The sequence below is a fragment of the Parahaemophilus parainfluenzae genome (assembly GCF_001055095.1).
Classification (GTDB): Bacteria; Pseudomonadota; Gammaproteobacteria; order Enterobacterales; family Pasteurellaceae; genus Haemophilus_D; species Haemophilus_D parainfluenzae_Z.
The window spans coordinates 1-56,953 of record NZ_JVHG01000001.1 but is presented as its reverse complement, the minus strand read 5'-3'; the positions used below and the strand labels follow the sequence as shown (position 1 = coordinate 56,953).

Below are 56,953 nucleotides of genomic sequence, written 5' to 3'. Positions count from 1 at the left end.
TCACCCAAACCGTGTCTTTCCAAGCAAGTTCCGACACATCGACGTTAACGTCATCTTGACTTTCAATCACAAACTTTGCGCCTTGAATGGTGAAACCCACGGGCAGCGAGCTGTTGATGATCCAACGTTCGACGCTGCCGACTTTAGCCGAAACATCAACACGGCGCGGGTCAAAGCGTTGTTTATTAATTAAGCCATTCGTCACATCTAATTCAAAGGTACGTTCTTGCGCGATTTTACTTTCTAACATCGCAGTAGCATCAGTATTGAATGATTCATTCATCTTTTTACTGAATGCAGAGATTTCACCTTGTGGGCGAAGTTCTAAAACGGTGTTATCGGCAAAATCATTACCTGAACTGAAGACATTTTTGATTTTGTCGAAGAAACCACGTTTGGCACCAGAGATCAGCGATACGCCTTCACCTTCACTTAAATTAACGAGTACTTCTGCACGCTCACCCGGTGCAAGAATAAGAGAATTGATCGCTTTACCTTGAGGTAAAAAGCCTAAATCTCTCGCAATGAGTAACATGTCCTGCTCGTTATCTAAACGGAGATCATAGGCTCTTGCTAGTGAGGCATTGAGCAAGCGTAAACGTACCCAGCCGCGAGGAACATCAAGATAAGGGGATTCTTGTCCATTCACAAGAAGACGATTACCGACAAAGTGCGGTTGATTTTGCTTAAATAATTGTAATCCATCGCCATTAAATTCCATGTCTTGTAAGATTAATGGGATATCGTCCACGCCATATTTATGAGGTAGCTGTGACTTTAAGCTTTGATCATCTTCAATTAACCACATCCCCACGATGCCTCGATAGGTTTGATAAGCCGAGTTAGCTAGAGTCGCCGAGCGATACCAGCAAGTCGCAGCAGGTTGCTCTATAGGGATAATTGGTGCCCAAGATTCCCCTTTCTTTAAGACTTTTGCGGCACCACCAAATAATTCGCCACTGGCTTGTAATCCCTGAATAGAGAGTGCAATGCTTTGTGGCAAATTGTTGTGATAATTGAGTTTTGCAAAGGAACCCGATTTGATACGAATAGTAGGGCCAAGATAATTGCCGTTAAAGCCCCATACACTGACGCTATGGGAGCCATCTAATTTGTAGCCGGTTTCTTCCATATTAAGAATAATTGGGCGACCACGTTTCGTTTCCATCAACGGCGGAATAGTTAATTTTTCACGGGATGCAGCTAATACCGATTGAGGTGTAGCAGCAAGTGCGGTTGAAATTGCGGTAGTTTTTAATAATTGGCGACGAGAAAGACGCAACATATTATTTTCCTTGTGCAATTTCAGCATCGAGTTCGGCGATGCGTTTTTCCATTAAATCATGACAGTAAGAGGCGAGTTCGCGCACATTGTCTTTTGTGTAGGATGACACATCAATCGGATCCATCATTTCACAAATCACCTTGCCGTTATCCCAACGATTTAAATCAATTTTGTTATGGGTTGTCGAACACACAACGGGCACGATTGGTACGCCAGCCGCAATCGCTGCATGGAATGCGCCTGTTTTGAATGGCAATAAACCACGGCCACGGCTACGAGTGCCTTCAGGGAACATCCAAATTGACAGGTTGTCTTTATTGATACGGCGAGCAAGTTCCGTCATGGTGCTGTGTGCTTTAGAACGATTTTCACGATCTAAGAAAATATTACCCGTCACCCAATATAAAATGCCGAAGAAAGGAACCCAAATCAGGCTTTTCTTACCCACACTTACTGTGCGCGGGAGTACCATGTAAGAGATGGTTACCATATCGAAATTATTTTGGTGATTACCGATGTAAATGCAACGCGGCATATTCTCTTTATTTTTTGGGAAGCGGTGTTCTACATCTAAGCCAAATAATGGGTATAGGCGACCAAACCAGCGAGCCATAATGCCCACGTTACTTGGATTTTTGAAACGAATAAAGGAATAGATCGTACCGAGCACACAAATTAAAATACAACAAAGTGCAACGATGAGAATTCTGGCGATTTTTAACATAGAAAATACCTAATTAAAATTTTTGGAAAGTATAGCAAATTACACAAAAATGTGTGCTAATCTAATGAAAAAAATGACGGAATAGTTATGAAACCCATTTATTTTATTGCAGATCTTCATTTAAGCGAAACCCATCCGGAATTAACCGCTCTTTTTAACGATTTTATGCAAAACAAAGCGCAAGAAGCCCAAGCGGTTTATATTTTGGGCGATCTTTTTGATTTTTGGATTGGTGACGATGAAGTTTCACCTTTAATTTCACAAGTAAAACAGTTGATTAAAAACCTGACAGAAAAGGGCATTGCTTGTTATTTCATTCATGGTAATCGAGATTTTCTTGTAGGGAAAAAATTTGCACAAGATTGTGGTTTAATCTTATTGCCTGACTATCATTGTGTTGATCTTTATGGTGTGAAAACCTTAATTTGTCATGGTGATACCTTGTGTATTGATGATGTGAAATATCAGCAATTTCGCCGAAAAGTGCATCAAAAATGGCGACAAAGATTGTTTTTATGTTTGCCATTAAAAGTGCGGTTAAAAATTGCAGAGAAAATTCGCGCGAAGAGTAAACAAGATAAGCAATATAAGTCGCTGGATATCATGGATGTGAATTTAGCGTTTACGGCACAAACAGTAAAGGCATTTGGCGTAGAACGATTAATTCACGGCCATACACATCGAGAAGCCATCCATCAGGAAAAAGGGTACACACGCATTGTGTTAGGCGATTGGCGAAAGGATTACGCCTCAATTTTGGAAGTGACAGAAAACGGTTATCGGTTTATTTAAACAAAAAGCACAGGATTAAACCTGTGCTTTTTTGTATTAAAACATGCTGATTTTCAACCGCACTTTATTCTACGGTTACCGATTTCGCTAAGTTACGAGGTTGGTCTACGTCGGTTCCTTTAATTAATGCCACATGGTATGACAATAATTGCATTGGAACAGTGTAGAAAATTGGCGCAATAATTTCATTCACTTTTGGCATGGTAATGATTTTCATACCTTCGCTTGGTGTGAAACCTGCTTCTTTATCGGCGAACACATAAAGCTGACCACCACGTGCACGCACTTCTTCAATGTTTGATTTCACTTTTTCAAGTAATTCATTGTTTGGTGCAACCACGATAACCGGCATATCCGCATCGATTAACGCTAATGGACCGTGTTTTAATTCACCCGCCGCATAAGCTTCAGCATGGATATAAGAAATTTCTTTTAATTTCAATGAAGCTTCCATTGCGATAGGGTAGAACTCACCACGACCTAAGAAAAGCGCATGGTTTTTCTCAGCGAAGTCTTCTGCTAACGCTTCGATATCTTTATCAAATGCAAGAGCTTTTTCAACTTCAGCCGGAAGTGATTGTAACGCTTTTACAATTTCTACTTCTTGTTCGTTTGAGATATTGCCTTTTACTTTACCAATTGCAGTGACTAACATTAATAATGCAGCCAACTGGGTGGTAAATGCTTTGGTTGATGCCACACCAACTTCAACGCCTGCACGAGTCATGAAAGCAAGATCCGATTCACGCACTAAAGATGAACTTGATACGTTACAGATCGTTAATGCTGCCATGTAACCTTTTTCTTTTGCAAGACGAAGTGCTGCAAGGGTATCCGCCGTTTCACCTGATTGAGAAATAGTCACTAACAAGCTATTTGGGCGAGTGACAAATTTGCGATAGCGGAATTCAGACGCGATTTCAACATCACAGCTTACTCCAGCAAGAGCTTCAAACCAGTAACGAGCGGTCATCCCTGCATTATAAGAGGTACCACAAGCCACAATTTGAATGTGTTCAACTTTTTCTAAGATTTCTGCTGCGCCATTACCAATAGCATCGACAATCACGTTGTTATGGAGGATACGTCCTTCCATTGTGTTGATTAATGCATTTGGTTGCTCATAGATTTCTTTTTGCATGAAATGGCGGAATTTGCCTTTTTCGGCTGCATCATTTTCAAGGTTAGATTCGTGCACTTCACGTTCTACTTTTTGACCATTCGCATCATAAATATCCACGGTACGACGTGTGATTTCTGCGATATCGCCTTCTTCTAAATAGATGAAACGACGTGTTACGCTTAAGAGCGCAAGTTGGTCAGATGCAAGGAAGTTTTCACCAATTCCTAAACCAATTACTAACGGGCTGCCTGAACGCGCAGCCACTAAATGTTCTGGATGCTCACGATCTAGTACAACCATACCGTATGCACCAGTAAGTTGTTTTACGGTTTTTTGGACTGCTTCAAGAAGATTTGAGGCTGTACGCATTTCCCAATTAACAAGGTGAGCAATTACTTCGGTATCAGTTTGAGAATTAAATACATAGCCACGTGATTTAAGTAATTCACGTAATTCTTCGTGGTTTTCGATGATACCGTTATGGACGACAGCAAAGTTGCCTGAAGTATGCGGGTGAGCATTGGCTTCAGACGGTTCACCATGCGTTGCCCAACGAGTATGTGCAATCCCAGTACCACCGATTAATGGTTTTACTGCAACGGCTTCATCAAGGGCTTTTACTTTACCCAAGCAACGCACGCGGTGTAATTCATGGTTTGGATCCACAACAGCAACACCCGCTGAGTCGTAACCACGATACTCTAAGCGGTGTAAACCATTAATTAAAATTTCTGCTACATCACGTTGTGCTACCGCACCAACAATACCACACATAGTTTTTCCTTATTTAATAAAATTAAAAGTCTTGTTTTTCTGACCGCACTTTATGCCACATCCACACAAATTACTTCTACGCCTTGCGCCATTATGGCTTCTTTATCAGCCTGAGATAATTTGTTATCGGTAATTAGCACATCAATTTGCTGCCAGGTTAATTCCACATTTGGCATTTTTCTGCCAATTTTTTGTGATTCCACCATCACAATCACTTCACGAGATACTTCAGCCATCACTTGGCTTAAGCGAACCAACTCATTAAATGTTGTTGTACCACGTTCTAAATCAATGCCATCGGCACCAATAAATAATTGGTCAAAGTCATAAGAACGTAGCACTTGTTCGGCAATATTGCCTTGGAAGGATTCAGAACGCGTGTCCCAAGTGCCTCCCGTCATTAAGAGTGTCGGTTCATTTTCGAGTGAACGTAATGCGGTGGCCACCGAAAGCGAATTCGTCATCACAACCAAGCCTTGCTTGCGATTAAGCTGTTTAATCAATGCAGCGGTTGTGCTGCCACTATCCACAATAATTCGGTTGTGATCACGAATACGTTCTGCGGCTGCCTTTGCTAAGACTAACTTTCGTTGCGAAAGTTCATCATCTTGTTCTTCTTCGATGATTTCTTGTGGCATTAAAATGGCGCCACCATATTTACGAAGAAGGAAACCATTACTTTCCAATGCAGTGAGATCTTTTCGAATCGTCACTTCAGAGGTGTCAAATAACTGTACGAGTTGTTCAACACTGACTTCACCTTGTTCTTGCAGAAGTTGCATGATGGCATGTCTGCGTTGTTGGGTATTTCGGTGTTGAATGTTTCGTTTCATTATTTATATCCCGTAATAAGTTTCGGTTCGGAATTATATCGGCAAAATGATGATTGTAAAGCTAAAATTTAGGTAACAAAAAACCCTGACAAAGCAGGGTTTAATTAAAATCCGTTTTAAGACAAATTATTTGATTGCGTCTTTTAATGCTTTACCAGATACGAATGCAGGCACTTTAGATGCTGCGATTTTGATTTCTGCACCAGTTTGTGGGTTACGGCCAGTACGTGCTGCACGTTTGTTCACTTTGAATGTACCGAAACCGATTAATTGAACAGGTTCACCTTTTTTAAGGCTACCAGTGATAGCGGCTAAAGTAGCTTCTAATGCAGCTTTAGCTTGTTTTTTGTTTAATTCAGCTGCACTTGCAATTGCATCGATTAAATCTGTTTTGTTCATAAATTTGTACCTTCTGTTAAATTAAAATTTGACTCTATTTAAATAAGCGTAGCTTTTAACTGCTACGGCTTGGCAAAGTCTAATCTAACTGAGCGGGAAATAAAAGCCCGATTTGCAAAAATTGTGACAAATCTCACGTTATTGCTCAATTTTTATACCAATGTTGGAGATTCCCTCCTGCTTTATCTCGTTTCGGAGGGATAAAATCAAGTCTACATCGCGTTTTTCGCAGTCTTTGAGTAGTCGATAGATTTGCCATTGAAGGTCAAGTTCTTCTTCAATTTCTTTACGGCTTTTCAGCTCAGTCTCAGAAAGATCACGATCTTCTTGTGTTTCTAACAAAGAACAAACGGTGCCTAGTGAAATTTGGCTGATTTGAATTGCTTTTTCAAGCGTATCGCCCGCGATAATTGCATGCAATAATTCACCTAGCGCTTCACAAGCATCGAGAGCGGGTACCACACCAAAGAAGTCGTAATCATTCACATCAGGAATGATTTCTTCAAGTTTCTCTAATTGGTTCTCGAAATTAATCTTTGCCTCTTTAACCGTTAGAAACTCCCACACTAAGTTTAAAATGTTGTGATAGGTTTTGTCTGCGGGCTTTTGTTCCGTCATTTGGCAAAACAATGCAAAGTTCGGTGCCATACGTTCGCATAAGCAAGCCATAAAAGTTAGATGTTGCCAGCTTTCAAGATTTTCGAGACGCTTGTGAATCGGATTTCGCATTTTTTTCTCACTTATTTATGATAGGCTTTAGAGAACTCATGAATCGCATCCACGAAGATTTTTGGTGCGCTTTCCGGCACATCTTGGTGAATACCATGACCTAAATTAAATACATGTCCGCTGCCTTGACCAAAATCAGCTAAAATTGACCGCACTTCTTGCTCAATACGTTCCGCCGGGGCATATAACACGCTTGGATCCATATTGCCTTGTAGTGCCACTTTATGGCCTACGCGTGCTTTCGCATCCGCTAAATTCACTGTCCAGTCTAACCCGAGCGCATCACAGCCTGTATTTGCCATGGCTTCTAACCATAAGCCGCCACCTTTGGTAAATAAAGTCACCGGTACTTTACGACCATCGTGTTCACGAATTAAACCATCAACGATTTTATGCATATATTGCAGAGAGAAGTCTAAATATTCACGATGACCTAATACACCGCCCCAGGTATCAAACACCATGACCGCTTGTGCACCTGCTTTGATTTGTGCGTTTAGGTATAAAATCACGGAATCCGCCACTTTATCTAATAAAAGATGCAAAGTTTGCGGTTCGGCATACATCATTTTCTTGATTTTATTGAAGGTTTTGCTGCTACCGCCTTCAACCATATAAGTCGCCAGTGTCCACGGGCTACCAGAGAAACCAATCAATGGCACTTCGCCTTTTAGTTCACGACGAATTGTGCGCACAGCATTCATCACATATTGAAGTTCACCTTCAGGGTCAGGAATGGGTAAATTTTCGACCGCACTTTTGTTTTCAATTGGACGGGCAAATTTCGGGCCTTCACCTGCACCGAAACTTAATCCTAAGCCCATCGCATCAGGAATAGTCAGAATATCTGAAAATAAAATAGCCGCATCTAAAGCATAGCGACGAAGTGGCTGTAAAGTAACTTCACAAGCTAAATCCGCATTGCGGCAAAGAGACATAAAATCGCCCGCTTCTGCACGTGTTGCTTTATACTCTGGCAAATAGCGTCCCGCTTGGCGCATCATCCATACGGGGGTCATATCCACTGGTTCGCGTAATAAGGCTTTTAAATAACGATCATTTTTTAATTCAGACATGGGCTTTCCTTTATTTATTTTGTTCCGCTTTGCAAAGCTCAAGCGTAGCATTAATTAATTTGAGTGCGATAGTACCTGTTGGCGGTAATTCTGGCAAGGGGGCAGCGCTAGAAAACCATTGTGCATCATGCAGTTCTGTTTCTTGCAGTTGAATTTCTCCACTGTCGTAATCGGCTAAAAAGCCCACCATTTGTGAATTAGGGAATGCCCAAGGTTGGCTACCGAAATAGCGAATATTTTTAATGCGAATGCCGGTTTCTTCAAACACTTCGCGGTGAACCGCATCTTCGAAGGTTTCACCCACTTCCACAAAACCGGCGAGCGTGGTGTACATCCCCGCTTTGCCAGGCGTGTAATGGCGTTTATGGTTGGCTAATAAAATCTCTGTGCCACGGCGAACGGTGACAATAATCGAAGGGCAAATAACTGGATAAGTACGATAGCCACAACTTGTACATTGAACCGCAAGTTCATCGTGAGTTTGTTCCGCTTTTTGACCGCACTTTCCGCAGAATTGGTGAGTTTTCAAAAAATGATTGATTTCTACGCCTCGGCTTAACAAATGAAAATCTTCAGTCGGTAAGGACAACAAACTCCGTAAGGAAAGGTATTCTCGCTCATCTTGATCATTTTCTGCCACAAGCCATAAAGGTCGTGATTTCCATTTCCCGAGCAACATTGCTTTTTGCGTTGTGAGGCCGAGTTCTTTTGCTGATCCAAAAGGCAGATCATTTTCCTGCCAATAAAGTGTCGATCCTTTGGTGAACAGCCAATATCCCTGATCTTCGGGCTGAATTGCTTTCATATTTTTCTCTTTTTGTTTCAAAAGTGCGGTCATTATAAAAGGGATTTTTCGGAAAAACGAATTTAATTTCTGTGATAAAGATAGCTAGTCAGTTTTCGTTGTGCTACAGTAGCAACCTGTTTTTCTCTTTAAAATTAGGAATGACAAATGTCTTTTTTCTCTTTTGCTTTTTTAGAAAATGCGATGTCTTTTGAAGGTTATTTTAAATATATCGCCATTTTTGTCTCGTTAGGTGCATTGCTTGTGGTGACAAGCTTATATTTACGTCATCGGTTACAAACCAAATATCGCGATCTCAGTATTATCTTTCTTTTATTAATTATTTTCTTGCTCGGTGTGCAATATAAGCAATATGAGCGAAATGAAGTCTATGCAGCTGATATCTCTAGCCTGGTGACATTTTTAAATTCGGTGAAAGATAGTCAAAATTTACAGAAAGAAGATATTCGTACCAATAGCCGTACATTAACGAACGGCATGATTTTAAATATTCGGGATCAGTATTTCGAAGTCCATTTTAATAATGATTTTTCAGCGTATACCTTATCCCCAATTAACTTAGTAAACCCTAATGTTACTGTGATTGATAAGGAGGATAAATAATGGATGGCTACACATTATTAGGCTTGAAATTGGCCATGGGTATTATTGGACTGGTACTCCAAATTAACTTAATGGGAAAAGGTAACCTTGCACCGACTTCCGCGATGGATCAGGTACAAAACTATGTGCTAGGTGGCATTATTGGTGGTGTGATTTATAGCGATAGTATTGGGGTATTCCAGTTCTCTCTCGTGCTCGTGCTTTGGACATTATTGGTTTTTACCCTCCGTTTTATCAAAAATCATAACAAATTAGTTAAATCTTTGATTGATGGTAAACCTGTTTGGGTGATTTCAAACGGTAAGGTTAAAACCGCTGAATGTATGAAAAACAGTATTACTGCTAATGACCTCATGTTTAAGTTACGTGCTGCCGGTATTTATGAAATCAAAACGGTTAAACGTGCGGTATTCGAACAAAATGGGCAACTCTCGATTATTCAATACGGCGATGATAACTTACGTTATCCATTAATTGTTGATGGACAATTAGATGGTGATATTTTAGACATTATTGATCATGATGAAGACTGGGTTAAAGCCGAGTTAGAAAAACAGAACCTAACAGTTGAGCAAGTGTATATTGGCGAATATTTGAATGGTCAGTTAGTGACACATTTATATGAAAACAAATAAAAAAAGACCGCACCTTAAAAGTGCGATCTTTTTTTCGTTCATTTTAACCCACAACAAAAGGTAAGTAACCCTCTCGGATGGCAAAAGGAATCGAAGTAATAATTACCCCAAGCACTAAGACGAGCACTAACAATGCTTTACCGCCCCATACTCGGTATGGCAAGTTTGGATGAATTGAGCGAGCTTTCCAAACTAATGCTACCGGTAAAACCACTGCGTAGAACGCGAACATTTGACCGGCATAACCCAGTGCGAGAATAAAACCTTCTGGATAGAAAAGGGAGAAAAGCACCGGTGGAATAAAGGTCATTAAACCTAATGAAATACGCCCTGCATGAATATTAAAAGATTGCTTGAGCAAGTCTTCGATACATTCTAATAAGCCTAATGCCACGCCTAAGAATGAGGTTACTAACGCCAAAGTGGAGAAGATTTTTACCGCATTCGCAATAATTGGGCTTTGGGTGATTTCTAAGGTTGCTTTCACTAAGCCATTTAATGTGGCGTCTTCACGTAAAATTTGTAAGAACTCATTTTGGCTGAGTAAGCCATGCGTAGAGAGCTGCCATAAAAAGTAAGCAAATAATGTGATGCCGGAGCCCACTAAAATTGCAATGCGTAAGGATTTTACGTTACCGTCTAAGTATTTATTTAAGCTAGGAATGGAACCGTGGAAACCAAATGCCGTGAAAAATACAGGGCTTGCAGAAATAATTAAGGCATTATCAATCGGCATCGCCATTAAGTTATCAAATTTAATATTTGGTAACATTAATGCGAGCACTAAGATAAAAGTGGCAATCATCACAAAGAATAAAACGCGATTGATTTTATCTACGCTGTGGGTACCGATGACAATAAAACTGCCAAAGAAAATCGTGAATACAAGTACCGCGATCTTATTCATGGTGTCTTTATCGCCCATGGCAGGGAGTAAATCCATTAATAAGGATCCACCACCACTCACATAAGCAGCAATTAAGGCATATAAAAAGACAATTAAAACAGCAGTGGAAATAATTCGCCCTGCTTTACCAAAATATTGTGCAGCAAGTGTGCCGATCCCTGCATCACTGTCAGCGGTTTGATACAGTTCCACGAATAACAATGCGGTGAAAGTGAGCACCGCCCACAAGCCAATTAATAAGAAAACCGTCGCCGTTAAGCCAATCCCTGCAGAGGTGAGCGGCATTGCCAGCATCCCCGCCCCAATCATGGTTCCAGCAACAAGTAAGGTACTTCCTACAGTCTTGTTCATTTTACTTTCCTTTAATTGTAATAATAAATTTACGATGATTGTATTTTAATCTTTACAGTGTGTAAAGTAGAAGAAACAAAATTCTTCTACAAAATGTACGGTAGAAATGACAGCACTTTCCCGATAAAATAGCCACCAAATCAATTAAGACGAGAGACAATAGTAGGAGAGCGCTTATGATTTATAGTATGACAGCTTTTGCACGCCTTGAAATCAAGAAAGCTTGGGGCGATGCAGTTTGGGAAATTCGTTCGGTTAACCAACGTTATTTGGAAAACTTTTTCCGCTTGCCAGAGCAATTTAGAGGCTTGGAAAATGCTTTGCGTGAGAAACTTCGTCAAAATCTCACTCGCGGTAAAATTGAATGTTCATTGCGTATTGATAGCAAAAAACAAACAGCGGCTGAACTCAATTTAAATAAAGAGTTGGCGAATCAAGTTATTCAATCTTTACAATGGATTAAGGCGCAAGCAGGTGAGGGCGAAATCAATTTAACGGATGTATTGCGTTATCCCGGCGTGGTGGAAGCGACTGAGCAAGATTTAGATGCCATCAGTCAAGATTTGTTGACAGCTTTCGATGAATTGTTGGTGGAATTTATTGCAATGCGTGGACGTGAAGGCGAAAAATTGCAAGCCATTATTCAACAGCGTCTTGATGGCATCACCGTGGAAGCCGAAAAAGTGCGGTCACAAATGCCGGCAGTTTTACAATGGCAGCGTGAGCGTTTATTGCAACGTTTTGAAGAAGCGAAGATTCAACTTGATCCACAACGTGTCGAACAAGAAATGATTTTATTGGCGCAACGAGTGGATGTGGCAGAAGAATTAGATCGTTTGCAAATGCATGTGAAAGAAACCAACAATATCTTGAAAAAAGGTGGGGCAGTGGGTCGTAAACTAGATTTTATGATGCAAGAGCTCAATCGTGAATCTAACACGTTGGCATCAAAATCCATTAATGCAGAGATCACCGCTTCTGCTGTGGAATTAAAAGTATTAATCGAACAAATGCGTGAGCAAATTCAAAACCTTGAATAGGAAAAATCATGGCAACATTTATTTCATTAAACCACTATGATTTGGTAGAAGTGGCTGGTGTCGATGCGGAGAAATATCTGCAAGGTCAATTAACTTGTGATGTGGTGCATTTAGCAGTTGGCGCTTCAACGCTTACAGCCCATTGCGATCCTAAAGGCAAAATGAATTCGTTGTTCCGCTTAATTAAGCTTTCAGCAGAGCAGTTTTTGATTTTAATGCCGAAAGCTTTATTGGCTCCACTCGATCATTTAAAAAAATACGCGGTGTTTTCCAAAGTCACTTTCCAAGTGTTGGATTGGCAAATTGTCGGCTTGATTGGTGAAAAGTGCGGTCGAATTCACGCGCAGATTGAATTAGATATTGATGAAAATCGTGCAATTTTGCTCAATCCTACACCGTTAGATGTCACCTTTAATGGCGATGAAAAACAATGGCTTTGTGCGGATATTCAAGCGGGCTTACCAAGCTTGAGTGCGGAAACGCAAAATGAATTTATCCCACAGGCATTAAATCTACAAGCTATCGAACAAGCGATTTCTTTTACTAAAGGGTGTTATATCGGGCAGGAAACTGTCGCGCGAGCCAAATATCGTGGTGCCAATAAACGTGCTATGTATGTGCTTTCGGGGGAAACAACGGTTACACCGAAAATCGGCAGTGAAATAGAAATGCAGTTAGAAACGGCTTGGCGTAAAACGGGTACGATTGTAAGTGCGGTCAATTTTGATGGTGTTTTATGGTTACAAGTGGTGATGAACAACGATTTAGAAGAAGGGACGCATTTCCGTTTACCTGAAGATGGAACAGTTCTGAAAATTGAATCTCTTCCTTATTCCATAAACAACTAAAGATATTGTCTCTTAATCTATTTTAAACTTAAAAATCCTTGGCGAAGTCAATCTTTGCAAGGATTTTTTTATTATGCCTTTTGTAATGAAAATTTATTTTCTAGCACAATTTCTGTATTTTTGTCAGATTTTTTGAATGGTTAAAAAAATGTTACAAGGATAAAAGGGAAATGTTAAAAAATTATGAGATCTTTGTCACATTTTCAATAAATTTCACTTAATAGGGTATAGGTTTTTTCTTTAAAACCCATAGAATACGCGCAATTTTTAGTTATGTAAGAGGAGTAAGTATGACCCTATCTTTTATTCTTAGTGTTTTTCCGATCATCCTGTTGATCTATTTAATGGTAAAGCGTAATGCATTACCTTCTTATGTTGCATTACCTTGGATTGCAACTCTAGTAATGGGGGTTCATCTTCTTCATTTTAATACCGATATAGTGACAATTAGTGCGAATGTGACTGCAGCAATCGTGGCTGTTCAAACACCAATTACTGTTATTTTTGGTGCAATTCTCTTTAACAAATTTTCAGAAGTATCTGGCGCAACTGATACGATGCGTAAATGGTTAGGCAATATTAATCCAAACCCAGTTGCACAATTAATGATTATCGGTTGGGCATTTGCTTTTATGATTGAGGGGGCAAGCGGCTTTGGTACACCAGCAGCGATTGCAGCTCCAATTTTAATGGGGTTAGGTTTTAATCCATTAAAAGTCGCCATGTTAGCTTTAGTGATGAATTCGGTTCCGGTTTCTTTTGGAGCTGTAGGTACACCAACTTGGTTCGGTTTTGGTCCGTTAAAATTAGATTCAAAATCGATTCTTGAAATTGGTTCGATGACAGCGTTTATCCACTCCATTGCGGCATTAGTGATTCCATTGATGGCATTACGCATCATGGTGACCTGGAAAGAAATCCGTCAAAATATTGTTTTCATTTATATCAGCGTATTCTCTTGCGTGATTCCTTACTTCTTAATTGCACAATTTAACTATGAGTTCCCATCATTAGTTGGTGGCGCAATTGGTCTCTTTATTTCTGTATTTGTAGCGAATAAAGGTATTGGTTTAGCGAAAGTTGAAAACAAGTTAGATAATAATGCTGTTAGCGCAGGCCAAGTTGCTAAAGCATTACTACCAACCGGTTTATTAATTTTATTCTTAATCGTTACACGTATTCCAGAATTAGGCTTAAAAGGCTTAATGAATAACAAAGATGTGTGGTTCTCCACAGCGTTAGGTTCATTAGGCACATTTGAAGTCAGCAAAGGTTTAATTTTTAGTTTGAAAAATATCTTCGGTTCAGAAGTGAGTGAAAGCTATAAACTTCTTTATGTACCTGCGTTAATTCCATTTGTAATTACCGTATTAATTTCATTACCACTTTTCGGAGTGAACTTCAGCAGAACAAAAGGCATTTTTAGTACAAGCTTAAGCCAAGTAAAAAATCCATTTATTGCCTTAATGGGAGCCTTAGTGATGGTAAACTTGATGTTAGTGGGTGGCGAGCATTCTATGGTAAAAATCATAGGTCGTACCTTTGCAGAAGTTACCGGTAGTGACTGGACAATCTTCTCATCCTTCTTAGGTGCTGTAGGCGCATTTTTCTCAGGTTCAAATACCGTATCTAACTTAACATTCGGTAGCGTACAATTATCGACAGCAGAAACTACAGGTTTATCTGTGACTTTAATTCTGGCGTTACAATCAGTCGGTGGTGCGATGGGTAATATGGTATGTATTAATAATATCGTAGCAGTTTCTTCCGTGTTGAATATTCAAAACAAAGAAGGAACAATCATTAAGACTACGATTGTACCAATGGTCGTTTACGGTATCATTGCAGCCCTTTGCGCAAGTTTCTTAATTCCGCTATTCTATGCGCTCTAAAATAGAGGCAAAAAGCAACCGCACTTTGTGGGCGGTTGCTTAACTTTTATCGAATATTTTACTTTTTATTTTCTATTATTGTTGGAGTAATTATTTATGAACGTAAATTTCTACGTTACTTGTATTGCCGACGTAGTAAAGAGCGGTGTGGCAAAAAACACTGTATTACTACTGGAAAAACTCGGTTGTAATGTTATCTTCCTTGAAAAACAAGGCTGTTGTGGGCAACCAGCATTAAACAGCGGTTACACCAAACAAGCCATCCCTGGCATGAAAAACTTAGTCGAAACCTTTGAAGTGAACGATTATCCCATTGTTGCCCCTGCAGGTTCCTGTGTTTATGCTATCAAAAACTATCCTGACTATTTCACTAAAGCTGGTGAGTTAGGTTGGGCTGAGCGAGCGAAAAAGGTCGTCGCACGTTTCTGTGATTTAACGGATTTCATCGTCAATAAATTAGGTGTAACAGATGTTGGCGCCTATTTGCCTGGTAAAGCGGTTTATCATCCTTCTTGTAGTCTTACTCGTAAATTAGGCATTGTTGATGAACCAATCGCTCTCTTGAAAGGTGTAAAAGGGTTAGATCTTCTTCCTATTCATAATCAACAAACTTGCTGTGGCTTTGGTGGAACTTTCTCTGTGAAAATGGCAGAGATTTCTGGCGAAATGGTGAAAGAAAAAGTTGAGCATATTGAAGAGGTTGAACCGCAATATTTAATCGGTGCAGATGTAAGTTGTTTATTAAATATTGGTGGTCGTTTACAACGCGAAGGCAGCAAGATCAAAGTGATGCACATTGCGGAAGTATTAATGCAAGGGGAGAAATAAGATGTCATTGAAAACCAGTAATCTTCCTTTTAAAGCGCGTGTCGATCATGAAGTGCATAACACCATCATGCGTAAAGCGGTGGTGAAAGCTCAAGAAACTATTGGGGCTAACCGTCAAAAAATGGTGGACGAATTAGGTCATTGGGAAGAATGGCGTGATTTATCTAAACAGATTCGTAACCATGTTTTAGCTAATTTAGATGCTTATTTGTATCAATTAAGCGAAAAAGTGATGGAAAATGGCGGTAAAGTGTATTTTGCTGAAACGGCCGAAGAAGCGAGTGCTTATATTCGCAAAGTAGCATTAGAGAAAAATGCGAAGAAAATCGTAAAATCCAAATCCATGGTGACAGAAGAAATCGGTTTAAACGAAGTGCTTGAAAAAGAGGGCATGCAAGTGATCGAAACCGATTTGGGTGAATATCTATTACAAATTTCAGGTGATAAACCATCCCATATCGTTGTGCCTGCAATTCACAAAGATCGTCACCAAATCCGCAAAGATTTATCTGAAAAACTCGGCTATGAAGGTGAGGAAACGCCTGAAGATATGACGCGTTTCGTACGTGAAAAAATTCGTCAAGATTTTTTAGAGGCTGATATCGGTATCAGTGGTTGTAACTTTGCTGTAGCGGAAACCGGCTCAGTTTGTTTAGTGACAAACGAAGGTAACTTACGTTTAGCGACGACCTTACCAAAAACACATATTGCCGTGATGGGAATGGAGCGTTTAGCGCCAACTTTCCAAGAGGTGGATGTGTTAATTACGATGCTTGCTCGTAGTGCGGTAGGGGCGAAATTAACTGGTTATAACACTTGGTTAACCGGTCCTCGTCTTGCTGGTGAAACCGACGGTCCTGAAGAATTCCATTTGGTTATTGTGGATAATGGCCGTTCAGATATTTTAGCGTCTGAATTCCAAGAAGTTTTACGTTGTATCCGTTGCGGTGCTTGTTTGAATACTTGTCCGGCATATCGTCAAATCGGTGGTCATGGATATGGTTCTATTTACCCGGGGCCAATTGGTGCAGTGATTTCTCCATTATTGGGTGGCTACGATGAGTTTAAAGAATTGCCGTATGCTTGTTCTTTATGTAATGCGTGTAACTCTGTCTGCCCAGTGCGTATTCCATTAGCGCAGTTAATCTTAAAACACCGTGAGAAAATGGTAGAGTTAGGTAAAACTCCCGCGATGGAACGTTTATCTATTTTTGGTTTCACCACAGCCAATGCCAACCCAACACTATGGAAAACAGGTGTGAATATCGGTGCAAAATTAGCGGGTAAGCTGATCAAAAATGGGAAAGCACCAATTACATTTGGTGCATTGGGTGAATGGACAAAAGCACGAGATTTACCACAAGCAGATGGCGAAAGTTTCCGTCAATGGTTTAATAATAGAGAGAGAGGGTAATAAGCATGGATTTACAAAATCGCGAAAATTTTCTTAATAAATTAGCGGCGAAAATGGGTAAAGCCCGTGCTATCATACCTGAACCGATGGATGTACCAGTCAATACATACCCAACTGAGCGTTTAACTCATTTAAGTGCGGTTGATTTAGCGAATGAATTTACCAATTCTGCTAAAACCATGATGGTGGATGTAAATGTGTGTAGAGAGTCTGATGCAGTACAAACCTTACTTGCTCTCTGTGAAAAATATGGCGGCGGTGATGTTGTGCTTAATTCCGATGAAAGATTGACCGCACTTGGTATTCCAGCGGCGCTTGAAGCGAAATATACTTGCCATACATGGTCACCAGAAACGGCACAAGATAATATTAGTTTTTCTGAAAAAGCTAATCTTGGTGTGGTTTATGCAGAATATGGTTTGGCGGAAACTGGCGGAATCGTCTTATTCTCTAGTGCAGATCGTGGACGTTCAGTGAGTTTATTACCTGAAAAATCGATTGTTGTTGTACGTAAAAGCCAAGTACTTCCACGTGTTGCACAAGTGGCGAAAGTATTACACGATAAAGCACAACAAGGCGAGCGTATGCCATCTTGTATCAATATTATCTCAGGTCCAAGTTCAACGGCAGATATTGAATTGATTAAAGTGATTGGCGTACATGGCCCAGTAGCAAAAATCTATTTAGTCATTGACGACTTATAAGAATCATCCATGATGAAAAGAGAGAACTACAATGTTCTCTCTTTTTTTATTTTTTTAAAATCCGCTATAATTCTGAAAAACTCACGAATTGAATATTATGACTTATTATCTTGGCATTATGTCGGGCACCAGTCTTGATGGTGTCGATATTGCTCTTACTGACATCCATTCGAATCAAACCAAATTAATTGCGGCCGATTTCACGCCGATGCCAGCAAATTTACGTGAAAAAGTGACCGCACTTATTCAATCTGGCGAAACCACTTTACAGGCTCTAGGGGAGCTTGATCATCAATTTGGTTTTCTTTATGCCGATTGCGTAAATGCCTTTTTACGTAAACATGAGTTAAAACCTGAGCAGGTCGAAGCCATTGGCTGCCATGGTCAAACAGTGTGGCATTCCCCAAAAAGTCAATTCCCGTTTACCATGCAAATCGGTGATATGAATTTATTAGCCGCTAAAACAGGTATTACGGTTGTTGGTGATTTGCGCCGTAAAGATATGGCGTTTGGTGGACAAGGGGCGCCTTTAGTACCCGCTTTTCATCAAGCGGTATTTTTTGATCCTAACTGGGCAACGGTGGTGCTTAATATTGGCGGTATTAGCAATATATCGTTATTGATACCCGAACAGCCTGTCATTGGCTTTGATACGGGAACCGGTAATGCCTTGCTCGACCAATGGATCGAAAAACATCAAGGCAAAGCTTACGACAAAAATGGTGAATGGGCGGCTTCAGGTCAAGTGAATCCAGATTTGTTAGCGGTATTATTAGATGAAGATTTCTTTCAGCTTCCACCACCGAAAAGCACGGGGCGTGAATTATTTAATTTGGCTTGGCTAGAGAATAAAATTCAAAAAATAACAGGCAAAACGACCGCACTTTTACCACAAGATGTGCAAGCCACCTTGGCTGAATTTACCGTGCAAAGTATTGTATTAGCCCTTAATAATATTCAGACGACATTACCATGCAGATTACTTGTTTGTGGCGGAGGTGCTAAAAATCAGGTGATCATGAATGGTTTAAAACAGGCATTACTAAATTGGCGTATTCAACTGACGACGGAATTAGAACTTGATATCGATTATGTGGAAGCGGCAGCTTTTGCTTGGTTGGCCTATCGTCGTATGCATAATTTGCCCGCTAATTTACCGAGTGTGACGGGTGCCACAAGTGCGGTCAGTTTAGGGGCGATTTTTCCAAAGGAATAAACCATGGCAGAAAATTTATTACAAACCCTTTCAACTTTAATTACTGAACAACGGAATCCCAATTCCATGCATGTGGATAGCTTGTCTGCATTGGAAATTGTGCAGTTAATGAATAAGGAAGATAAACAAGTGCCTTTGGCAATTGAAAAATGCTTACCTCAAATTGCCCAAGCGGTCGAATGTATTGTTGCTGCATTTCAACAAGGTGGTCGATTAGTCTATATTGGCGCTGGAACCAGTGGTCGATTAGGCGTACTTGATGCTTCTGAATGCCCGCCAACATTTGGTGTGTCACCTGAAATGGTGAAAGGTATTATTGCAGGCGGCGAGCGCGCATTACGTCATCCAATTGAAGGTGCCGAAGACAGCAAAACGCACGCCGTGGTTGACTTACAAACCATTCAATTTTCCTCAAAAGATGTCTTGGTTGGTATTGCTGCGAGTGGCCGAACACCTTATGTGATCGGTGCATTGGAATATGCGAAAAGTTTAGGTTCAGTGACCGTTTCGATTGCAAGTAATCCGAATTCAGCGATGGCGAATATTGTGGATATTGCTATTGATACGGTAGTGGGGCCAGAAGTGCTGACTGGTTCGAGTCGCTTAAAATCAGGCACCGCCCAAAAATTAGTACTGAATATGCTTACTACGGCTTCCATGATCTTAATGGGTAAATGCTATCAAAACTTAATGGTGGATGTGCAGGCGAGTAATGAAAAGCTGAAAGCACGTGCCATTCACATCGTCATGCAAGCCACGGATTGCGATAAGGCTCTCGCAGAAGAGACATTAAAGCAGGCTGATCAAAATGCGAAATTAGCGATTATGATGATTCTGAGTGGATTAGATCGTGCTCAAGCGGAAGCTTTATTAGAAAAACATCAGGGCAAGTTACAACTTGCATTGAAATAAGTAAAAATAAAAACGCTAGGCATCAAACCTAGCGTTTTTTATCATTTAATAGTTTGCTCAATTAGCAATCTTGTTTGCCGTAAGCATCTTGACGAAGGATTTGACGAACGCCTTCATCAAATTGTGCTAAAACGTGATCCGCATCTTTTGGATCTTTACCGCGAGCATCAAGATAGAACTTGATTTTCGGTTCAGTACCAGATGGACGAACGATTAAGCGGCTACCGTTTTCTAATACGAATACAAGGATGTCGCTTTGACGATCTGTTTTAGTGTGGTCGATGAATTGCGCCACTTTAACGCCACCTACTTCAGCTGGAGGTGTGTTACGAAGTGCGGCCATTAATTTACCAATTTCAGATAAATCGCTTACACGAATAGAAATTTGACCACTTACATAAGCACCGAATTCTTGCGTGAAGTCATTGGCGTAATCCGCTAAGGTTTTACCTTGTGCTTTTAAGTGACGCACTAAATCTAAGAACACGATTGCCGCAGAAATACCGTCTTTATCGCGTACTTTATCTGGGTCAACTAAGTAGCCAAGCGCTTCTTCGAAACCGAATAATAAGCCTTGAACTTTACCAATGTATTTGAAACCGGTTAAGGTTTCTTCTGATTGGAAGCCGTATTTTTTCGCAATTTCAGCAAGCGCTGGAGAAGATACTAAAGAACACGCTAATACGCCTTTCTCACCTTTTGCATGATATTGTTTTGCCAAATACCAACCTAAGAAACAGCCTACTACGTTGCCGTGTAAAGGTTTCCAGTTACCTTGTGCATCTGGAACAGCCACCGCTAAACGGTCTGCATCTGGGTCATTAGCAATAATGAATTCCGCATTGTGTTCTTTTGCTACTTTAATGGCTAAGTCTAATGCACCTTTTTCTTCCGGGTTAGGGAAGTTTACTGTTGGGAATGTGCCGTCTGGCCATACTTGTTCCGCCACAATATGAGGTTGTGGAAGACCCGCCTTGGTTAAGGTTTTGCTTAACACTTCATAGCCTACACCGTGCATTGCGGTATAAACGTAGTTAATGTCTGCTTTAGGTTCTTTAGCAAGAGAAGCGGTTTTTTCAATATAAGCGTTAACCACTTCATCATCTAACACCACATAATCTTGGCTGCGTGGTAAATCTTTTACATTACCTGCTGCCACTTTGTCGATTAATGCCGCGATATCTTTATCTGCAGGAGAAACGATTTGGCCACCGCCGTTCGCTTTACCTAAATAAACTTTATAACCATTATCTTCTGGTGGGTTGTGACTTGCAGTCACCATGACACCTGCGGTGGTATCAAAATATTGGATTGCGTAAGCTAATACTGGCGTTGGTAATTTACGTGGAAGTAAATAAGCTTTCACGCCTGCACCAGCCATGATTTCAGCGGTATCACGTGCGAAAACATCAGAGTTTTTACGACCATCGTAACCAATCACGATGGAAGGTTGTTTGTCGTAATCTTTTAAATAATCTGCTAAACCGCCCGCAGCTTGTGCCACTAAAACACGGTTTATACCCATAGGGCCTGCTTGTAATGGTCCACGAAGCCCAGCCGTACCAAATTGTAAACGCCCACTAAAGCGAGCTTGTAATTCAGATTTTGCTTTTTCATCACCATTTTTCGCCGCCGTTAAAAGTGCGGTTAATTCTGCATGAGTTTCTGCATCAGGGTCTTGGTTTAACCAGTTTTGAGCAATATCAAAAAGCGTTGTCATGATGTTTTCTCCTTGTAAAAACTAATTCTTGTTAGACTAGCTGAAAATGACTTTAATTTAAATGACTATTTTGCTTTTTTACTGAAAATTTAAGCTTTTTTTGATCGCAACCGTTTTCTCAGATATAAAAACGGCGTAAAAATATTTACGCCGTGAGAGTGATATAAATTTATATAAAATAATAAAAATTAGAGAAGAAGGGCAGAACCCCATTTAATAATATCAAAGAAGAATTTGTTTTGATTGGTTGCAATACCATCACCCGTTTTCTTCAATGTGCCGTCATCATTTTTCGTTTCATCTACCATGCCATTTACATACTGGCCTTTCACCACATCTAAGTCTTCTTTTGCCTGAGTACGTAAGATTTGGCAAGCTTTTGGTTCTAATGCATCGACATCACCAATTTCTGCGCGGAATTTCTTAAATTGATAGGTTGCATAATTCATCGATTTTTCATCTTTTTGAATCATTTTTACATAATCTTCACCGATGATTTTTTCTAACGGATAGAAAAAGACATATTGGGAATGAATATAGCTATCTTCTTTGGCAAAATGTTGTTGCTGAATACGAGTTAAATTTGGATAGATACATTGCTCAGCTTGTTTACTTGCTGTAGCCCATGCTTTCGCATTCTCATCTGAAAGGAGATAATCAGCTTGTGCGAATTCAGCAGGAATAGTTGATTGTGATGAACCAAATAAACTACAAGCATTCAATAACATGATGCTGCTTAAAAAAATAATTTTTTTCACTTAAATTTCCTTATAACATCTAGAATGGCAAAATTTTAACAACAACAATCTGATTGTAAAGTGATTCTCTAATTGAGAAGTGATTTTCTTTCCCGAACTAAAAAACTTCCGCTATAATGACCGCACTTTTTACACTTATAAAGGAAAGAACAATGCAAAATCCAAAAGATGATGTTTTATATGCACCAGTTGAGTGGGTTGATCATAGCGAAGGTTATACTGATATCCGTTTCCACAAATCGACTGATGGTATTGCAAAAATCACGATTAACCGTCCGGAAGTGCGTAATGCATTTCGTCCGCAAACAGTCAAAGAAATGATCCATGCTTTTTCTAACGCGCGTTTCGATGAAAAAATTGGCGTGATTGTGTTAACCGGTGAAGGCGAAAAAGCATTCTGTTCTGGTGGTGACCAAAAAATTCGTGGTGACTACGGCGGTTACAAAGATGAAAGCGGTGTGCATCACTTAAATGTATTGGATTTCCAACGTGATATTCGTACTTGTCCAAAACCAGTGGTGGCAATGGTCGCAGGTTATGCGATTGGTGGTGGTCACGTACTTCATATGTTATGTGATTTAACGATTGCGGCAGACAATGCGATTTTCGGTCAAACTGGTCCTAAAGTCGGTTCATTTGATGGTGGCTGGGGCGCAAGCTATATGGCACGTTTAGTGGGGCAGAAAAAAGCCCGCGAAATTTGGTTCTTATGCCGTCAATATAATGCACAAGAAGCATTAGATATGGGCTTAGTGAATACTGTTGTACCTTATGCAGATTTAGAAAAAGAAACTGTGCGTTGGTGCCGTGAAATGTTACGTAACAGCCCAATTGCATTACGTTGCTTAAAAGCCGCATTAAATGCAGACTGTGATGGTCAATCAGGTTTACAAGAGCTCGCGGGTAACGCAACCATGTTGTTCTATATGACTGAAGAAGGTCAAGAAGGTCGTAACGCGTTCAACGAAAAACGCGCGCCAGACTTCAGCAAATTTAGACGCAATCCTTAATTTGAACATAAAAGTGCGGTTAGAAATCTGTGTGTTTTTAACCGCCTTGTCGTGATATATCTCAATCCTTATTCATATTTTAGAATTATTTTATGTCCTGTGTGAAACAACATAATTATGTGATTAGCTTAACCAGAGAAACAAAACGTCGCAAACACATTGAACAAGAATTTGGTCGGCAAAATATCCTTTTTTCATTTTTTGATGCAGTGACGCCAGATCGTATTGAGGATGTTGCAAAGAAATTTAATATTATTTTAGATCGCTCTTCAGAAGCTAAATTATGGGATGGGGAAATTGGTTGTGCGTTAAGTCATATCTCACTATGGAATTTAGCATTAGAAAAGAACTTAGATTATATCAATATTTTTGAAGATGATATTTACTTAGGCGAGAATGCAAAAGAGCTGTTAGAAGTCGATTATTTGCCTGATGATATTGATGTATTGAAGCTTGAAGCTAATGGAAGAATGGTATTTCGCGCGCCTAGACCAGCAAAGTATGATAGAAAGATTTATCCCATAACATTTAAGCAATCAGGAACGGCGGGTTATACCGTGACAGCGAAAGGCGCTAAATATCTTCTCGAACAGGTGAAAAATAAACCCCTTGAAGTGGCCATTGATTCTCTTATCTTTGAGCATTTTTTGAATTTAAAGGATTATAAAGTGGTTCAGCTTTCACCAGGGATTTGTGTGCAAGATTTTGTTGTGAATCCGGATAAGCCTTTTGAAAGTAGTTTGCAAAAAGGTCGAGAGTCGGTTTGTGAAAATCAAACGAAATTTTCAGTCTTTGAAAGAATCATAAACGAATTTATGAGAGTAAAACGTAAATTATTTATGAAACAAGTGCCTTTTAAATAGAATACGTGCGGTTAAAAATCTGTGTATTTTTAACCGCACTTTTGTCATCAAGGAGAATAAGATGGAAACCAAATCATTTAATCTTTATCGTTATTCTATTCCCGTCGACAGCCAATTAATTTTACGTGGACGTTTTTTAAAACGCCGTGAGGGGCTAATTGTGCGTGTTTCTTGTAGCCGTGATGGATGGGGAGAGATTGCACCTTTACCTGGGTTTAGTGAAGAAACCATCGAACAAGCGCAAGAGCAAGCCATTGAATGGTTGACAAATTGGTGTCAGGCAAGCTGCGAAGCGCCAAGAGTTCCACTTGACGGTTGTTATCCTTCAGTTGCCTTCGGTATTAGCACGGCGATGGATGAGATGAAACGTTATTTAAATGAGGAAGGCAACTATCATACTGCACCGTTGTGCTATGGCGATCCTGATGAGTTATATGCAGAACTTAATCAAATGTCAGGTGACAAAGTCGCTAAAATCAAAGTCGGTATGTATGAAGTGAATCGTGATGGTTTGATTACGGATATGTTTCTTGAAGCCATTCCTGATTTGCAATTACGTCTAGATGCGAATCGTCAATGGACCTTGGAAAAGGCGTTAAAATTTGCGGAGAAAGTAAAACCGCAACATAGATCTCGTATTCAATTTTTGGAAGAACCTTGTAAAACCCGTGAAGAAAGCCGCCAGTTTGCAGAGCAAACAGGCATAAATATTGCTTGGGATGAAAGTGTGCGTGAGCCAGATTTTCTTGTAGAAAAAGAACCGCACTTAAGCGCCATTGTGATTAAACCAACATTGATTGGCTCGTTGCAAGATTGTCAAAAGCTGATTGCTCAAGCGCATAGTTTAGGCATAAAAGCAGTGATCAGCTCGAGCCTTGAAAGTAGTCTTGGATTAACACAACTCGCTCGTATCGCTGCGCAATATACGCCTAACGTGATGCCAGGATTAGATACATTGAATTTGATGCAACATCAGGTATTACGAGCATGGCCGGGCTCAGATTTACCGTTAATTGATCTAAATTCAGAATTTATTACCAAAATTATCTAGAGATACGACCACCATTACACAAAAAATCGCTATAATTCGCACAAGTTAAAGGATGTGAAAATGTCAAAAAAATTCAATATTTTGCTGTTAAATGGCCCGAACTTGAATATGTTGGGCGCAAGGGAACCAAAACATTATGGTTCACTTTCATTATCTGCCATTGAAGAAAATGTGGGTAAACTTGCTGAGCAGCATGGTGTGAATTTGGAGTGTTTCCAAGCAAATAGCGAAGAAAAGTTAATTAATAAGATTCATCAAAGTTTTCAGAAAGTGGATTTTATTTTAATTAACCCGGCAGCTTATACGCATACCAGTGTTGCATTGCGCGATGCGTTGCTTGCGGTGTCAATTCCTTTTGTCGAAATTCATTTGTCTAATGTACATAAACGCGAGCCATTCCGTCATCATTCTTACTTTAGTGATGTGGCTGAAGGTGTGATTTGTGGCTTAGGTGTAAAAGGCTATGAGTTTGCGCTTCAATTTGCGTTAGATTTTTTAAATAAAAAAGCATAAAATTTCACAAAATTTACAGATTTTCGCAGAAATTTATCGCAAAGTTCATGATTTTGCGGTAATCTTGCCGATACAAAAAAACAGGTTTCAAAATGACCGCACTTTGGAAATCAATTCTGAAAGTGCGGTTAACAATTCATTATTATTTTTAGGAAGAACGTATGGACATTCGTAAAATCAAAAAACTGATTGAATTAGTAGAAGAATCGGGTATCACTGAATTAGAAGTGCAAGAAGAAGAAGGTACAGTACGTATTAGTCGTGCGGCACCAGCTGTTGCACCTGCTGCAATTCAATATGCAGCGGCGCCAGTCGCACCGGTTGCGGCTCCGGCAGCAGCCTCAGCACCTGCAGCGGCTGCACCTGCGGAAGCGCCTGCAGCTGAAGTGTCTGGTCACCAAGTACGTTCACCAATGGTGGGTACATTCTATCGCAGCCCAAGCCCAGAAGCGAAAGCTTTCGTGGAAGTGGGACAAACAGTCAAAGTAGGTGATGCACTTTGTATCGTTGAAGCAATGAAAATGATGAACCGTATCGAAGCTGATAAAGCTGGTGTGGTTAAAGCAATCTTAGTAAATGATGGCGAAGCGGTTGAATTTGATCAACCATTGATCGTTATCGAATAATCCCTATCAATCTGAAATGGCGAGCTTTCTCGCCATTTTTTCACCCAAGTGGATATTGTTATGTTAGAAAAAGTTGTGATTGCTAACCGTGGTGAAATTGCACTGCGTATTTTGCGTGCCTGTAAAGAATTAGGCATTAAAACTGTGGCGGTTCACTCTACCGCTGACCGTGATTTAAAACACGTATTACTTGCTGATGAAACAGTTTGTATCGGACCTGCTCCATCTGTAAAAAGTTATTTAAATATTCCTGCTATTATTGCTGCAGCAGAAGTAACCGGTGCGGATGCGATTCACCCTGGTTATGGTTTCCTCTCTGAAAACGCGGATTTTGCAGAGCAAGTTGAGCGTTCTGGTTTTATCTTTATTGGCCCAACAGCGGACGTTATTCGTTTAATGGGGGATAAAGTTTCTGCGATTAAAGCAATGAAAAAAGCGGGCGTGCCTTGCGTACCAGGTTCAGATGGTCCAGTAGGCAGCGATATCGCGAAAAATAAAGAAATTGCAAAACGTATTGGCTATCCAATTATTATCAAGGCGTCTGGCGGTGGCGGCGGTCGTGGTATGCGCGTGGTACGTAGCGAAGATGCACTTGAAGAATCCATTGCGATGACAAAAGCAGAAGCAAAAGCAGCGTTTAACAATGATATGGTTTACATGGAAAAATATTTAGAAAATCCACGCCATATTGAAATCCAAGTTTTAGCTGATACACACGGTAACGCAATCTATCTTGCAGAGCGTGATTGTTCTATGCAGCGCCGTCACCAAAAAGTTGTAGAAGAAGCACCAGCACCAGGCATTACCGAAGAAGTCCGTCGTGATATTGGTTCTCGTTGTGCGAAGGCTTGTGTTGAAATTGGCTATCGCGGTGCAGGTACATTTGAATTCTTATATGAAAATGGTGAGTTCTATTTCATCGAAATGAATACTCGTATTCAAGTAGAACACCCAGTAACAGAAATGATTACTGGTGTGGATTTGGTGAAAGAACAATTGCGTATTGCAGCTGGTTTACCACTTTCTTATAAACAAGAAGATATTAAAGTGAAAGGTCATGCAATTGAATGTCGTATCAATGCAGAAGATCCAAAAACATTCTTACCATCTCCAGGTAAAGTGGTACACTTGCACTCACCAGGTGGTTTAGGCGTTCGTTGGGATTCTCATGTGTATGGTGGTTATACCGTTCCTCCGCATTATGATTCTATGATCGCAAAATTAATCACATACGGTGATACTCGTGATGTAGCAATCCGTCGTATGCAAAATGCATTATCAGAGACGATCATTGATGGTATCAAAACCAATATCCCACTTCATGAACTCATTCTTGAAGATGAAAACTTCCAAAAAGGTGGCGCAAATATCCACTATTTAGAGAAGAAATTAGGGATGTATGATTAAAATGAAATGGCTAACTTACGTTAGCCGTTTTTTATTAAGTAAAGTCAATCTTATATTAATGACTTATAGATTTTATTTGAGAAAGTACTTTAAACCCTTTTATAATACACACTTACTTTTACCTAAGGAAAAACAATGAAATTTAATCTCTCTAAATTAAGCTTAACAATTCTTGCAACTGTAACGTTAGCTGCCTGTGGAAGTGGCGGTGGTAGCAATACTCAACCAGTTAACCAAGCAAAACCAACAGAGCAAGTAAGACCAGCTGAGCCAGTAAAACCAGCTGAGCCAGTAAAACTAGCTGAGCCAGTAAAACCAGCTGAGCCAGTAAGACCAGCTGAGCCAGTAAAACCAGCTGAGCCAGTAAAACCAGCTGAGTCAGTAAAACCAGCTGAGTCAGTAAAGCCAGCTGAGTCAGTAAAACCAGCTGAGTCAGTAAAACCAGCTGAACCAGTAAAAACACCTGAGCCAGTAAAACAGCTGAGCTAATAAAACCAGCTGAACAACCAAAAAATGAAGAACAAATTGTGCTTAGTCGAGTAGGATTTGAAGTTAACAAAGAGAATAGAGTAGTTAATACAATTGAAAGACAAATACATGATGACAATAACGTGAATCTCGTTAATGTTGAAGGTCATGAAATTGAAATTATTCCATCAGGGTATTACGAACGTCCAGTCATTGGAACTAATGAGAAAGAAGTACTACAGGCAGATTATCCTGAATTGCGTTCTATCAGTGGCAAAAACTATAAAAATATTCGCTGGGGAAAATTTACGGAGCCTACTTTAGGTTCTGATTATTATGTCGCATTTGGTGTAGATCCAACAACAGAAATGCCACAATCAGGTACTGCAAGTTATATTGGAAATGGTATGCATGTAGAGAAGCGGGCTGATGGCTTAGATTCTAATTTATCATTCGTAAAACTAACGGCTAATTTTGCAGATAAAACATTAAATGGAACAATTTCTTTAGCAAAAACTGGCTTTAAAGATGAGCTTGTATCAAATAAGATTGCTGGAGGCGCTCTTCCTCCTCATCTACATTTTGATGATGTTTCCTTATCTGCCAAAATTCAAGGCAATCAATTTAGTGGAACGAATAACCAAGGTGTTCAGGTTGAAGGTGGTTTCTACGGAAAAGATGCAGATGAAGTGGCTGGAACTTATCAAGGATATGATAAATTTGGTGTTTTTGGTGCTAGAAAAAATTAGAAAATTTTTGTAAATTTTAAAGCAAGCCTTTGGCTTGCGTTATTTTTCTTTATAGGAATAAAAATGACTTCACAATTGAAACTTGTTTTATTTTTAAGCTCCTCATTGTTGCTTAGTTCATTCTCTTTTGCTGCAGAGAAATCTCCTCAACCTCGGGATGAGCGATTTGATGATCAGCTTCAGCTTGCAAAACCGGATTTATCCACTCAAAAGCCACAAATTTCAGAAAAACGTGACGATAAACATACACTTTCTATTACGAAAGAAGAATTGGCAAAACATCCTGATTTGATCGTACGTGGATTGATTCCTGCAGTGTTGCAAAATAACAGTGAAGCCGTTCAACTATTATTGCCGTTGTATCAAAATTTGCCTAAACAAGATCCATTTTTACTTGAGTGGGCAAATGCGATTAATGCTCGCGAAGAGGGACATTTTTCGGAAGCGGTAACTCGTTATCGTACTCTATTTTCTCAAGATTCGACCATCCTACCGTTACGTTATCAGTTAGCACAAGCACTGTTTTTAAACAATGATAATGAGGCGGCCAAAGATCAATTCCAAAAACTGAGAGCTGAACAAGTTTCGCCCGAGTCTATTGTCATGATCGACCAATATCTTTCGGCACTTAACCGCCGAGATCAGTGGAAGTTTCAAGGTGGTCTGAGTTTCTTAAACGAAAGTAATATTAACAATGCACCAAAAGCAGGTACTCGCATTGGAAATTGGAATGCCTGGGAGCGCGAAAGTGCAACCGGTTTTTCTTATTTTGCAGAAGCAGAGAAAAAATGGTCATTACCCCATAATTATTTCACTAAATTTTCTATTGAGGGGAGTGGGAAATATTACTGGGATAATAAAAAATATAATGAATTTAATGGTAGAGTTGGCGCTGGATTAGGTTATCAAACAGCACGTTTTGAGATTTCATTGATGCCATTTACAGAAAGACGATGGTATGCAGGTGGCTCCTCAGGTAGCGAATCAATGAAGCAGTATTCGAAGAATTCAGGTGCTCGTTTAGATTTAACTTATTGGCTGAATGAAAAGTGGCAAATTTCAACCGCACTCGAGTATGGTGAACAGCGTTACAACACTCGTAAGCATTTGAATGGCAATAATTATCTTTGGTCGAATACGTTATCTTATTTTCCTAAGAGTGGTCAATTTTGGTTCGTAGGCGCTGATTATAATCGTGAAAATACTCGAGATAAGGACAATGCTTATCAACGTAAAAATCTCCGTTTAGGTTGGGGGCAAGAGTGGGGCTGGGGTATTTCAACCCGAATTTCCCTTGCCTATGCACGTAGAACTTACAAAGGTGCTGATTTATTTAATATTCGTCAAAAAAATAATGAATACCAATCGGCTGTAACATTATGGCATCGAGATCTTTACTTCTGGGGAATCACGCCTAAAATCACGTGGTCTTATCAACGAGTTTCAAGTAATCACCCATTTTATAGCTACGACAAAAATCGTATTTTCCTTGAAATGGGTAAAACATTCTAACGGGAGTTTATAATGGATTTATCACAACGATATAAACAAGCCGCCAAGGAGGCGCGCTGGGCATTAGGATTAGCTATTTTTTATGTAATTGGATGGTGTATTTGTGCTTATTTACCCAAAGACTCACCTGGGCCGATAGGTTTTCCGTTATGGTTTGAATTATCCTGTATTTATTTACCCATTTTGTTTGTTGTCATTGGATATTGGATTGTCAAAATTGTCTTTTTAGATATCCCGCTAGATGTTGAGTCAAAGGAGAATAAATAATGAATTTAGGTATTATTCTCCCCTTAGTCATCTATTTAGTCTTCATCTTTGGCGCAGCATTATTTGCTTATGTAAAACGTAGTAAAGGGGATTTCCTTACCGAGTATTATGTGGGAAATCGTTCCATGACGGGCTTTGTTCTTGCGATGACAACGGCTTCCACTTATGCCAGTGCGAGTTCTTTTGTTGGTGGACCAGGGGCTGCCTATAAATATGGGCTAGGTTGGGTATTACTCGCCATGATCCAAGTGCCAGCTGTGTGGTTAGCCTTAGGTGCATTGGGCAAAAAGTTTGCATTACTTTCTCGCGAAACCAATGCACTCACCATCAATGATCTATTTCTCTATCGTTATAAAAATAAATATCTCGTTTGGATTTCCAGTCTAGCATTGTTGCTTGCCTTCTTTGCTGCCATGGTTGTGCAATTTATTGGTGGGGCGAGATTGCTCGAAACCACGATAGGGATTCCTTATACTCATGCGTTACTTATTTTTGCCTTAACTGTTGGCATTTATACATTTATTGGTGGTTTCCGAGCGGTCGTATTAACCGATACGATTCAAGGTACGGTAATGATTTTGGGTACAATCGTGCTGTTAGTCGGGGTTGTTTACCATCTCGGTGGTGTAGAAAGTGCGGTCAATAAATTAACTGAAATTGATCCGAGTTTAATAAGCCCTTACGGTCCGAATGAGATGCTTGATTTTCAATTTATGGCCTCATTTTGGATTTTAGTTTGTTTTGGTGTGGTTGGTTTACCGCATACAGCAGTCCGCTGCATGGCTTTCAAAGATAGTAAAGCCTTACATCGAGGCATGCTTATTGGGACGATTGTCCTTTCAGTCATTATGTTTGGTATGCACTTGGCGGGGGCTTTAGGAAGAGCCGTTGTGCCTGATTTAACGGTATCAGATAAAGTCATTCCAACCTTAATGTTGGAAGTGCTCCCACCTATTGTTGCAGGGATTTTCTTAGCGGCGCCGATGTCTGCGATCATGTCCACAGTTGATGCACAACTCATTCAATCCTCCTCAATTTTTGTGAAAGACTTATATCTTGCAAGCAAACCTGAAGCCGCGAAGAATGAAAAACGAATTAGCCGTATTTCATCAGTCATCACACTGATTTTATCGGCGTTGCTAATTCTCGCGGCACTGAATCCACCAGATATGATTATTTGGTTGAATCTATTTGCTTTCGGGGGATTAGAAGCCGCATTCCTTTGGGTGATTGTATTAGGCATTTATTGGGATAAAGCAAATGCAGCAGGGGCAATAAGTTCAATGGTGGTGGGATTAAGCAGTTATGTGCTTCTGACTCAATTTGGTATCAAACTATTTGGTTTTAATGCGATTGTGCCTGCACTTGTATTTGGTTTGATAGCTTTCATCTTGGGTAACCAATTCGGTACAAAAAAACAGTAAAAACGGACCGCACTTTATGGTTTATCAAATCCTAGCATTGTTTATTTGGAGTAGTGCCTTTGTAGCCGCTAAATACACCTTTACAATGATGGACACCATTTTGATGATCCAAGTTCGTTTATTAATGGCGGCAATTATTGTGATGCCACTCTTTTTTCGTCGTTGGAAAGGCGTGTCTAAACCGATGCGAAAACAGCTTTGGTGGCTAGGTTTTTTTAATTATACGGCCACCTTTTTGCTGCAATTTATTGGTTTAAAATATACAAGCGCGGCGAGCGCAACGACCATGATTGGATTAGAGCCATTATGTGTGATTTTTATTGGGCATTTTTTCTTTCAAGATCGTGCGAAATGGTATCACTGGTTGTGTGGCGCTTTTGCCTTTTTAGGCGTGGCCATTTTAATTCTAGGTGGGCAGGGCAATGAAGGCTCAAGTGAAATTAGCTTATTGGGCTGCTCATTAGTGGTTGCGGCAAGTATTGTATTTGCTTGTTGTTTACGTTGGACGAAAAAAGTGGTAGCAACGGTTTCTGCTCAAGCCTATACATCGATTTCTATCGTATTAGCGACCATCACCATGCTGCCATTTACTTTATTACTGACGGAAAGCTGGGATATCCATTTTAACTGGCTTGGTTTCTTCGGTTTGATTTATCTCGGCGTAGCATGCAGTTGGTTTGCCTTTTGGTTGTGGAATAAAGGCTTAAATTCAGTAGATGCAAAAATCTCTGGAATTTTGACCGCACTTGAGCCGATTTTCGGTGTCTTTTTGGCGGTATTATTGCTTAACGAAGAGGTTTCACTTGTTTCAGCACTTGGGATTATCATTATTGTGGCTTCAGCCCTAGGCGTAAGTTTATTACCGAAATGGTTACATAAAGAAATTAATTAAAAGGAAAAGAAGATGGCGTGGATTCAAATTCGCTTAAATAGTACAAATGAAAAAGCTGAGAAAATTAGCGATTTTTTAGAAGAAATTGGCTCAGTTTCGGTCACATTTATGGATAGCCAAGATACGCCGATTTTTGAACCACTTCCAGGCGAAACGCGTCTGTGGGGAAATACCGATGTGATCGCCTTGTTTGATGCAGAAACCGATATGAATGAGATTGTGAGTTTGCTTAAACAAGCGCATCATTTAGATGAAAATACGCCTTACAAAATTGAGCAAATCGAGGATAAAGACTGGGAACGTGAATGGATGGATAACTTCCACCCAATGCAATTTGGCAAACGCTTATGGATTTGCCCAAGCTGGCGTGAAGTACCGGATCAAAATGCGGTTAATGTAATGCTTGATCCTGGTTTAGCTTTCGGGACAGGTACTCACCCGACAACCGCACTTTGTTTAGAGTGGTTAGATGGTTTGGATTTAACAGGCAAAACTGTCATCGATTTTGGTTGTGGCTCAGGAATTCTTGCCATTGCTGCCCTTAAATTAGGCGCGAAAAATGCGATTGGTATTGATATCGATCCACAAGCGATTCTCGCTAGTCGTAATAATGCAGAACAGAATGGGGTGGCGGATCGTCTGCAACTTTTCTTATCCGATGATAAACCCGAAGATTTAAAAGCGGATGTCGTTGTGGCGAATATTCTTGCGGGGCCATTGAAAGAACTTTACCCGATTATTTCTCAATTAGTGAAAGAGGGGGGCGATCTTGGATTATCGGGTATTTTAGAAACTCAAGCACAATCGGTATGCGATGCGTATGCGCAATCGTTTAATTTAGATCCCGTAGCGGTAAAAGAGGAATGGTGCCGCATTACAGGTAAATTAAAATCGGCTTAATTTCTTTTTGTCAATTAAAAAAAGTGCATTTTTTGAACAAAATTCACTTTGCAAAAAAAAGAAAAATGCGTAATATAGCACCCCTTGTCGGTTGCTATTGTTGCCTGACTTGCTGGAGATAGGACTTGTAATTGGGGATAACATAAAATGCGAATTGGTTCTTACGAATTAAAAAATCGTATTTTATTGGCACCCATGGCAGGTATCACGGATCAACCCTTTCGACGTTTATGTGCCCATTATGGCGTGGGATTAACGTTTTCAGAGATGATGTCGACTAATCCACAAGTTTGGCATACAGAGAAATCGAAACTTCGTTTAGCGCATAGTGAAGAGTTAGGATTAAATGCGGTGCAAATCGCAGGTTCTGATCCTTTAGAAATGGCCCACGCTGCAGCAATTAATGTAGCCTATGGTGCTGAAATTATCGACATCAATATGGGCTGTCCCGCAAAGAAAGTAAATCGAAAATTAGCGGGCTCTGCACTGCTTCAATTTCCTGATTTAGTGGAAAAAATTTTAAAAGAAGTAGTGAATGCCGTTGATGTGCCTGTGACGTTAAAAATTCGCACAGGTTGGAATAAGGCAAACCAAAACTGTGTGCAAATCGGCAAAATTGCAGAACAATCTGGTATTCAAGCTTTAACCATTCACGGGCGGACGAAAGAATGCTTATTTGAAGGGGAAGCGGAATACGACAATATTCGAGCAGTCAAACAATCAATTTCAATTCCAGTCATTGCGAATGGTGATATTGATTCTGCCTCGAAAGCGAAAAAGGTACTTGAGTACACAGGTGCCGATGCAATAATGATCGGTCGTGCTTCATTAGGCAATCCGTGGCTTTTCCAAGCAGTGGAAGCGCTAGTAGAACATGATACGATAATTCAAACACCAAGTTTACGTGAAAAGTGCGGTCATATTTTGCGTCATATTCAAGAACTTCATCAGTTCTATGGCGAGCAAAAAGGCTATCGAATAGCCCGCAAACATGTCGCTTGGTATTTACAGGGAATTCAACCCGATTCCGTTTTTAGACAGACTTTTAACGCAATTAATGAACCGAAAGAGCAGTTAATTGTGCTGGAAGATTTTTTAAATTCAATTTTGGATAAAGAAAAATGTTAGAACAACAACGTAGTCCGTCTGAAGCGTTAACCGTTTCAGTTTTAAACTCTCAATCACAAGTAACAAACAAACCATTACGTGATTCAGTAAAACAAGCTTTACGCAATTACTTATCACAATTAGATGGTCAAGATGTGAATGATCTTTACGAATTAGTATTAGCGGAAGTTGAACACCCGATGTTAGATATGATTATGCAATACACCCGCGGTAACCAAACCCGTGCAGCAAACATGCTCGGCATTAACCGTGGTACATTGCGTAAGAAATTGAAAAAATACGGTATGGGCTAATTAAGATTAGCAAAAGAAAAGGCGAACATGATGTTCGCCTTTTTATTTATCTATTGAATGGTGAAGCTAATTGGTACACTGACTGAAGAGGTAAATCCAGCTGGTTTTGGACCAACAGGTCTCGCACTTCTCACCGCTTCCAGTGCTGCGTTGTCTAAGCTTTCATCTCCAGAGGAATTCGTTACTCGTTCTCCTGATAAGGAGCCATCTGCCCCTACGCTAAAACTCACGCTCACAACACCTTGTTTACGCATCATCTTCGCACGAGCAGGATAGCGTTTGTGCCGTTCAATTTCACGTCGAATAGCCGCACGATAAGCATTTAGCTCATCCGTATTGGCACCTGAGCCACCTTGAACACCATTTGTACCAGGTTGTCCTGTGGTCGTTGCTTTAGAATTTGCCGTAGCCGTTGAATTAATATTCTTATCGCCAATTGGTAAGCTCTTCGGCATTTCTACCGCTTTCTCTGCTTTTACCTCATTTTTAGGTTTTTCTTTGGGCTTCTCTTTCGGTTTTGGTTTCGGTTTTTCAATTGGTTTTTCTGGCTTTTTCTCAGGCTCTTTTTTCTTCTCGGGTTCCGGTTGCTTTGTCGGATCCGCGACAGTTTCCTGTTTTTCCTGTTCAGGCTCTGCCTGTTGAGGTTCAGGTTCCGGCTCTGGAGCTGGTTCTTCCACTCTCATTCCTTGAATCATTTCCATTGAAATCGTTGTAGAAATTTCGCCTTCCGCATTACTTGCCGCTTCACTTGGCTTATGCCAATTCCAAAGCAATGCACCTACAATGGCACCATGAACCAATAGAGAAATAACCAAACCTAATAATGATCGTTTCGCTTGTTGGCTGTTCATTGATTATGTCCTACTCCAACGCCTCCACGTGCAACTCCGCCTAGTGTTGGCGTATTTTTTGTTTCATTTTCTTGCGTTGTTTTGTTTGGTGAACCTTTATCTTTCATCGAAACAATCGCGACATTTTTAATGTCGTTTTTCGATAACATGTCAGTAATCGTCACAAAATCCTGGAAAGAGGCTTCTGCATCAATTTTTAATGTGACTTTCTGATCTTTATTCCAGCTCGCGATCTCTTTTTCAAGGGCTTCTTGGGAGATCGGTTTATCATTAAAATAAAGTTGTTTATCTGCCGTCACGGTTAATAATTTGGCTAATTCATCTGATTTGAATGCGACCGTTGAACTGGCTTTGGGCACATTGACTTGAATTTTTCCTTGAGAAATAAAGGATGCGGTGATCAACACTATCGCTAATAACACCAACATAATGTCGATGAAAGGAATAATATTGATTTCATCAAATTTTTTCACAATTATTCCTTATCTTTTTGAGCGTTTAACACTTTCCATTTTAAGCGGTTAACTTCCACTTTACGACCTAAACCGTTATAGAAAATCATGGAAGGGATTGCCACCAAAATACCCAAAGCCGTTGCTTTTAAGGCAAGAGAGAGATGCATCATGATTGCGCCAGCATCAACATCACCGCCCGCCTGACCAATTTGATAAAAGGTTAATAAGATACCAATTACCGTTCCTAACAAACCCACATAAGGTGCGTTTGCGCCAACGGTTGAAATGATTGTCATATTGCGATTTAAATCAATTTCAAGAGCGTGTATATTGGAATATTTAGCGACATTGACACGGCTTAAAAAGATAAAACGTTCAATCACAGTAGCAAGCATGATTACACTCATAAGAAGTAAAAGTCCGATAATGATGTAATCACTATATTGTTGTAAAAACTCAAAAAGTTTTGGCATCTGATAATCCCTTTGTGTGTTCTAAAAAATAAAAATGAATTGAGAATTAATTTCAATTAGGAGGGAATTTTATCAAATGGAAAATAGAGCGTAAATATAAATCAGAAAAATGATCATTTTTTTGACCGCACTTTGAGATAAATCATCGAAAGTGCGGTTGTTTTGAGAGGGGATTTAAAGGGATTGCAGGTAATCTAAGACAACCTGATGATGTTCGCCTGTTTTGAATTTATCAAAAACATGTTGAATTTTGCCTTGTTCATCAATGAGGAAGCTAATACGGTGAATGCCGTCATAGGTGCGTCCCATAAATTTCTTTTCACCCCATACACCAAATTGCTCGGCAACCTGGTGATCTTCATCAGAAAGCAAGGTGAAATTGAGCGACTTTTTCTCAACAAATTGAGCCAGTTTTTTTGGCGCATCTGTGCTGATGCCTAAAATAATCACACCTAATTTTTCTAACTCACTTTTAGCATCACGTAAACCGCAGGCTTGAGTTGTACAGCCTGGTGTTAAGGCTTTGGGATAAAAATACACAAGTACTTTTTTGCCTTTAAAGTCGCTAAGTGAAATTGGCTGATTGTCTTGATTTAAAAGGGTGAATTGCGGTGCTAAGTCACCCGCTTGTAATGTTTTCATAAAAAATCCTTAAAAAAGTAAAAAATGATTTGTAAATTCAAGCTATTTTAGCGATTATAACCAGATATTTTCAAATGTTATTGTTGAAACGCAAAATAGATGTAAATGGAGTACCTTATGACTACGCAAACCCCCTTATTTTCAGGCAGTATTGTTGCTTTAGTAACCCCGATGGATAACCACGGAAACATTGATTTTGAAACATTAGAAAAGCTTATCGAGTTTCATATCAATGCAGGTACAGATTCGATTGTATCTGTGGGTACAACAGGAGAGTCCGCCACATTAAGTATTGAAGAAAATGTGAAAGTGATTGAAAAGACGGTTGAGTTAGCAAAAGGACGTATTCCAATCATTGCTGGAACCGGTGCTAATGCAACGAGTGAAGCCATTGTGATGACAAAATTATTACGTGATAGCGGTGTTGCAGGTTGTTTATCTGTTGTGCCTTACTACAATAAACCAACTCAAGAAGGCATGTTCCAACATTTTAAAGCGATTGCAGAATGCACGGATCTACCACAACTTCTTTATAACGTACCAGGTCGTACCGGTAGTGATATGAAACCCGAAACCGTCGCACGTTTGTCTCAAATTGAGAATATTGTAGGGATTAAAGAAGCAACAGGCGATTTAACTCGTATTACTGCGATTAAAGAATTAGCCGGTAAAGATTTCATTGTATTAAGTGGAGATGATGCCACAGGGTTAGAAGCGATGAAATTAGGCGCAGAGGGTGTTATTTCTGTGACAAATAACCTTGCTGCAAAAGATATGGCCGCGATGTGTCGCTATGCTTTAGCGGGCGATTTTGCGAAAGCGGAAGAAATTAATGCACGTTTAATGCCTTTACATCAAGATTTATTTATTGAATCCAACCCAATTCCAGTTAAATGGGCAGCATATCGTTTAGGTTTAATTAAGACTCCACATTTACGTTTACCACTTACTGTGTTAAGCGAAAGCGCGCAAGTAAAAGTGGAAGAAGCATTAAAAATCGCTGGCTTAATTTAATGAATTAAAGGGTTGTTTTTACAGCCCTTTAAACTTTCGACTTTTTTATTTGTCAAAGAGCGGTCATTATTTTAATTATTTTTATTGAAGGATTTAAGGAATGAAAAAAATCGTACTGAGTTTAGTCGCAGCAGCATTGTTATCGGCGTGTTCAAACAGCGTAGAAAAAATGCAGACGGCTAATGACACTTACCAAAATTCTGATCGTGAAATACCGAGCTTTTCTCCTTTAGCAAGTGGTGGTGTAACATTGCCGCAAGCCGATCCGACTTATGAACTTCCTCAGCTTAATGCGAAAAAAGAACGCGTGGATATTCGTCCGCCTTCAACCCCATTAGCGATTATCAAAAATTCTTTGACACAATTTGATGGTGAACGTGCATTGATTGTTTATACGGATGCACAAGCAGAGCTTTATAATCTCAAACAAATTGAGCGTTTATTGAAAGAAGAAGGCACGAATTCAACTTTAAATGGTGCGGTATTAATTAGCGATTGGGCGCCAACAGGTCGTGCAGATGATAAAGCCAATACAGAGATCCGTTATAAAATTGAACAAGTTATGGCGCAAGATGCAAGTGCATTAGCGGTTTCTGTCGAGCAAATGCGTCGTGATGGTGTGATTTACACACCAAACCAAGCAGATAAACAACGCTATGCATCGGATCGTCTAAATCGTTTTGTTGCTGCGCTTACTAACGCTTATAACAAGCAACAACAAGATTTAAATAATGCTTCTGCAGGACCTTTCCAATCAGGTTTAATTACTGATACGAACGGTAGAATGGCATTAGGTATGGATGCAAGCTTTGGTCAAGCATGGCAACGTTTAGGTTCGGTTTTACCGAAATTAGGCTTTAAAGCTACATCGGAATCTGCTGGCCGTGGCTATCGCGAGTTAAAATATAAACCATTAGATAAACAAGAGTGGTTACGTTTAGGTGTGAATCCGCCTAATTTAGAAAAAGGTGTTTATCAAATGCAAATTTCTGCAGTGGGTAAACAAAGTGCGGTCGTGATCACTGATGAAGACGGCAAAGCATTACCAAATGAAGCGGCTCAATCCTTGTATTCAGCATTAAGTGTATTACTTGCACAATAATATGAGTTGAGAAATAAAAAAGTGCGGTTCAATTTGACCGCACTTTTTTATTGGTAGAGACGTTATTCAGCTTTTACGCCTAAGTTACCAATTTTTACACCAAGATTACCGAGAGAAACCGGATCCAAATAATCCCCTAAGAATTTGAATAACTCACTTAATTCTGTAAATGAGCGTTTGATTTTTACTTGATCTTCTACTTTACGCACAAATTCATAACGCACATTTTCGCCTTCAAAATAAGCCGTGAGCGTGAGATAAATGGTTTCAAAAAAGTGGCTTTGAGCCCCTTCTTCACCCGGATCGCTGATGCGGACATTCCAAGTATTGTTAAATAAAACTTCTGTTTTGATTGACATATAGACTTCCTCTGTTTGTTATTTTTTATACTGAAATTGAAACGAAAAACCCGATGATAAAATTTCTGAAATCAAAAACTTTATCATCGGGCTTTTCAAACCAATTGCTCGCATATTTTGCTTTGCGTTGGTAACTGCCTTTACCTTTACGTTTTTTCTCAACGCGTTGGCGGAATAATTTGTCATGTAATAGTGCCATCACGGCATTATCTTTCACGACACCTTTGGTGTGTTGATAAATGGGCTGATTTTCAACCGCACTTTTTGTTTTTTTCGTCATCTTTACCTCTAAAAAATTGCCGTGAAGTCGTTCACGGCAAGTCATTATAGCGAAAATGAATAGAATTACAAAATGGTGAGTACGCTTTCAGGCGGTCGTCCAATTTTAGCTTTTTCACCTTTTACTACAATCGGGCGTTCTAATAGGGCTGAATTTTCACTGATGGCTTTTAATAAATCATCCTTAGTTAATGCAGGATTATCTAACCCTAATGATTGATAAAGCTCATCTTTGGTACGCATCATTTTTCTGACATCATCTAATCCTAATTTATTAGCTAGTTGCTGCAATGCTTCAACGGAGTAGTGTTGTTGTAAATAAAGTTCAATCGTCGGTTGAATGCCTTTTTCTTCTAATAAAGCTAAGGTTTCACGGCTTTTTGAACAACGCGGATTATGATAAATCGTCACAGACATAACGTTTCCTTCTATTTTATGTTGAATGAGTGGATATAGGATTGATTCAAATTTTAACTTATAATGACAAAAAATACTTGTTTAGGAAGACTTTATGTTAGAAATGCTAAAAAATTGGTATAGCCGTCGCTTAAGCGATCCGCAGGCGATGGGGCTACTTGCCATTTTGTTGTTTGGCTTTATTGCGATTTATTTCTTTAGTGATTTAATCGCCCCGTTGCTGATTGCCATTGTATTAGCATATTTATTGGAAATGCCGATTAATTTTCTAACGAAAAAATTAAAATTTCCTCGAATGCTCGCTACGTTAGTCATTTTTGGTGGCTTTCTAACCTTGGCGTTATTAATTTTCTTCGGGCTTGTGCCAACATTATGGAATCAAACCATTTCCTTATTAAGCGATTTGCCAGCCATGTTCAATAAGTTACATGAATGGTTGTTAGCCCTTCCTGAGCATTATCCTGAACTTATTGATTACACCATGATTGACACTTTTTTTAGTGCAGCTCGTGCGAAGATTTTGGGCTTTGGTGAATCTGCGGTGAAATTGTCGATTACCTCATTAATGAACCTTGTATCACTGGGTATTTATGCATTTTTAGTGCCATTAATGATGTTCTTTATGCTGAAAGATAAAACTGAGCTTCTTACTGGCGTGAGTCGCTTTTTACCTAAAAATCGTCTTTTAGCCTCTAAAGTATGGAATGAAATGCAGCAACAAATTGCGAATTATATTCATGGTAAGCTGTTGGAAATTTTGATTGTCGGCGTGGTGACTTACATCATCTTTTTAAGCTTTGGTTTAAATTATCCTCTCTTACTTTCTGTTGCCGTTGGGTTGTCTGTATTAGTGCCTTATATCGGCGCGGTATTAGTGACGATCCCTGTTGCGTTAGTGGCGATGTTCCAGTTTGGCATTTCCCCAACGTTTTGGTATTTAATTGTAGCCTTTGCGGTGAGTCAACTTCTCGATGGAAACTTGTTGGTGCCATATTTATTCTCTGAGGTCGTTAATTTACACCCTTTGGTGATCGTTATTTCCGTGCTGATTTTCGGTGGATTATGGGGGTTCTGGGGGGTATTCTTCGCGATTCCATTGGCAACGCTCGTCAAAGCTGTGATAAATGCATTGCCAGATTAGACAGAATTAAAGAGATAAAAAGAAAGCTGACGAAAGTCAGCTTTTTTGTTCTTTTAATTTTTGGATATCCAGAATTTCGACACAATCTGTTGTCCCTGCTTTAATACGCCATTTAATATTAAATTCGTACAGACTAATGCCGTAAATGCGATCGGTTTCTTTACCTTGTTGATAAGCGGGACGGGGATCTTGAGCGATCACTTCCGTAATAAATCTTGCTAAGTGCGGTCGGTTTTTGTGATATTTTTCCACTGCGCTTTGGGCGATTTCTGTAAATTCTACGCTTAATTTTGCAGGTGGTTTTTCTTGTGCAAAACTTGATTTTGCCTCAGGCTCGCTATCAGCATAGGCAATATAGGGCTTAATATCAAAAATAGGTGTGCCATCGACGAGATCCACGGAGCCCAAATGTAGAAAAACACGTCCATGAATGCATTCTACTTGGCGTAATTCTACTTTGGATAAGCCTAGCGGATTAGGGCGATGCGTAGCGCGTGAAGCAAATACACCGACACGTTGATTGCCGCCTAAACGAGGGGGGCGAACAGTAGATTGCCATTTCCCATGGGGTATTTTGTCGAATTGGAAAATAAGCCAAAGATGGCTAAATTGCTCTAATCCTCGAACCGCTTCTGGTGAATTATACGGAGGAAGCAGCTCCACAATACCAATGCCATCTTGTACTAAATCAGGCTGGCGTGGCACCGAGAATTTTTCTTTGTAAGGCGTGTGAATCACCGCAATTGGGTGAAGAGTCAGTGTTAAATCATTCATAAAAAGGCAATTTCCGTGTAGAATACACCCTTTATTGTAATCAAAAGTGCGGTCAAAAAAAATGACAAATCCTAAATTGAAAATGTGGTGGGAAACCGCTCGCCCAAAAACCTTGCCTTTGGCATTAGCTTCTATTTTTACTGGTTCAGCATTGGCATATTGGGCGGATAAAGAAAGTTTTAATCTCACCGTGATGTTACTTTGCTTGCTTACTACCATTTTATTGCAAGTACTTTCTAACTTTGCTAACGATTATGGCGATCATCAAAAAGGGTCAGATACCGAAGAACGTATTGGGCCTTTACGTGGTATTCAGCAAGGTGCAATTTCTGCGAATGAGCTTAAATGGGGATTAATTTTAATGGCGGTGGGGGCGTTTTTCTCCGGCGCATTCTTAATTGGTATCGCATATCAAAGTCTTACTGATTTATTGGCCTTTGCTGGTTTGGGTATTCTTGCCATTATTGCTGCCATTACTTATACCGTAGGCGCGAAACCTTATGGTTATTTAGGTTTAGGCGATCTGTCAGTGTTGCTCTTTTTTGGACTATTAGGTGTAGGTGGAACTTATTATCTCCAAACTCACAGCATTGATAGCTTAATTATTTTACCTGCGTTAGGCTCAGGTTTATTAGCAACAGCCGTTTTAAATATCAATAATTTACGAGATATTGAGCAAGACGCTAAGGTAGGGAAAAATACTCTGGTTGTGCGTATTGGACCGAAGAAAGGACGCATTTATCACTGTGTTTTATTAAGCGTTGCCGCTTTATGTTATGTGCTATTTGCGGCCTCAACAGCATTTAGTCCTTGGCATTTCTTATTTTTATTGGCATTTCCATTGTTATTAAAACACGCATTATTTGTTTATCGAAGCAAAGAGCCCGCAGTGTTGCGTCCGATGTTGGCTCAGATGTCAATGATTTCTTTATTTATCAATATCTTGTTTAGTTTAGGCTTGCTTATCGGCTAAATCGGCTTATACTAGAGAAAAAATTTTAATGACAAGGGGTACATTATGTATATCGATACTTCAGAACTTTGTGATATTTATGCTGATCAAGTAGATGTGGTTGAGCCAATTTTTTCTAGCTTTGGTGGCGTCAGCAATTTCTACGGCAAAGTGACGACAGTAAAATGTTTTGAAAATAATGGATTAATTGCCGAGATCCTTGAAGAAAATGGTGAAGGCAGAGTGCTTGTCGTAGATGGTGGTGGTGCAGTACGTCGTGCTTTAATTGATGCAGAGCTTGCACAACTTGCCGCAGATAATGACTGGGCGGGCATCATTGTTTATGGTGCAGTGCGTCAAATTCAACAACTTGAAAATATTGATATTGGTATTCATGCGCTTGCCCCAATTCCAGTTGGTGCAGATGAAAATAATCATGGTGAAAGTGATCTTCCTGTGAATTTTGGTGGTGTAACATTCTTCCCTGAAGATTATATTTATGCCGATTTAACAGGTATCATTCTTTCACAGGAAGCATTAGATTTAGAAGACGTCGAAGAAGAATAATTTTGAAATTATTGACCTTTTTAAAGTGCGGTTAGAAATAACCGCACTTTTTTTGTTAAAATTTTTTTGAACAAGATCACATTTTAGACATTTGTTAGTTGAAAGTTTGTAACATTCATTTAACATCGAAAATAGTTCATTTGTAATCAGTTTGGAGGGACTCATGAACGAAACAAACACAACTAAAAATTATAAAAGTGGGATTATCTTTCTGCTGGCGATAGCCTGTTTTTTTATCTTATTAAAATCTTTACCTTTCGCACCTAAGGAAAATGCTGGTTTAGCATTATTAGCCTTTGTGGCGATTCTTTGGTTAACTGAGGCATTGCATGTCACAGTAACCGCTCTGTTGGTGCCATTACTTGCGATTGCACTTGATTTGGTGACAACTAAGCAAGCTTTAGTCGCGTTTGCCGATCCTACCATTTTCTTATTCTTTGGTGGCTTTGCTTTAGCGACAGCATTGCATATGCAAAAGCTTGATAAAATGATTGCTAATAAAATCATGGCGATGGCCCGTGGTAATTTATTTGTAGCTATTATGTATCTTTTCTCCATTACCGCTTTCCTTTCTATGTGGATGAGTAATACAGCAACAGCAGCCATGATGTTGCCTCTAGCGATGGGGATCTTAAGCAAACTTGATAAAGAAAAAGAACATAATACTTATGTCTTCGTATTATTAGGGATTGCATATAGTGCGAGTATTGGTGGTATGGGTACATTAGTGGGTAGCCCACCAAATGCTATCGTTGCAAGTAACTTACATTTAACCTTCTCTGATTGGTTATGGTATGGCTTACCAATTATGCTCATTTTGATGCCGTTGATGATTGGTACACTTTTCATTGTCTTTAAACCAAAACTTAATTTACATTTTGAACAAAACTTTGAACGTATTGAAATGAATGGCCAACGCGTTTTAACGCTTGTGATTTTTGCTTTGATTGCACTCTGCTGGGTATTCAGTAGCTATATCAATCCAATCATTTCAGGTGTATTTGGTCTTGCTAAAAATATCGGTAGTTTTGATAGCGTCGTCGCATTACTTGCGGCTGTCATTATTTGTTCAACCGGTGTAGCAAATTGGAAACAAATCCAAGAAAGCACTGACTGGGGCGTATTGATGCTTTTCGGGGGCGGTTTAACCTTGAGTGCGGTGTTAAAAGATTCGGGCGCAAGTAAAGTGTTAGCTGACGGTATTGTATTCTTAGTTCAAGGACAACATTACTACCTCATCGGTTTATTGGTCGCAACCTTCATTATTTTCTTAACTGAATTTACTTCCAATACGGCAAGTGCGGCGTTATTAGTACCAATCTTTATTTCTATCGCACAATCTCTCGGTATGCCGGAAATTGGTCTTGCGTTAATTATCGGTTTAGGTGCATCTTGTGCCTTCATGTTACCAGTGGCGACACCGCCAAATGCAATCGTATTTGGTACAGGTGAGGTTCGCCAAAGCGATATGGTTAAAGCTGGATTTATCTTAAATATTGTGTGTATACTCGTTATCGCGACAATAGGATATTATTTCTGGTTGAATTAATCATATAAAGAAAAGGGCGTGTTGGATATTCAACACGCCCTTTTATTATTTCAGTAAAGATTATTCATCTTTATTTGATTTATCCTCTTCTTCTACTTCAATCTCAACTTCATCTGCTTTATCTGCTGCGCCGTTGATTGTTAAGCAAATCTCGCTAGAAATTAAATGCTCTAAGATTGTTGCTAGTTCGTGTAATTTTTCTTTGTCATCATCGAAATAACCTTCTTCTTTTAAGTTAGCAATGAAGGCTGAGAATACCGCTTTATCAAAGAACTCTGGTGCGTTAATACCGTGTAATACAGAAAGACGCTGTGCCACTAATTGGCTTTCTTTTTCTAATAAGCCACGGGCAATTCCAGGATCTCTACGTAAAATGCTTACTGTAATGTAGTAGCGTTGTAAGATTTCACGCATACCCGCAGACCAAAGTTGTAAAATACGAACTTTAGAGCGGTGGATAGATAAGAAATTATCATTGGCTTGGATAACTTCTTGACGCGCAAATTCATCAATAATGGCTTTAATTTGTGTATCTAATTCTTCTTCAGTGAAATGAAGGAAGAGTTCGCCTTTTAAGAATGGATAAATTTTGCGAACCGCATCCAATAATAAATCTTTTTGAATCGCTTCATAATGTAAAACGATACTCGCAACAAGTGAAGGCAACACAAATAAGTGTTGAATATTGTTGCGGTAATACGTCATGAGAACAGCAGAATTACGTTCTAAACGAATAATTTCCCCAAAGTTATCTTTTTCAACTAGCACGCCAACACGATCTAAACTTAATACATGATCAAGCATCGCTTTTGGTGTATCAGTTGGCAGTACCACATCAGTAGAATACGGTACATTCTTTAACATTTCTTGATAACTAGAGAGTTGTTCTAATAGTTGCTCATGAGAAAGTGCACGCTGACGAGAAGAGAGTAGAGCGGTCCCCACTAAATTCATCGCATTAACAGCAGCGGCTTTATTAATATTCACCATCACTTGATTCGAAACAGACCCAACTGCATGGTTAAACCAGTGAGGTTTATCTTCATGATGTTGTTCTTTCCATTCTGGATAATGGTGATTGAGGTAATTTGAAAGCGTGATTGGCTCACCGAAATTCACAAACCCCTGACCTAAATTACGCAATTTTTTGATTACACGTAAAACTAAGCCGGCATTTTCTTTTTCTTTCGCGGCACCACGTAATTCTTTCGCGTAAGTATCTACTTCTAATACGTGCTCATAACCGATATACACAGGCACCACTGAAATAGGGCGAGTCTGGTTATGTTGAAGTGCTTGTAGCGTCATTGACATCATACCGGTTTTCGGTGCAAGCAAGCGACCTGTACGAGAACGACCACCTTCAATGAAGTATTCGACGGAATAACCGCGGTGGAATAATTCTCCTAAATATTCACGAAAAATCGCAGAGTAAAGGCGGTTACCTTTAAAGGTACGGCGAATAAAGAATGCCCCCCAGCTACGGAATAAAGGACCTGCTGGCCAGAAGTTTAAGTTGATCCCTGCTGCAATATGTGGCGGTACAAGACCTTGGTGATAAAGCACATAAGAAAGTAATAAATAGTCAATGTGGCTACGGTGACAAGGCACATAAACAATCTCATGACCTTCTAACGCTAATTTACGCACGCGGTCCGCATTTTGTACATCAATCCCTGAATACAGTTTGTTCCATAACCAACGTAAGAAACGATCCGCTGCTCGAAGGCTTGAATGACTTACATTAGCCGCGATTTCATGAAGAATTTTTTCAGCTTCAGCATAGGCTTTATCGCGGCTGATATTTTTTGATTTTGCCTCATCTTCAATCGCATTTTGAATCGCTTGGGAATTTAAGAGTTTATTAAACATCGCTTCGCGGTTTGGCAAACGAGGTCCAGTCGCAGAAATGCGTTGTTTAGCAAAGTGCATTTTAGCCACGCGAGCCAGTTTTTGCGCAATTTTTTCATCTGAACCGTGCTCATTTACCATGTAACGCAAAGAAAGCGCTTGAGAAAAACGTACAAAAGTGTCACGTCCAAACCAAATTGCCGCAAAGGTTTTTTGAAGACCGTTTAATAAGCGAAGATTTGGTAAGCTTGCTTTATCTTCTTTACCTGGTGAACGTCCCCAAAGCACCGAAACAGGAATGAGTTGTACATCTAAATCGGCTGCATCACGGTGCAGTTCTAAGTATTTATTGAAGACTTTAGCGGTTTCATCTTTTGCGCCTTTTGATTTAAAAAAGCGACGACCTTCATCTAAATAGACATAACGTGGTAATGCTACGCCATCAATCACATTTTTTTCAGCCGGATCAGGCAAACCCACACTCAAACAGTTACGACGGAAAATCACGAAGTCAGTTTGAGAGGTATAAGGTAAAACATAAAGAATAGGTTGATTGATATTGAGTTGAAGCTCTTCGATGGGTTGAGCGGGAATAGGATTATTTTTTACTAAAACCGAAAGCGGTAATTCTAATAATTTACGATAAGTACTTACGATGCCAGACATAATTAATATTCTCTTTTTGTTAGACATTTCTAGGTATTGTCAGGCATTTTAACACATTCGACCAGTCAAATTCTAAAAATTTACATTTGAGATTTATGATGAACACGCAAAAATATGAAAAAAATTGACCGCACTTTTATGACTAGAAAATAGTTGTTGCAATCGCCATCTTTCTGTATATACTAACAGTTATTCTGTATAAAGTAACAGGAGTGTATATGAGACCATTAACTGCCAGACAACAAGAAGTGCTGGAACTCTTAAAACGCCATTTAGAAACCACGGGTATGCCGCCTACTCGTGCAGAAATTTCTCGCGAATTAGGTTTTAAATCCCCTAATGCGGCAGAAGAACACTTAAAAGCACTTGCTCGTAAAGGTGCAATTGAAATTGTTGCGGGTGCTTCTCGCGGTATTCGCATTATTGATGACAGTGCAAATGATGAGGAAGAAGAGGGCTTACCGCTCATTGGTCGCGTAGCAGCAGGGGAACCAATTTTAGCCGAGCAACATATTGAAGGTACTTATCGTGTTGATGCTAATATGTTTAAACCACAAGCTGATTTCTTATTAAAAGTATATGGTCAATCCATGAAAGATATCGGCATTTTAGATGGCGATCTTCTTGCCGTGCATAGCACAAAAGATGTGCGAAATGGGCAGATTGTTGTCGCAAGAATTGAAGATGAAGTGACAGTAAAACGCTTAGAACGTAAAGGTTCAGTTATTTATCTGCATGCAGAAAATGAAGAGTTTCAGCCGATTGTCGTTAATCTTGAAGAACAACCTCATTTTGAAATTGAAGGTATTGCAGTAGGGATCATTCGTAATAACGCTTGGATGTAATGATGAAAGTGCGGTGAGAAAATAAAGTGTTTTGTGACCGCACTTTGTCTATTATGGCTATTTGCCATTCGGCTTATTGCTCTCTATAATGCCAAAAAATTTTCAAATCAAGGAAGGAAACATGCAGTTTTCCAAAATGCATGGCCTTGGCAATGATTTTGTCGTTGTTGATGCTGTGACGCAAAATGCCTATTTTACCCCTGAAACCATTAAACGCTTAGCCGATCGTCATCGTGGAATTGGTTTTGATCAGCTTTTAATTGTTGAGCCACCTTATGATCCAGACTTAGATTTCCATTATCGTATTTTCAATGCAGATGGTAGTGAAGTGTCGCAATGTGGAAATGGGGCAAGATGTTTTGCGCGTTTTGTTACCTTAAAAGGGCTGACCAATAAAAAGGATATTGCAGTAAGCACGCAAAAAGGAAAAATGGTTTTAACGGTAAAAGAAGATGGGCAAATTCGTGTCAATATGGGCGAGCCGATTTGGGAACCCAATAAGATTCCTTTTACTGCCAATAAATTTGAAAAAAATTATATTCTACGTACCGATGTTCAAACGGTGCTTTGTGGTGCAGTATCAATGGGCAATCCACATTGTGTTGTTCAAGTGGACGATATTGAAACGGCCAATGTAGCAGAATTAGGTCCATTATTAGAGAATCACGAACGTTTTCCGGAAAGGGTAAACGCTGGATTTATGCAAGTCGTCAATCGTAACCACATTAAGTTGCGTGTATATGAACGAGGTGCAGGTGAAACGCAAGCTTGTGGCAGTGGCGCTTGTGCGGCAGCGGCTGTAGGGATTATGCAAGGTTTACTTGATAACAAAGTGCAAGTTGATCTACCAGGTGGTAGCTTACTTATTGAATGGGAAGGCGTAGGCTCACCGCTTTATATGACTGGCGATGCGACTCATATTTATGATGGTAACATTCACCTTTAAGCTCTTCTAATCGAATAAAAAATGCGTGGAAGCTATCCACGCATTTTTTATTTATTGTTCAACTTCCACGTCACGCTGATTTAATGGTTGTGTTGGGCGGTTGTTTTTCCCTTCCATTTCTTCTATTGCGGCAATTTGTGCTTTGCTTGCTTGAATTGGTGCTTTAAAAATGGTCCAAGCCACGTTTTCACTACAAGGTGGAGTTGTGAGCGATCCATTTAAGCGGAAGCGTGCCATCTCTTTTGGCGTTAGCGCTTGAATATCAAGCAGTTGAGCCAATTTTTCTTTTTGTCCAACGGTGAGTTTTTTCTCAACTACTGGCGCTAATGCTGGATTAGCCTCACCTTCATTGACCATCACGGCAACAACCGCCAAGGCTTTATCTTCACTTTGATGGACAAAATGAATTTCTAAAGGATAATGTTGGCGTTTAAAGGTATGCTCACTTGGTGTGTGAAAGTGAAATTGTTTTAAATAAAATGGTTTATTGTTGAGCGTAATAAATGGTGCATTTTCTTGTGCAACACTGACTTGCACGGTATGTCCATTGTTTTCTACTTGATACTCCGCAGGGAAGTAATTCATCTTAAGTGGTTTATTTGCCACTTTCATGCCGTTATCAGCTTCAAGATTAACAGGCGACTGAACTTTCCCTAGCTTACAGGTTTGATATTCGGTGAGCAAATCACCCCAATGTTCAGGGCTTTCTTTTCCATTATAAGACCAATGCGCTTTATGCGTTTGGGCAAATGATGTTGCACTTAATGCGATAAGTAAGCTTGAAAGCAATAGACGAGTCTTCATAAGGCACCTCTCCTTTTTTGTGGTATATGCCTCATCGATTCTACTGATTCTGTATGATAGCTTTTTGATTTTGGTCAAGTTTTGTTTGAGTGTAAGCACTCATCGTACGAGTGGGGGTAATGCTAAAAAAGCCGTCTATTTTGACCGCACTTTTTTAGCTCTGCTAGAGTCTTTCTCTAAGATCTTCTGCAGTTTTGCTGGTTTTAATTCGTTCAAAAACGATATCTGCTTCAGGATATTCTTTATTAAGATAGCGTAGCCATTGTTTGATCCGGGCAACATGATAAAAACCGGAATCATGGAAATTTTCCATTTCCGCATATTTTTGCAAGATTTTTTGAATATCCACCCAAGGCATTTTTTCGCAATTTTGTTTGAGTACAAGGCTTAAGTTTGGGATATTTAATGCACCACGCCCGACCATTAGATCTTCGCAACCTGTCGCTTTCAAACATGCTTGACCATCTTCCCAACGCCAAATTTCACCATTAGCAATCACTGGGATCGTCAAGCGAGATCTCACTTCACCGATTTTTTCCCAATTGATGCGATCGGCACGATAGCCATCGGCTTTAGTTCGACCGTGAATAGTGATTTCAGTGGCGCCACCTTGTTGTACGGCATCAGCAATTTCAAACGCTTGAGAAGTACAATCCCAACCTAATCTTACTTTCACACTGACAGGTAAATGACTAGGTACGGTTTGTCGCAAGGCTAGAGTCGCTTGATAAATTAATTCAGGTTGTTTGAGAAGTGCTGCTCCTCCGTTGCTCCCATTAACGGTTTTGGATGGACAGCCACAATTTAAATCAATACCATGTGAGCCAAGCTCAATGGCGCGATTAGCATTTTCAGCAAGACAGTTTGGATGTTGACCTAAAAGTTGGACACGAACAGGTGTTTTAGAAGGGGTAAAGCCCTGATTTTTGAGTTCAGGGCAAAGACGATAAAAGACTTTTTCGGGTAAGAGTTGATCCACTACACGGACAAATTCGGTGATGCAGAGATCGTATTCATTCACTTCAGTTAAAAGCCGACGAACGAAAGGATCAAGCACCCCTTGCATAGGGGCGAGGATAACACGCACTATTTCCAGCCTTTCACTTTACAAATTAAATCGTAAGCGGCTTGGATTTGTTGCGCTTTTTCTTTAGCCATTTCCATCATTTCTGGCGGTAAGCCTTTCGCAACTAATTTATCCGGGTGATGTTCATTCATTAAACGACGATATGCACGTTTTACGGCATTACGGTCATCACTTTCACTCACGCCCAATACTTTATAAGCATCACTTAATGTTGGGCCTGAAGATTGTTGGTATCCGCCCTGTTGTTGGTATTGGTAGCCACCTTGCTGTTGATAACCACCTTGTTGATATTGGCGATAGAATCCACCTTGGGTAAATTGGCGAGCCGCAATTTCCATTGCCAGCATTTGCTCAAACTGCATACGGGAAAGACCAAGCTCTTCGGCTACCACATAAAGCACTTCTTTTTCCGACTCATGTAATTGAGAATCAGCAAAGGCAGCCTGCACTTGCACGTGTAAGAACATTCTCAGTAAGTCAGCACGTTGTCCACATCCAATACGGAATTCGCGAATCACCTGACGTAGTGGAAAATCTGTTGCTTTACCTCGACTAAATGCCTCTTGAGCAAGTTTGCGATGGCTCTCATCTAATTGCATCTGGTTCATCAATTGATTTGCCAGTTGAATATCTTCTTCCGTCACTCGACCTTTGGATTTACTTAAATGTCCAAGTACCGCAAAAGTAGTTTGCATAAAGAGCGCTTGTCGGGTCGTTTTTTTCTTAAAAAAGCTAGAGTTAACCGAACCAAGCTCATAGAGTTTTTTATCTGCGATAGAGCCTAAAATAAGTCCAGCGATGGCGCCTAAAAAGCCCCCCCATTTAAAACCGAGAAAAACGCCGATAATCTTTCCAAAAAAATACATTCTCTTCCCCTAAAGTGCGGTCAAAAGGTCTTTTGACAATAATGGGCAGCCGCTAATATCTGCCTCTACATTAATATGGCTTTATTCTTATTTTTCAAGTGATGAATTACACACCATAACTTTCACGATAAGCCCGCATCGCAGGTAAATATTGCTGATAATCGGGTTCTTTTTCAATGAATTGCATTAAATCATCCAAATCAATAATGGAAAGCACTTGGCATTGATAGTCACGTTCCACTTCTTGGATGGCAGACAGTTCCCCTTTGCCTTTTTCCTGACGATTTAATGCAATAAAGACAGCGGCTAATTTCGCATTATTGGCTTCAAGAAGCGCCATGGATTCACGAATGGCTGTGCCAGCTGTAATGACATCATCGACTAACAACACATTGCCGGTTAATGGGCTACCGATCAAATTACCGCCTTCACCGTGATCTTTGGCTTCTTTGCGGTTAAAGCAAACAGGCGTATCACGGTTAAATTGATTGAATAGTGCAATGGAAACGCTCGTCGCAATTGGAATGCCTTTGTAGGCAGGTCCAAAAATAACATCAAAATCGACCGCACTTGACTGAATTGCCTTCGCATAGAATTCACCTAAGCGAGCAAGATCTGCGCCAGTGCTGAATAATCCTGCATTAAAAAAGTAAGGACTTTTTCGACCTGATTTTAGTGCAAACTCACCAAATTTAAGCACGTTTCGGCTCAAGGCGAATTTAATAAATTCGATTTTGTAGCTTTCCATTTTTTGTTCCTATAAACCTAATGCTTCACGTTGTGCAGCGAAGATTTGTTCGCAGCCTTGTTTGGCTAAGCCTAATAAGGTAAGTAATTCTTCGTGGCTGAACGGTTCACCTTCTGCAGTACCTTGCACTTCGATCATGCGACCATCTTCCATCATCACAACATTCATATCTGTTTCAGCGGCAGAATCTTCTACATATTCCAAATCACACACGGCTTCACCTTCAACAATTCCAACCGAAATCGCCGCAACCAGACCTTTGATTGGATTGGTTTTTAATGTGCCGTTAGCGATTAAACCGTTGATGGCATCACATAATGCCACTGCGGCACCGGTGATGGAGGCTGTTCTTGTACCGCCATCCGCTTGAATCACATCACAGTCTAAGGTAATAGAACGTTCGCCAAGGGCCTCTAAGTCAACCATAGCACGTAATGAGCGAGCGATTAAGCGTTGAATTTCCATGGTGCGTCCACCTTGTTTGCCTTTTGCGGCCTCACGTTGCATACGGCTGTGTGTAGAGCGTGGCAACATGCCATATTCTGCTGTCACCCAACCTTGATTTTGTCCTTTTAAGAAACGCGGTACGCTTTCATCAACACTCGCCGTACATAATACTTTAGTATCACCAAATTCCACTAATACTGAGCCTTCAGCATGTTTCGTGTAATTACGGGTGATTTTGATTGGACGAGATTGATGATTTTCACGATTATTTGGACGCATTCTGAATTCCTTTATTTTTATTGATAAAAAAGCGTGCCTATTTTAGCACGCTTTTCACTGTTTTATGGATTTGCTTGTTCAAACTCACGAATTTTATTAAAAACATCTTGTAAATCTGAGCCGTAGTTGATTTTTTGCAATTCAGGCACTGAGTTTGATTTCACTAACATTCTGAGTGGTTGAAATTGCATATTGCATAAGTAGATTTGTTGATGTGGCAACATATGTTGTACAAAGTGGATGAGTGCATGAATGCCCCCTGTATCCAGAACAGTCACGGCATCGCATTGTAATACGATATGTTTTATCTCGTGATCCGTATGTACGGTTTTATCGTGTAAATCTGCAAAGAGTTTATCTGCCGCAGCAAAGAATAATGGACCGCTGATACGATAAGCTAATACATCATTTAAATCTTCTGGTGCAGGTTGTTCAATCGCTTTTGTCATTTCTGCAATGGTGCGGATAAATAAGAGGCTCGCCAATAATACGCCGACAGAGATGGCGATCACCATATCAAATAACACGGTGAGAATTAAGCAAGTGAACAACACTGCAATTTCATTTTTTGTTGAGCGACGCGCTAAACGAATGATTTCAGGTACATTCGCCATATGCCAAGCTACCATTAATAGCAATGCAGCCATAGAAGAGAGTGGCAAATAAGACAGGGCATTGGCAAAGAATAACAGTGAGAATAAGACTAAGAGTGCATGAACGACACTAGATATTGGTGATACCGCACCCGATTTCACATTAGCTGCTGAGCGCGCAATGGCTGCGGTTGCTGTAATCCCGCCTAAGAATGGCGAAACAATATTCCCTAAACCTTGGGCGAGTAATTCATTATTGGAACGATGTTTAGTGTCAGTCATATTATCTAAAATGACTGCACAAAGTAGTGACTCAATCGCACCTAATACTGCCATTGAAAAGGCTGCAGGCAAGATATCTTGTATGCGGTCAAAATTCCAATTGATGACTTCACCTTGTGCATTAGGAATATTCCAGGGTAAGGTAAATTCAGGCAAGACATTAGGAATACCATGTCCTGTTGTGCCATCAGATAAGGTATATTGGAATGCCGTACCAATAGTTTCAACCGAGAAGCCAAATTGCCCTAAGGCTAATGCCATGAGTGTCCCAATAATGACCGCAGGTAAATGACCTGGCACAGGTAAACGAAGCTTATGCCATTGGGTGAGTACAAATAAGGTGACCACACCAACCGCAGTGTCTGCCCAGTTAATTGTCGGAAGTGCGGTCAAAATAGCTTGCACTTTTTCAATATAGTGAGGTGGCATCTGAGCAATGTCTAAACCTAAGAAATCTTTGATTTGCAAGGTGCCGATGGTGATCCCAATCCCGCAGGTAAAGCCAAGTGTAACGGGGAGAGGAATGTACTCAATTAGTCGTCCCAATCGAGACAACGCCATGATGACTAAAATAATTCCCGAAAGTAACGTTGCCATGAGTAATCCGCTGAGCCCAAATTGTTGGGTGACGGGATATAAAATCACGACAAATGCGGCGGTTGGACCTGAAATATTAAAACGCGATCCACCGGTTAACGCAATTACGATCCCCGCTACGATAGCGGTATAAAGACCGTGTTGTGGTGGCACACCGCTAGCAATGGCTAAAGCCATGGAAAGTGGAATCGCAATGACGCCCACAGTCAGACCCGCGATAATATCTTTAATCAATTTTTGTTTTCCGTAACCTTCACGGAAGGATTCTTTCAATGCGCTAAATGGTTTTACGGCTAAAAACACATTTTTAGAAAAGAGTGATTTGATTTGCATAAAAATACAATGATAGAAAAGAGATAAGTTTATATTTTAGCTAAAAGGAAAAGGATTTTTTATGTTCTAGCTCAAAAAACTTGACTAATCTTGGATAAATCTTTATATTTCACGCACTTCAAAACGGTGAGATGTCCGAGTGGTTGAAGGAGCACGCCTGGAAAGCGTGTATGTGCGAAAGTGCATCGGGGGTTCGAATCCCCCTCTCACCGCCATTCAAATATTTTCTTTTCTGAATTTAAAACTATCTTTTAAACTAATCATTTTTGAGATCTAGAATTTACATTAATTTCTTCTGTATAAAATATGCGTTGAATTGATTTGTTTCGCTAAAAAAGCAAATTAGAAAAATAATGATAGATTGAGATGAGTTATGGCACGCCCTAAAGGATTCGAACCTTTGACCCACGCCTTAGAAGGGCGTTGCTCTATCCAGCTGAGCTAAGGGCGCATTTTAAGGGTTACATCTTTTGTATGGAATTTCGAGGGAAATATAAAAGAAGTGGTCGGCGAGATAGGATTTGAACCTACGACCCACTGGTCCCAAACCAGTTGCGCTACCA

General features: G+C 39.9%; 60 protein-coding genes and 2 tRNA genes (1 of these 62 cut by a window edge). 35 read left to right on the top strand and 27 right to left on the bottom strand.

The features are described from left to right. Together ADA56_RS00310 and ADA56_RS00305 are read right to left on the bottom strand one after the other, a co-directional pair. Positions 1-1,285: the 5' portion of a multicopper oxidase domain-containing protein gene (locus tag ADA56_RS00310; protein ID WP_049368686.1), read on the bottom strand. Its footprint begins 125 nt before the window's first position; only the first 1,285 of its 1,410 coding nucleotides appear in the window; its start codon is at positions 1,283-1,285; the stop codon falls past the left edge of the window. 1 nt (position 1,286) lies between these two features. After that, positions 1,287-2,009: a 1-acylglycerol-3-phosphate O-acyltransferase gene (locus tag ADA56_RS00305; protein ID WP_049368685.1), complete on the bottom strand. Its 723-nt coding sequence runs from the start codon at positions 2,007-2,009 to the stop codon at positions 1,287-1,289. Positions 2,010-2,096: 87 nt separating this feature from the next. On the opposite strand from ADA56_RS00305, the gene lpxH reads away from it, so the two are divergent. Next, positions 2,097-2,801 (top strand): UDP-2,3-diacylglucosamine diphosphatase, encoded by a 705-nt coding sequence (lpxH, locus tag ADA56_RS00300; RefSeq protein ID WP_049368684.1) that lies wholly within the window; start codon positions 2,097-2,099, stop codon positions 2,799-2,801. A gap of 64 nt (positions 2,802-2,865) precedes the next feature. Here lpxH and glmS read toward each other — a convergent pair whose 3' ends face one another. From glmS to nudC, 6 genes are all read right to left on the bottom strand, one after another. After that, on the bottom strand, positions 2,866-4,698 hold the full coding sequence (gene glmS / locus ADA56_RS00295) for a glutamine--fructose-6-phosphate transaminase (isomerizing) (protein WP_014064713.1): 1,833 nt from the start codon (positions 4,696-4,698) through the stop codon (positions 2,866-2,868). Positions 4,699-4,748: 50 nt separating this feature from the next. Then, positions 4,749-5,531, bottom strand: coding sequence for a DeoR/GlpR family DNA-binding transcription regulator (locus ADA56_RS00290; protein ID WP_049368683.1), 783 nt, complete (start codon positions 5,529-5,531; stop codon positions 4,749-4,751). A gap of 126 nt (positions 5,532-5,657) precedes the next feature. After that, on the bottom strand, positions 5,658-5,930 hold the full coding sequence (locus ADA56_RS00285) for an HU family DNA-binding protein (protein WP_005696943.1): 273 nt from the start codon (positions 5,928-5,930) through the stop codon (positions 5,658-5,660). Between the two features lie 138 nt (positions 5,931-6,068). After that, complete coding sequence (locus ADA56_RS00280; protein ID WP_049368682.1) at positions 6,069-6,659, bottom strand: YjaG family protein; 591 nt, start codon at positions 6,657-6,659, stop codon at positions 6,069-6,071. 11 nt (positions 6,660-6,670) lie between these two features. Then, positions 6,671-7,735: a uroporphyrinogen decarboxylase gene (gene hemE, locus ADA56_RS00275; protein ID WP_049368681.1), complete on the bottom strand. Its 1,065-nt coding sequence runs from the start codon at positions 7,733-7,735 to the stop codon at positions 6,671-6,673. Between the two features lie 10 nt (positions 7,736-7,745). After that, positions 7,746-8,540 (bottom strand): NAD(+) diphosphatase, encoded by a 795-nt coding sequence (gene nudC, locus ADA56_RS00270; protein WP_049368716.1) that lies wholly within the window; start codon positions 8,538-8,540, stop codon positions 7,746-7,748. 147 nt (positions 8,541-8,687) lie between these two features. On the opposite strand from nudC, the gene ADA56_RS00265 reads away from it, so the two are divergent. Together ADA56_RS00265 and ADA56_RS00260 are read left to right on the top strand one after the other, a co-directional pair. Beyond that, complete coding sequence (locus ADA56_RS00265; protein WP_049368680.1) at positions 8,688-9,143, top strand: DUF3290 family protein; 456 nt, start codon at positions 8,688-8,690, stop codon at positions 9,141-9,143. Continuing rightward, the gene (locus tag ADA56_RS00260) at positions 9,143-9,778 is read left to right on the top strand and encodes a DUF421 domain-containing protein (protein ID WP_049368679.1); all 636 of its coding nucleotides are present in this window, start codon (positions 9,143-9,145) and stop codon (positions 9,776-9,778) included. The genes ADA56_RS00265 and ADA56_RS00260 overlap by 1 nt, the downstream gene beginning before the upstream one ends. A 43-nt stretch (positions 9,779-9,821) precedes the next feature. Here ADA56_RS00260 and ADA56_RS00255 read toward each other — a convergent pair whose 3' ends face one another. Then, complete coding sequence (locus ADA56_RS00255; RefSeq protein ID WP_049368678.1) at positions 9,822-11,036, bottom strand: aromatic amino acid transporter; 1,215 nt, start codon at positions 11,034-11,036, stop codon at positions 9,822-9,824. Between the two features lie 176 nt (positions 11,037-11,212). Here ADA56_RS00255 and ADA56_RS00250 point away from each other — a divergent pair, with 176 nt between their 5' ends. The 8 genes from ADA56_RS00250 to murQ all read left to right on the top strand — a co-directional run bounded on the left by ADA56_RS00250 (position 11,213) and on the right by murQ (position 19,890). Then, complete coding sequence (locus ADA56_RS00250; RefSeq protein WP_049368677.1) at positions 11,213-12,076, top strand: YicC/YloC family endoribonuclease; 864 nt, start codon at positions 11,213-11,215, stop codon at positions 12,074-12,076. An 8-nt stretch (positions 12,077-12,084) separates the two neighbouring features. Beyond that, entirely contained in the window at positions 12,085-12,924 is an 840-nt protein-coding gene (locus tag ADA56_RS00245; protein ID WP_049368676.1) for a folate-binding protein YgfZ, read from the top strand. Between the two features lie 290 nt (positions 12,925-13,214). Next, positions 13,215-14,816 (top strand): lactate permease LctP family transporter, encoded by a 1,602-nt coding sequence (locus tag ADA56_RS00240; RefSeq protein ID WP_005696934.1) that lies wholly within the window; start codon positions 13,215-13,217, stop codon positions 14,814-14,816. Positions 14,817-14,912: 96 nt separating this feature from the next. Beyond that, positions 14,913-15,644, top strand: coding sequence for a (Fe-S)-binding protein (locus ADA56_RS00235; protein ID WP_005696932.1), 732 nt, complete (start codon positions 14,913-14,915; stop codon positions 15,642-15,644). Position 15,645: 1 nt separating this feature from the next. After that, positions 15,646-17,058 (top strand): LutB/LldF family L-lactate oxidation iron-sulfur protein, encoded by a 1,413-nt coding sequence (locus tag ADA56_RS00230; protein WP_005634829.1) that lies wholly within the window; start codon positions 15,646-15,648, stop codon positions 17,056-17,058. A 5-nt stretch (positions 17,059-17,063) separates the two neighbouring features. Next, positions 17,064-17,762, top strand: coding sequence for a LutC/YkgG family protein (locus ADA56_RS00225; protein ID WP_049368675.1), 699 nt, complete (start codon positions 17,064-17,066; stop codon positions 17,760-17,762). A 97-nt stretch (positions 17,763-17,859) separates the two neighbouring features. Further along, positions 17,860-18,978: an anhydro-N-acetylmuramic acid kinase gene (locus tag ADA56_RS00220; protein ID WP_005696929.1), complete on the top strand. Its 1,119-nt coding sequence runs from the start codon at positions 17,860-17,862 to the stop codon at positions 18,976-18,978. A 3-nt stretch (positions 18,979-18,981) separates the two neighbouring features. Continuing rightward, positions 18,982-19,890, top strand: a complete 909-nt coding sequence (gene murQ, locus ADA56_RS00215; protein WP_049368674.1) for an N-acetylmuramic acid 6-phosphate etherase — start codon at positions 18,982-18,984, stop codon at positions 19,888-19,890. A 61-nt stretch (positions 19,891-19,951) separates the two neighbouring features. Here the strand turns inward: murQ and ADA56_RS00210 are convergent, their stop codons facing one another. Both ADA56_RS00210 and ADA56_RS00205 read right to left on the bottom strand, forming a co-directional pair. After that, entirely contained in the window at positions 19,952-21,610 is a 1,659-nt protein-coding gene (locus ADA56_RS00210; RefSeq protein ID WP_049368673.1) for a phospho-sugar mutase, read from the bottom strand. A gap of 188 nt (positions 21,611-21,798) precedes the next feature. Next, positions 21,799-22,368: a DUF5358 domain-containing protein gene (locus ADA56_RS00205; protein WP_080972310.1), complete on the bottom strand. Its 570-nt coding sequence runs from the start codon at positions 22,366-22,368 to the stop codon at positions 21,799-21,801. A 152-nt stretch (positions 22,369-22,520) separates the two neighbouring features. Here ADA56_RS00205 and menB point away from each other — a divergent pair, with 152 nt between their 5' ends. From menB to fis, 15 genes are all read left to right on the top strand, one after another. Beyond that, positions 22,521-23,378 carry a 1,4-dihydroxy-2-naphthoyl-CoA synthase gene (gene menB / locus ADA56_RS00200; protein ID WP_005698319.1) on the top strand — a complete coding sequence of 286 codons (858 nt, stop codon included), beginning with the start codon at positions 22,521-22,523 and terminating at the stop codon, positions 23,376-23,378. Between the two features lie 92 nt (positions 23,379-23,470). Beyond that, the gene (locus tag ADA56_RS00195) at positions 23,471-24,241 is read left to right on the top strand and encodes a glycosyltransferase family 25 protein (RefSeq protein ID WP_049368672.1); all 771 of its coding nucleotides are present in this window, start codon (positions 23,471-23,473) and stop codon (positions 24,239-24,241) included. A 61-nt stretch (positions 24,242-24,302) separates the two neighbouring features. After that, positions 24,303-25,292: an o-succinylbenzoate synthase gene (gene menC, locus ADA56_RS00190; RefSeq protein ID WP_049368671.1), complete on the top strand. Its 990-nt coding sequence runs from the start codon at positions 24,303-24,305 to the stop codon at positions 25,290-25,292. A gap of 60 nt (positions 25,293-25,352) precedes the next feature. Then, positions 25,353-25,805: a type II 3-dehydroquinate dehydratase gene (gene aroQ, locus ADA56_RS00185; protein WP_049368670.1), complete on the top strand. Its 453-nt coding sequence runs from the start codon at positions 25,353-25,355 to the stop codon at positions 25,803-25,805. A gap of 161 nt (positions 25,806-25,966) precedes the next feature. Further along, positions 25,967-26,431 carry an acetyl-CoA carboxylase biotin carboxyl carrier protein gene (gene accB, locus ADA56_RS00180; protein WP_049368669.1) on the top strand — a complete coding sequence of 155 codons (465 nt, stop codon included), beginning with the start codon at positions 25,967-25,969 and terminating at the stop codon, positions 26,429-26,431. Positions 26,432-26,491: 60 nt separating this feature from the next. Next, entirely contained in the window at positions 26,492-27,838 is a 1,347-nt protein-coding gene (gene accC / locus ADA56_RS00175; RefSeq protein ID WP_049368242.1) for an acetyl-CoA carboxylase biotin carboxylase subunit, read from the top strand. Positions 27,839-27,973: 135 nt separating this feature from the next. Beyond that, entirely contained in the window at positions 27,974-28,327 is a 354-nt protein-coding gene (locus tag ADA56_RS00170; protein ID WP_049368668.1) for a hypothetical protein, read from the top strand. A 38-nt stretch (positions 28,328-28,365) separates the two neighbouring features. Then, positions 28,366-29,055, top strand: a complete 690-nt coding sequence (locus ADA56_RS00165) for a transferrin-binding protein-like solute binding protein (protein ID WP_160309136.1) — start codon at positions 28,366-28,368, stop codon at positions 29,053-29,055. A 63-nt stretch (positions 29,056-29,118) separates the two neighbouring features. Then, the gene (locus tag ADA56_RS00160) at positions 29,119-30,567 is read left to right on the top strand and encodes a surface lipoprotein assembly modifier (RefSeq protein ID WP_080972308.1); all 1,449 of its coding nucleotides are present in this window, start codon (positions 29,119-29,121) and stop codon (positions 30,565-30,567) included. 12 nt (positions 30,568-30,579) lie between these two features. Next, the gene (locus ADA56_RS00155) at positions 30,580-30,834 is read left to right on the top strand and encodes a YhdT family protein (protein WP_049368666.1); all 255 of its coding nucleotides are present in this window, start codon (positions 30,580-30,582) and stop codon (positions 30,832-30,834) included. Next, positions 30,834-32,258 (top strand): sodium/pantothenate symporter, encoded by a 1,425-nt coding sequence (gene panF / locus ADA56_RS00150; RefSeq protein ID WP_049368665.1) that lies wholly within the window; start codon positions 30,834-30,836, stop codon positions 32,256-32,258. Before ADA56_RS00155 ends, panF begins: the two co-directional genes overlap by 1 nt. A 16-nt stretch (positions 32,259-32,274) precedes the next feature. Then, positions 32,275-33,150: a DMT family transporter gene (locus tag ADA56_RS00145; RefSeq protein ID WP_014064734.1), complete on the top strand. Its 876-nt coding sequence runs from the start codon at positions 32,275-32,277 to the stop codon at positions 33,148-33,150. 12 nt (positions 33,151-33,162) lie between these two features. After that, positions 33,163-34,050 (top strand): 50S ribosomal protein L11 methyltransferase, encoded by an 888-nt coding sequence (prmA, locus tag ADA56_RS00140; RefSeq protein ID WP_049368664.1) that lies wholly within the window; start codon positions 33,163-33,165, stop codon positions 34,048-34,050. Between the two features lie 147 nt (positions 34,051-34,197). Further along, entirely contained in the window at positions 34,198-35,178 is a 981-nt protein-coding gene (dusB, locus tag ADA56_RS00135; RefSeq protein ID WP_049368663.1) for a tRNA dihydrouridine synthase DusB, read from the top strand. Then, complete coding sequence (fis, locus tag ADA56_RS00130) at positions 35,172-35,471, top strand: DNA-binding transcriptional regulator Fis (RefSeq protein ID WP_005696908.1); 300 nt, start codon at positions 35,172-35,174, stop codon at positions 35,469-35,471. Before dusB ends, fis begins: the two co-directional genes overlap by 7 nt. 50 nt (positions 35,472-35,521) lie before the next feature. Here the strand turns inward: fis and ADA56_RS00125 are convergent, their stop codons facing one another. From ADA56_RS00125 to bcp, 4 genes are all read right to left on the bottom strand, one after another. Further along, complete coding sequence (locus tag ADA56_RS00125; RefSeq protein ID WP_049368662.1) at positions 35,522-36,322, bottom strand: energy transducer TonB; 801 nt, start codon at positions 36,320-36,322, stop codon at positions 35,522-35,524. Continuing rightward, positions 36,319-36,795, bottom strand: a complete 477-nt coding sequence (gene exbD, locus ADA56_RS00120) for a TonB system transport protein ExbD (protein WP_049368661.1) — start codon at positions 36,793-36,795, stop codon at positions 36,319-36,321. The genes ADA56_RS00125 and exbD overlap by 4 nt, the downstream gene beginning before the upstream one ends. 2 nt (positions 36,796-36,797) lie before the next feature. Continuing rightward, positions 36,798-37,250, bottom strand: coding sequence for a TonB-system energizer ExbB (gene exbB, locus ADA56_RS00115; RefSeq protein WP_049368660.1), 453 nt, complete (start codon positions 37,248-37,250; stop codon positions 36,798-36,800). Between the two features lie 174 nt (positions 37,251-37,424). Continuing rightward, entirely contained in the window at positions 37,425-37,892 is a 468-nt protein-coding gene (bcp, locus tag ADA56_RS00110; protein ID WP_049368659.1) for a thioredoxin-dependent thiol peroxidase, read from the bottom strand. A gap of 117 nt (positions 37,893-38,009) precedes the next feature. On the opposite strand from bcp, the gene dapA reads away from it, so the two are divergent. Beyond that, on the top strand, positions 38,010-38,906 hold the full coding sequence (gene dapA / locus ADA56_RS00105; RefSeq protein ID WP_049368658.1) for a 4-hydroxy-tetrahydrodipicolinate synthase: 897 nt from the start codon (positions 38,010-38,012) through the stop codon (positions 38,904-38,906). Positions 38,907-39,006: 100 nt separating this feature from the next. Then, a complete protein-coding gene (bamC, locus tag ADA56_RS00100; RefSeq protein ID WP_049368657.1) occupies positions 39,007-40,008 on the top strand; it encodes an outer membrane protein assembly factor BamC in 1,002 nt (333 codons plus the stop codon). 62 nt (positions 40,009-40,070) lie between these two features. On the opposite strand, the gene ADA56_RS00095 is transcribed toward bamC, so the two are convergent. The 3 genes from ADA56_RS00095 to arsC form a co-directional block, all read right to left on the bottom strand. Further along, entirely contained in the window at positions 40,071-40,367 is a 297-nt protein-coding gene (locus ADA56_RS00095) for a DUF5377 family protein (protein WP_049365297.1), read from the bottom strand. Between the two features lie 25 nt (positions 40,368-40,392). Continuing rightward, positions 40,393-40,647 (bottom strand): alternative ribosome-rescue factor A, encoded by a 255-nt coding sequence (locus tag ADA56_RS00090; RefSeq protein WP_014064744.1) that lies wholly within the window; start codon positions 40,645-40,647, stop codon positions 40,393-40,395. 65 nt (positions 40,648-40,712) lie between these two features. Further along, on the bottom strand, positions 40,713-41,063 hold the full coding sequence (arsC, locus tag ADA56_RS00085) for an arsenate reductase (glutaredoxin) (RefSeq protein WP_049368656.1): 351 nt from the start codon (positions 41,061-41,063) through the stop codon (positions 40,713-40,715). A 94-nt stretch (positions 41,064-41,157) separates the two neighbouring features. Here arsC and ADA56_RS00080 point away from each other — a divergent pair, with 94 nt between their 5' ends. After that, a complete protein-coding gene (locus ADA56_RS00080) occupies positions 41,158-42,204 on the top strand; it encodes an AI-2E family transporter (protein WP_049368655.1) in 1,047 nt (348 codons plus the stop codon). A gap of 36 nt (positions 42,205-42,240) precedes the next feature. Here ADA56_RS00080 and tsaA read toward each other — a convergent pair whose 3' ends face one another. After that, positions 42,241-42,978 carry a tRNA (N6-threonylcarbamoyladenosine(37)-N6)-methyltransferase TrmO gene (gene tsaA / locus ADA56_RS00075; protein ID WP_049368654.1) on the bottom strand — a complete coding sequence of 246 codons (738 nt, stop codon included), beginning with the start codon at positions 42,976-42,978 and terminating at the stop codon, positions 42,241-42,243. A 61-nt stretch (positions 42,979-43,039) separates the two neighbouring features. Here tsaA and ADA56_RS00070 point away from each other — a divergent pair, with 61 nt between their 5' ends. The 3 genes from ADA56_RS00070 to ADA56_RS00060 all read left to right on the top strand — a co-directional run bounded on the left by ADA56_RS00070 (position 43,040) and on the right by ADA56_RS00060 (position 46,046). Continuing rightward, the gene (locus ADA56_RS00070; RefSeq protein WP_049368653.1) at positions 43,040-43,951 is read left to right on the top strand and encodes a 1,4-dihydroxy-2-naphthoate polyprenyltransferase; all 912 of its coding nucleotides are present in this window, start codon (positions 43,040-43,042) and stop codon (positions 43,949-43,951) included. A 45-nt stretch (positions 43,952-43,996) separates the two neighbouring features. Beyond that, the gene (gene rraA / locus ADA56_RS00065) at positions 43,997-44,497 is read left to right on the top strand and encodes a ribonuclease E activity regulator RraA (RefSeq protein ID WP_049368652.1); all 501 of its coding nucleotides are present in this window, start codon (positions 43,997-43,999) and stop codon (positions 44,495-44,497) included. Positions 44,498-44,660: 163 nt separating this feature from the next. Further along, on the top strand, positions 44,661-46,046 hold the full coding sequence (locus tag ADA56_RS00060; protein WP_049368651.1) for a DASS family sodium-coupled anion symporter: 1,386 nt from the start codon (positions 44,661-44,663) through the stop codon (positions 46,044-46,046). Positions 46,047-46,106: 60 nt separating this feature from the next. Here the strand turns inward: ADA56_RS00060 and plsB are convergent, their stop codons facing one another. Then, on the bottom strand, positions 46,107-48,563 hold the full coding sequence (plsB, locus tag ADA56_RS00055) for a glycerol-3-phosphate 1-O-acyltransferase PlsB (protein WP_049368650.1): 2,457 nt from the start codon (positions 48,561-48,563) through the stop codon (positions 46,107-46,109). A gap of 218 nt (positions 48,564-48,781) precedes the next feature. On the opposite strand from plsB, the gene lexA reads away from it, so the two are divergent. Beyond that, the gene (gene lexA, locus ADA56_RS00050) at positions 48,782-49,408 is read left to right on the top strand and encodes a transcriptional repressor LexA (protein WP_005698192.1); all 627 of its coding nucleotides are present in this window, start codon (positions 48,782-48,784) and stop codon (positions 49,406-49,408) included. Positions 49,409-49,529: 121 nt separating this feature from the next. Then, positions 49,530-50,354, top strand: a complete 825-nt coding sequence (dapF, locus tag ADA56_RS00045; protein WP_014064761.1) for a diaminopimelate epimerase — start codon at positions 49,530-49,532, stop codon at positions 50,352-50,354. Between the two features lie 51 nt (positions 50,355-50,405). Here the strand turns inward: dapF and ADA56_RS00040 are convergent, their stop codons facing one another. The 6 genes from ADA56_RS00040 to dauA form a co-directional block, all read right to left on the bottom strand. Next, the gene (locus ADA56_RS00040; RefSeq protein ID WP_049368649.1) at positions 50,406-51,158 is read right to left on the bottom strand and encodes a carbonic anhydrase; all 753 of its coding nucleotides are present in this window, start codon (positions 51,156-51,158) and stop codon (positions 50,406-50,408) included. A gap of 163 nt (positions 51,159-51,321) precedes the next feature. Further along, positions 51,322-52,245: a tRNA dihydrouridine(16) synthase DusC gene (gene dusC / locus ADA56_RS00035; protein ID WP_049368648.1), complete on the bottom strand. Its 924-nt coding sequence runs from the start codon at positions 52,243-52,245 to the stop codon at positions 51,322-51,324. Continuing rightward, a complete protein-coding gene (djlA, locus tag ADA56_RS00030) occupies positions 52,245-53,111 on the bottom strand; it encodes a co-chaperone DjlA (protein WP_049368647.1) in 867 nt (288 codons plus the stop codon). Before djlA ends, dusC begins: the two co-directional genes overlap by 1 nt. Positions 53,112-53,217: 106 nt before the next feature. Beyond that, positions 53,218-53,859: an orotate phosphoribosyltransferase gene (pyrE, locus tag ADA56_RS00025; protein ID WP_049368646.1), complete on the bottom strand. Its 642-nt coding sequence runs from the start codon at positions 53,857-53,859 to the stop codon at positions 53,218-53,220. A gap of 9 nt (positions 53,860-53,868) precedes the next feature. Then, the gene (rph, locus tag ADA56_RS00020) at positions 53,869-54,585 is read right to left on the bottom strand and encodes a ribonuclease PH (protein ID WP_049365314.1); all 717 of its coding nucleotides are present in this window, start codon (positions 54,583-54,585) and stop codon (positions 53,869-53,871) included. Between the two features lie 62 nt (positions 54,586-54,647). Then, on the bottom strand, positions 54,648-56,390 hold the full coding sequence (gene dauA / locus ADA56_RS00015; RefSeq protein ID WP_049368645.1) for a C4-dicarboxylic acid transporter DauA: 1,743 nt from the start codon (positions 56,388-56,390) through the stop codon (positions 54,648-54,650). A gap of 125 nt (positions 56,391-56,515) precedes the next feature. On the opposite strand from dauA, the gene ADA56_RS00010 reads away from it, so the two are divergent. Next, positions 56,516-56,605: transfer RNA gene (locus ADA56_RS00010), tRNA-Ser, on the top strand. Positions 56,606-56,764: 159 nt separating this feature from the next. Here the strand turns inward: ADA56_RS00010 and ADA56_RS00005 are convergent. Next, positions 56,765-56,841, bottom strand: a tRNA-Arg gene (locus tag ADA56_RS00005). Positions 56,842-56,953: the final 112 nt, after the last annotated feature.

Bases quoted from the DNA above. Each gene is read 5' to 3' on its own strand.
- ADA56_RS00250 (WP_049368677.1), top strand. From the start codon at position 11,213: ATGATTTATAGTATGACAGCTTTTGCACGCCTTGAAATCAAGAAAGCT.
- bamC (WP_049368657.1), top strand. From the start codon at position 39,007: ATGAAAAAAATCGTACTGAGTTTAGTCGCAGCAGCATTGTTATCGGCG.
- bcp (WP_049368659.1), bottom strand. From the start codon at position 37,892: ATGAAAACATTACAAGCGGGTGACTTAGCACCGCAATTCACCCTTTTA.
- prmA (WP_049368664.1), top strand. From the start codon at position 33,163: ATGGCGTGGATTCAAATTCGCTTAAATAGTACAAATGAAAAAGCTGAG.
- menC (WP_049368671.1), top strand. From the start codon at position 24,303: ATGGAAACCAAATCATTTAATCTTTATCGTTATTCTATTCCCGTCGAC.
- ADA56_RS00265 (WP_049368680.1), top strand. From the start codon at position 8,688: ATGTCTTTTTTCTCTTTTGCTTTTTTAGAAAATGCGATGTCTTTTGAA.
- arsC (WP_049368656.1), bottom strand. From the start codon at position 41,063: ATGTCTGTGACGATTTATCATAATCCGCGTTGTTCAAAAAGCCGTGAA.
- ADA56_RS00125 (WP_049368662.1), bottom strand. From the start codon at position 36,322: ATGAACAGCCAACAAGCGAAACGATCATTATTAGGTTTGGTTATTTCT.
- ADA56_RS00155 (WP_049368666.1), top strand. From the start codon at position 30,580: ATGGATTTATCACAACGATATAAACAAGCCGCCAAGGAGGCGCGCTGG.
- plsB (WP_049368650.1), bottom strand. From the start codon at position 48,563: ATGTCTGGCATCGTAAGTACTTATCGTAAATTATTAGAATTACCGCTT.
- rraA (WP_049368652.1), top strand. From the start codon at position 43,997: ATGTATATCGATACTTCAGAACTTTGTGATATTTATGCTGATCAAGTA.
- ADA56_RS00220 (WP_005696929.1), top strand. From the start codon at position 17,860: ATGACTTATTATCTTGGCATTATGTCGGGCACCAGTCTTGATGGTGTC.
- ADA56_RS00280 (WP_049368682.1), bottom strand. From the start codon at position 6,659: ATGCGAAATCCGATTCACAAGCGTCTCGAAAATCTTGAAAGCTGGCAA.
- ADA56_RS00090 (WP_014064744.1), bottom strand. From the start codon at position 40,647: ATGACGAAAAAAACAAAAAGTGCGGTTGAAAATCAGCCCATTTATCAA.
- glmS (WP_014064713.1), bottom strand. From the start codon at position 4,698: ATGTGTGGTATTGTTGGTGCGGTAGCACAACGTGATGTAGCAGAAATT.
- dapF (WP_014064761.1), top strand. From the start codon at position 49,530: ATGCAGTTTTCCAAAATGCATGGCCTTGGCAATGATTTTGTCGTTGTT.
- menB (WP_005698319.1), top strand. From the start codon at position 22,521: ATGCAAAATCCAAAAGATGATGTTTTATATGCACCAGTTGAGTGGGTT.
- dusB (WP_049368663.1), top strand. From the start codon at position 34,198: ATGCGAATTGGTTCTTACGAATTAAAAAATCGTATTTTATTGGCACCC.
- accC (WP_049368242.1), top strand. From the start codon at position 26,492: ATGTTAGAAAAAGTTGTGATTGCTAACCGTGGTGAAATTGCACTGCGT.
- ADA56_RS00255 (WP_049368678.1), bottom strand. From the start codon at position 11,036: ATGAACAAGACTGTAGGAAGTACCTTACTTGTTGCTGGAACCATGATT.
- fis (WP_005696908.1), top strand. From the start codon at position 35,172: ATGTTAGAACAACAACGTAGTCCGTCTGAAGCGTTAACCGTTTCAGTT.
- djlA (WP_049368647.1), bottom strand. From the start codon at position 53,111: ATGTATTTTTTTGGAAAGATTATCGGCGTTTTTCTCGGTTTTAAATGG.
- ADA56_RS00230 (WP_005634829.1), top strand. From the start codon at position 15,646: ATGTCATTGAAAACCAGTAATCTTCCTTTTAAAGCGCGTGTCGATCAT.
- tsaA (WP_049368654.1), bottom strand. From the start codon at position 42,978: ATGAATGATTTAACACTGACTCTTCACCCAATTGCGGTGATTCACACG.
- hemE (WP_049368681.1), bottom strand. From the start codon at position 7,735: ATGTCTGAATTAAAAAATGATCGTTATTTAAAAGCCTTATTACGCGAA.
- panF (WP_049368665.1), top strand. From the start codon at position 30,834: ATGAATTTAGGTATTATTCTCCCCTTAGTCATCTATTTAGTCTTCATC.
- lpxH (WP_049368684.1), top strand. From the start codon at position 2,097: ATGAAACCCATTTATTTTATTGCAGATCTTCATTTAAGCGAAACCCAT.
- nudC (WP_049368716.1), bottom strand. From the start codon at position 8,540: ATGAAAGCAATTCAGCCCGAAGATCAGGGATATTGGCTGTTCACCAAA.
- lexA (WP_005698192.1), top strand. From the start codon at position 48,782: ATGAGACCATTAACTGCCAGACAACAAGAAGTGCTGGAACTCTTAAAA.
- murQ (WP_049368674.1), top strand. From the start codon at position 18,982: ATGGCAGAAAATTTATTACAAACCCTTTCAACTTTAATTACTGAACAA.
- ADA56_RS00245 (WP_049368676.1), top strand. From the start codon at position 12,085: ATGGCAACATTTATTTCATTAAACCACTATGATTTGGTAGAAGTGGCT.
- ADA56_RS00240 (WP_005696934.1), top strand. From the start codon at position 13,215: ATGACCCTATCTTTTATTCTTAGTGTTTTTCCGATCATCCTGTTGATC.
- ADA56_RS00095 (WP_049365297.1), bottom strand. From the start codon at position 40,367: ATGTCAATCAAAACAGAAGTTTTATTTAACAATACTTGGAATGTCCGC.
- aroQ (WP_049368670.1), top strand. From the start codon at position 25,353: ATGTCAAAAAAATTCAATATTTTGCTGTTAAATGGCCCGAACTTGAAT.
- ADA56_RS00040 (WP_049368649.1), bottom strand. From the start codon at position 51,158: ATGAAGACTCGTCTATTGCTTTCAAGCTTACTTATCGCATTAAGTGCA.
- ADA56_RS00305 (WP_049368685.1), bottom strand. From the start codon at position 2,009: ATGTTAAAAATCGCCAGAATTCTCATCGTTGCACTTTGTTGTATTTTA.
- ADA56_RS00195 (WP_049368672.1), top strand. From the start codon at position 23,471: ATGTCCTGTGTGAAACAACATAATTATGTGATTAGCTTAACCAGAGAA.
- ADA56_RS00070 (WP_049368653.1), top strand. From the start codon at position 43,040: ATGACAAATCCTAAATTGAAAATGTGGTGGGAAACCGCTCGCCCAAAA.
- ADA56_RS00060 (WP_049368651.1), top strand. From the start codon at position 44,661: ATGAACGAAACAAACACAACTAAAAATTATAAAAGTGGGATTATCTTT.
- dauA (WP_049368645.1), bottom strand. From the start codon at position 56,390: ATGCAAATCAAATCACTCTTTTCTAAAAATGTGTTTTTAGCCGTAAAA.
- ADA56_RS00210 (WP_049368673.1), bottom strand. From the start codon at position 21,610: ATGACAACGCTTTTTGATATTGCTCAAAACTGGTTAAACCAAGACCCT.
- ADA56_RS00235 (WP_005696932.1), top strand. From the start codon at position 14,913: ATGAACGTAAATTTCTACGTTACTTGTATTGCCGACGTAGTAAAGAGC.
- ADA56_RS00160 (WP_080972308.1), top strand. From the start codon at position 29,119: ATGACTTCACAATTGAAACTTGTTTTATTTTTAAGCTCCTCATTGTTG.
- dapA (WP_049368658.1), top strand. From the start codon at position 38,010: ATGACTACGCAAACCCCCTTATTTTCAGGCAGTATTGTTGCTTTAGTA.
- ADA56_RS00290 (WP_049368683.1), bottom strand. From the start codon at position 5,531: ATGAAACGAAACATTCAACACCGAAATACCCAACAACGCAGACATGCC.
- ADA56_RS00260 (WP_049368679.1), top strand. From the start codon at position 9,143: ATGGATGGCTACACATTATTAGGCTTGAAATTGGCCATGGGTATTATT.
- accB (WP_049368669.1), top strand. From the start codon at position 25,967: ATGGACATTCGTAAAATCAAAAAACTGATTGAATTAGTAGAAGAATCG.
- ADA56_RS00080 (WP_049368655.1), top strand. From the start codon at position 41,158: ATGTTAGAAATGCTAAAAAATTGGTATAGCCGTCGCTTAAGCGATCCG.
- exbB (WP_049368660.1), bottom strand. From the start codon at position 37,250: ATGCCAAAACTTTTTGAGTTTTTACAACAATATAGTGATTACATCATT.
- ADA56_RS00285 (WP_005696943.1), bottom strand. From the start codon at position 5,930: ATGAACAAAACAGATTTAATCGATGCAATTGCAAGTGCAGCTGAATTA.
- rph (WP_049365314.1), bottom strand. From the start codon at position 54,585: ATGCGTCCAAATAATCGTGAAAATCATCAATCTCGTCCAATCAAAATC.
- ADA56_RS00170 (WP_049368668.1), top strand. From the start codon at position 27,974: ATGAAATTTAATCTCTCTAAATTAAGCTTAACAATTCTTGCAACTGTA.
- pyrE (WP_049368646.1), bottom strand. From the start codon at position 53,859: ATGGAAAGCTACAAAATCGAATTTATTAAATTCGCCTTGAGCCGAAAC.
- ADA56_RS00225 (WP_049368675.1), top strand. From the start codon at position 17,064: ATGGATTTACAAAATCGCGAAAATTTTCTTAATAAATTAGCGGCGAAA.
- ADA56_RS00145 (WP_014064734.1), top strand. From the start codon at position 32,275: ATGGTTTATCAAATCCTAGCATTGTTTATTTGGAGTAGTGCCTTTGTA.